The 55714-nt window shown below is 60.9% G+C and carries 58 protein-coding genes, 1 tRNA gene, 1 pseudogene and 1 riboswitch (2 of these 61 only partly in view); of the genes and pseudogenes, 35 read left to right on the forward strand and 25 right to left on the reverse strand.

All coding sequences use genetic code 11. The features are described 5' to 3' along the window. The 3 genes from FKM97_RS01310 to FKM97_RS01320 form a co-directional block, all read right to left on the reverse strand. On the reverse strand, positions 1-210 hold the 5' portion of the coding sequence (locus FKM97_RS01310) for an extracellular solute-binding protein (protein ID WP_143957332.1). It extends 1626 nt beyond the left edge of the window; only the first 210 of its 1836 coding nucleotides appear in the window; it begins with the start codon at positions 208-210; its stop codon lies off the left edge, out of view. 2 nt (positions 211-212) lie between these two features. Next, positions 213-2084, reverse strand: coding sequence for an extracellular solute-binding protein (locus FKM97_RS01315; RefSeq protein ID WP_143957333.1), 1872 nt, complete (start codon positions 2082-2084; stop codon positions 213-215). A 115-nt stretch (positions 2085-2199) separates the two neighbouring features. Further along, entirely contained in the window at positions 2200-3648 is a 1449-nt protein-coding gene (locus FKM97_RS01320) for a c-type cytochrome (RefSeq protein WP_143957334.1), read from the reverse strand. 189 nt (positions 3649-3837) lie between these two features. On the opposite strand from FKM97_RS01320, the gene FKM97_RS01325 reads away from it, so the two are divergent. From FKM97_RS01325 to FKM97_RS01345, 5 genes are all read left to right on the forward strand, one after another. Beyond that, positions 3838-4596, forward strand: coding sequence for a 3-deoxy-manno-octulosonate cytidylyltransferase (locus FKM97_RS01325; RefSeq protein WP_143957846.1), 759 nt, complete (start codon positions 3838-3840; stop codon positions 4594-4596). Between the two features lie 52 nt (positions 4597-4648). Then, entirely contained in the window at positions 4649-5509 is an 861-nt protein-coding gene (locus tag FKM97_RS01330; RefSeq protein ID WP_143957335.1) for a prephenate dehydratase, read from the forward strand. 354 nt (positions 5510-5863) lie between these two features. Further along, on the forward strand, positions 5864-6103 hold the full coding sequence (locus tag FKM97_RS01335; protein WP_143957336.1) for a twin-arginine translocase TatA/TatE family subunit: 240 nt from the start codon (positions 5864-5866) through the stop codon (positions 6101-6103). Positions 6104-6130: 27 nt separating this feature from the next. Next, the gene (locus tag FKM97_RS01340) at positions 6131-6712 is read left to right on the forward strand and encodes a YqaA family protein (protein ID WP_143957337.1); all 582 of its coding nucleotides are present in this window, start codon (positions 6131-6133) and stop codon (positions 6710-6712) included. A 151-nt stretch (positions 6713-6863) separates the two neighbouring features. Then, on the forward strand, positions 6864-8066 hold the full coding sequence (locus tag FKM97_RS01345; RefSeq protein ID WP_143957338.1) for an FAD-dependent oxidoreductase: 1203 nt from the start codon (positions 6864-6866) through the stop codon (positions 8064-8066). A gap of 14 nt (positions 8067-8080) precedes the next feature. On the opposite strand, the gene FKM97_RS01350 is transcribed toward FKM97_RS01345, so the two are convergent. Together FKM97_RS01350 and FKM97_RS01355 are read right to left on the reverse strand one after the other, a co-directional pair. Further along, positions 8081-9100, reverse strand: coding sequence for an FUSC family protein (locus tag FKM97_RS01350; RefSeq protein ID WP_143957339.1), 1020 nt, complete (start codon positions 9098-9100; stop codon positions 8081-8083). Next, complete coding sequence (locus FKM97_RS01355) at positions 9097-10095, reverse strand: HlyD family secretion protein (protein ID WP_143957340.1); 999 nt, start codon at positions 10093-10095, stop codon at positions 9097-9099. Before FKM97_RS01355 ends, FKM97_RS01350 begins: the two co-directional genes overlap by 4 nt. 155 nt (positions 10096-10250) lie before the next feature. Here FKM97_RS01355 and FKM97_RS01360 point away from each other — a divergent pair, with 155 nt between their 5' ends. From FKM97_RS01360 to trxA, 3 genes are all read left to right on the forward strand, one after another. After that, a complete protein-coding gene (locus tag FKM97_RS01360) occupies positions 10251-10445 on the forward strand; it encodes a hypothetical protein (RefSeq protein ID WP_143957341.1) in 195 nt (64 codons plus the stop codon). A 65-nt stretch (positions 10446-10510) separates the two neighbouring features. Beyond that, complete coding sequence (locus FKM97_RS01365; RefSeq protein ID WP_143957342.1) at positions 10511-11095, forward strand: L,D-transpeptidase; 585 nt, start codon at positions 10511-10513, stop codon at positions 11093-11095. A gap of 139 nt (positions 11096-11234) precedes the next feature. Then, positions 11235-11570 (forward strand): thioredoxin, encoded by a 336-nt coding sequence (trxA, locus tag FKM97_RS01370; RefSeq protein WP_143957343.1) that lies wholly within the window; start codon positions 11235-11237, stop codon positions 11568-11570. Positions 11571-11649: 79 nt separating this feature from the next. Here trxA and FKM97_RS01375 read toward each other — a convergent pair whose 3' ends face one another. The 13 genes and pseudogenes from FKM97_RS01375 to aroA all read right to left on the reverse strand — a co-directional run bounded on the left by FKM97_RS01375 (position 11650) and on the right by aroA (position 24199). After that, the gene (locus tag FKM97_RS01375; protein WP_143957344.1) at positions 11650-12981 is read right to left on the reverse strand and encodes a bifunctional folylpolyglutamate synthase/dihydrofolate synthase; all 1332 of its coding nucleotides are present in this window, start codon (positions 12979-12981) and stop codon (positions 11650-11652) included. Between the two features lie 126 nt (positions 12982-13107). Beyond that, positions 13108-13956: pseudogene (gene accD, locus FKM97_RS01380) on the reverse strand (acetyl-CoA carboxylase, carboxyltransferase subunit beta); the annotation flags it as partial. A 43-nt stretch (positions 13957-13999) separates the two neighbouring features. After that, entirely contained in the window at positions 14000-14851 is an 852-nt protein-coding gene (gene trpA, locus FKM97_RS01385) for a tryptophan synthase subunit alpha (protein WP_143957346.1), read from the reverse strand. A gap of 4 nt (positions 14852-14855) precedes the next feature. After that, positions 14856-16079: a tryptophan synthase subunit beta gene (gene trpB, locus FKM97_RS01390; protein ID WP_143957347.1), complete on the reverse strand. Its 1224-nt coding sequence runs from the start codon at positions 16077-16079 to the stop codon at positions 14856-14858. Between the two features lie 47 nt (positions 16080-16126). Then, positions 16127-16777, reverse strand: coding sequence for a phosphoribosylanthranilate isomerase (locus tag FKM97_RS01395; RefSeq protein WP_143957348.1), 651 nt, complete (start codon positions 16775-16777; stop codon positions 16127-16129). Continuing rightward, positions 16767-17516 carry an orotidine-5'-phosphate decarboxylase gene (gene pyrF, locus FKM97_RS01400; RefSeq protein ID WP_143957349.1) on the reverse strand — a complete coding sequence of 250 codons (750 nt, stop codon included), beginning with the start codon at positions 17514-17516 and terminating at the stop codon, positions 16767-16769. Before pyrF ends, FKM97_RS01395 begins: the two co-directional genes overlap by 11 nt. 63 nt (positions 17517-17579) lie before the next feature. Continuing rightward, on the reverse strand, positions 17580-18434 hold the full coding sequence (locus FKM97_RS01405) for a hypothetical protein (RefSeq protein ID WP_143957350.1): 855 nt from the start codon (positions 18432-18434) through the stop codon (positions 17580-17582). Continuing rightward, on the reverse strand, positions 18431-18760 hold the full coding sequence (locus FKM97_RS01410; RefSeq protein ID WP_143957351.1) for a lipopolysaccharide assembly protein LapA domain-containing protein: 330 nt from the start codon (positions 18758-18760) through the stop codon (positions 18431-18433). Before FKM97_RS01410 ends, FKM97_RS01405 begins: the two co-directional genes overlap by 4 nt. A 185-nt stretch (positions 18761-18945) precedes the next feature. Next, complete coding sequence (gene ihfB, locus FKM97_RS01415) at positions 18946-19233, reverse strand: integration host factor subunit beta (protein ID WP_143957352.1); 288 nt, start codon at positions 19231-19233, stop codon at positions 18946-18948. Positions 19234-19294: 61 nt separating this feature from the next. Next, positions 19295-20254 (reverse strand): signal peptide peptidase SppA, encoded by a 960-nt coding sequence (sppA, locus tag FKM97_RS01420; protein WP_143957353.1) that lies wholly within the window; start codon positions 20252-20254, stop codon positions 19295-19297. A 47-nt stretch (positions 20255-20301) separates the two neighbouring features. Continuing rightward, positions 20302-22050, reverse strand: a complete 1749-nt coding sequence (gene rpsA, locus FKM97_RS01425) for a 30S ribosomal protein S1 (RefSeq protein ID WP_143957354.1) — start codon at positions 22048-22050, stop codon at positions 20302-20304. 182 nt (positions 22051-22232) lie between these two features. After that, positions 22233-22856: a (d)CMP kinase gene (gene cmk / locus FKM97_RS01430; RefSeq protein ID WP_143957355.1), complete on the reverse strand. Its 624-nt coding sequence runs from the start codon at positions 22854-22856 to the stop codon at positions 22233-22235. After that, on the reverse strand, positions 22853-24199 hold the full coding sequence (gene aroA, locus FKM97_RS01435; RefSeq protein ID WP_143957356.1) for a 3-phosphoshikimate 1-carboxyvinyltransferase: 1347 nt from the start codon (positions 24197-24199) through the stop codon (positions 22853-22855). Before aroA ends, cmk begins: the two co-directional genes overlap by 4 nt. Before the next feature lie 10 nt (positions 24200-24209). On the opposite strand from aroA, the gene FKM97_RS01440 reads away from it, so the two are divergent. The 3 genes from FKM97_RS01440 (at position 24210) to FKM97_RS27135 (ending at position 25219) form a co-directional block, all read left to right on the forward strand. After that, the gene (locus FKM97_RS01440; RefSeq protein WP_246104892.1) at positions 24210-24749 is read left to right on the forward strand and encodes a TIGR02300 family protein; all 540 of its coding nucleotides are present in this window, start codon (positions 24210-24212) and stop codon (positions 24747-24749) included. A gap of 110 nt (positions 24750-24859) precedes the next feature. Then, positions 24860-24935: transfer RNA gene (locus tag FKM97_RS01445), tRNA-Ala, on the forward strand. Positions 24936-25024: 89 nt separating this feature from the next. Further along, positions 25025-25219: a hypothetical protein gene (locus tag FKM97_RS27135; RefSeq protein WP_428977876.1), complete on the forward strand. Its 195-nt coding sequence runs from the start codon at positions 25025-25027 to the stop codon at positions 25217-25219. 14 nt (positions 25220-25233) lie between these two features. On the opposite strand, the gene FKM97_RS01450 is transcribed toward FKM97_RS27135, so the two are convergent. Continuing rightward, a complete protein-coding gene (locus FKM97_RS01450; protein WP_143957358.1) occupies positions 25234-26034 on the reverse strand; it encodes a creatininase in 801 nt (266 codons plus the stop codon). Between the two features lie 261 nt (positions 26035-26295). On the opposite strand from FKM97_RS01450, the gene speB (FKM97_RS01455) reads away from it, so the two are divergent. The 12 genes from speB (FKM97_RS01455) to speB (FKM97_RS01510) all read left to right on the forward strand — a co-directional run bounded on the left by speB (FKM97_RS01455) (position 26296) and on the right by speB (FKM97_RS01510) (position 39986). After that, on the forward strand, positions 26296-27333 hold the full coding sequence (gene speB / locus FKM97_RS01455) for an agmatinase (RefSeq protein WP_143957359.1): 1038 nt from the start codon (positions 26296-26298) through the stop codon (positions 27331-27333). Then, a complete protein-coding gene (locus FKM97_RS01460) occupies positions 27330-28235 on the forward strand; it encodes a polysaccharide deacetylase family protein (protein ID WP_143957360.1) in 906 nt (301 codons plus the stop codon). The genes speB (FKM97_RS01455) and FKM97_RS01460 overlap by 4 nt, the downstream gene beginning before the upstream one ends. 49 nt (positions 28236-28284) lie before the next feature. Then, positions 28285-29241, forward strand: a complete 957-nt coding sequence (locus FKM97_RS01465) for a BMP family protein (RefSeq protein WP_143957361.1) — start codon at positions 28285-28287, stop codon at positions 29239-29241. Between the two features lie 64 nt (positions 29242-29305). Beyond that, positions 29306-30859: an ABC transporter ATP-binding protein gene (locus FKM97_RS01470; protein WP_143957362.1), complete on the forward strand. Its 1554-nt coding sequence runs from the start codon at positions 29306-29308 to the stop codon at positions 30857-30859. After that, positions 30856-31950, forward strand: a complete 1095-nt coding sequence (locus FKM97_RS01475; protein WP_143957363.1) for an ABC transporter permease — start codon at positions 30856-30858, stop codon at positions 31948-31950. The genes FKM97_RS01470 and FKM97_RS01475 overlap by 4 nt, the downstream gene beginning before the upstream one ends. 3 nt (positions 31951-31953) lie before the next feature. Next, positions 31954-32898, forward strand: a complete 945-nt coding sequence (locus FKM97_RS01480) for an ABC transporter permease (protein WP_143957364.1) — start codon at positions 31954-31956, stop codon at positions 32896-32898. Position 32899: 1 nt separating this feature from the next. Continuing rightward, on the forward strand, positions 32900-33886 hold the full coding sequence (locus FKM97_RS01485; RefSeq protein ID WP_170240681.1) for a quinone oxidoreductase family protein: 987 nt from the start codon (positions 32900-32902) through the stop codon (positions 33884-33886). A gap of 8 nt (positions 33887-33894) precedes the next feature. After that, positions 33895-35418, forward strand: coding sequence for a histidine ammonia-lyase (gene hutH, locus FKM97_RS01490; protein ID WP_143957366.1), 1524 nt, complete (start codon positions 33895-33897; stop codon positions 35416-35418). Positions 35419-35568: 150 nt separating this feature from the next. Beyond that, the gene (locus FKM97_RS01495; protein ID WP_143957367.1) at positions 35569-36504 is read left to right on the forward strand and encodes a LysR family transcriptional regulator; all 936 of its coding nucleotides are present in this window, start codon (positions 35569-35571) and stop codon (positions 36502-36504) included. A 160-nt stretch (positions 36505-36664) separates the two neighbouring features. Then, positions 36665-37645 (forward strand): dimethylarginine dimethylaminohydrolase family protein, encoded by a 981-nt coding sequence (locus FKM97_RS01500; RefSeq protein ID WP_170240682.1) that lies wholly within the window; start codon positions 36665-36667, stop codon positions 37643-37645. Positions 37646-37653: 8 nt separating this feature from the next. Beyond that, positions 37654-38910, forward strand: coding sequence for a M20 family metallo-hydrolase (locus FKM97_RS01505; RefSeq protein WP_143957369.1), 1257 nt, complete (start codon positions 37654-37656; stop codon positions 38908-38910). A gap of 113 nt (positions 38911-39023) precedes the next feature. Further along, a complete protein-coding gene (gene speB, locus FKM97_RS01510) occupies positions 39024-39986 on the forward strand; it encodes an agmatinase (RefSeq protein WP_143957370.1) in 963 nt (320 codons plus the stop codon). 36 nt (positions 39987-40022) lie between these two features. Here speB (FKM97_RS01510) and FKM97_RS01515 read toward each other — a convergent pair whose 3' ends face one another. Beyond that, entirely contained in the window at positions 40023-40355 is a 333-nt protein-coding gene (locus tag FKM97_RS01515; protein WP_143957371.1) for a DHCW motif cupin fold protein, read from the reverse strand. 108 nt (positions 40356-40463) lie between these two features. Then, positions 40464-40943: a VOC family protein gene (locus FKM97_RS01520; RefSeq protein ID WP_143957372.1), complete on the reverse strand. Its 480-nt coding sequence runs from the start codon at positions 40941-40943 to the stop codon at positions 40464-40466. Positions 40944-41450: 507 nt separating this feature from the next. On the opposite strand from FKM97_RS01520, the gene FKM97_RS01525 reads away from it, so the two are divergent. The 6 genes from FKM97_RS01525 (at position 41451) to FKM97_RS01550 (ending at position 46636) form a co-directional block, all read left to right on the forward strand. After that, positions 41451-41960, forward strand: a complete 510-nt coding sequence (locus FKM97_RS01525) for a TRAP transporter small permease subunit (protein WP_170240683.1) — start codon at positions 41451-41453, stop codon at positions 41958-41960. An 18-nt stretch (positions 41961-41978) separates the two neighbouring features. Further along, positions 41979-43265 carry a TRAP transporter large permease gene (locus FKM97_RS01530; protein ID WP_143957374.1) on the forward strand — a complete coding sequence of 429 codons (1287 nt, stop codon included), beginning with the start codon at positions 41979-41981 and terminating at the stop codon, positions 43263-43265. Between the two features lie 48 nt (positions 43266-43313). Next, entirely contained in the window at positions 43314-44360 is a 1047-nt protein-coding gene (locus FKM97_RS01535) for a TRAP transporter substrate-binding protein (protein ID WP_143957375.1), read from the forward strand. A 298-nt stretch (positions 44361-44658) separates the two neighbouring features. After that, entirely contained in the window at positions 44659-45024 is a 366-nt protein-coding gene (locus FKM97_RS01540) for a Rieske (2Fe-2S) protein (protein WP_143957376.1), read from the forward strand. Beyond that, positions 45011-45346, forward strand: coding sequence for a hypothetical protein (locus tag FKM97_RS01545; protein ID WP_143957377.1), 336 nt, complete (start codon positions 45011-45013; stop codon positions 45344-45346). Before FKM97_RS01540 ends, FKM97_RS01545 begins: the two co-directional genes overlap by 14 nt. Before the next feature lie 15 nt (positions 45347-45361). Next, complete coding sequence (locus FKM97_RS01550) at positions 45362-46636, forward strand: amidohydrolase family protein (RefSeq protein ID WP_143957378.1); 1275 nt, start codon at positions 45362-45364, stop codon at positions 46634-46636. A gap of 12 nt (positions 46637-46648) precedes the next feature. Here the strand turns inward: FKM97_RS01550 and gcvA are convergent, their stop codons facing one another. The 3 genes from gcvA to FKM97_RS01565 all read right to left on the reverse strand — a co-directional run bounded on the left by gcvA (position 46649) and on the right by FKM97_RS01565 (position 48856). Further along, positions 46649-47569: a transcriptional regulator GcvA gene (gcvA, locus tag FKM97_RS01555; protein WP_205014645.1), complete on the reverse strand. Its 921-nt coding sequence runs from the start codon at positions 47567-47569 to the stop codon at positions 46649-46651. Between the two features lie 196 nt (positions 47570-47765). Continuing rightward, a complete protein-coding gene (locus FKM97_RS01560) occupies positions 47766-48029 on the reverse strand; it encodes a hypothetical protein (RefSeq protein WP_143957380.1) in 264 nt (87 codons plus the stop codon). Beyond that, positions 48026-48856, reverse strand: a complete 831-nt coding sequence (locus FKM97_RS01565) for a DUF899 domain-containing protein (RefSeq protein WP_143957381.1) — start codon at positions 48854-48856, stop codon at positions 48026-48028. Before FKM97_RS01565 ends, FKM97_RS01560 begins: the two co-directional genes overlap by 4 nt. A gap of 140 nt (positions 48857-48996) precedes the next feature. Here FKM97_RS01565 and FKM97_RS01570 point away from each other — a divergent pair, with 140 nt between their 5' ends. Beyond that, positions 48997-50217 carry a helix-turn-helix domain-containing protein gene (locus tag FKM97_RS01570; RefSeq protein ID WP_143957382.1) on the forward strand — a complete coding sequence of 407 codons (1221 nt, stop codon included), beginning with the start codon at positions 48997-48999 and terminating at the stop codon, positions 50215-50217. A 9-nt stretch (positions 50218-50226) separates the two neighbouring features. Beyond that, entirely contained in the window at positions 50227-50889 is a 663-nt protein-coding gene (locus FKM97_RS01575; protein WP_143957383.1) for a Vgb family protein, read from the forward strand. Positions 50890-50936: 47 nt separating this feature from the next. On the opposite strand, the gene FKM97_RS01580 is transcribed toward FKM97_RS01575, so the two are convergent. After that, positions 50937-51398, reverse strand: a complete 462-nt coding sequence (locus tag FKM97_RS01580; protein WP_205014647.1) for a nitroreductase family deazaflavin-dependent oxidoreductase — start codon at positions 51396-51398, stop codon at positions 50937-50939. 176 nt (positions 51399-51574) lie between these two features. Continuing rightward, a riboswitch (TPP riboswitch) is annotated at positions 51575-51671 on the forward strand. A 133-nt stretch (positions 51672-51804) separates the two neighbouring features. Between FKM97_RS01580 and FKM97_RS01585 the strand changes: the two genes are divergently transcribed. From FKM97_RS01585 to FKM97_RS01600, 4 genes are all read left to right on the forward strand, one after another. Further along, on the forward strand, positions 51805-52530 hold the full coding sequence (locus FKM97_RS01585; protein ID WP_143957848.1) for an ABC transporter permease: 726 nt from the start codon (positions 51805-51807) through the stop codon (positions 52528-52530). A 32-nt stretch (positions 52531-52562) separates the two neighbouring features. Beyond that, positions 52563-53507, forward strand: a complete 945-nt coding sequence (locus FKM97_RS01590) for an ABC transporter substrate-binding protein (protein ID WP_210244884.1) — start codon at positions 52563-52565, stop codon at positions 53505-53507. Between the two features lie 111 nt (positions 53508-53618). Beyond that, complete coding sequence (locus tag FKM97_RS01595) at positions 53619-55640, forward strand: CocE/NonD family hydrolase (protein ID WP_143957384.1); 2022 nt, start codon at positions 53619-53621, stop codon at positions 55638-55640. 2 nt (positions 55641-55642) lie between these two features. Next, positions 55643-55714: the beginning of an ABC transporter permease gene (locus tag FKM97_RS01600; protein WP_143957385.1), read on the forward strand. Its footprint extends 876 nt past the window's final position; 72 of the gene's 948 nt are visible here — the first part of the coding sequence; its start codon is at positions 55643-55645; its stop codon lies off the right edge, out of view.

Here is a 55714-nt window from a genome sequence, read left to right on the forward strand (position 1 = left end):
GTTCAGCGCAGCGGTGCCGATGCGCGAGATCTTGCCGCCCTTCGGCGCATCGGGGTTCACATACTCGAAATGCTTGAAGTCGGCGGGATACTTCAGCTCCCCGAAGGTTGAGACCCCATGCCGCCTCTCAGCGGCAACACTGGGACCGCTCGCAACCAGCGCCAGACCGGCAGCCATAGCGAGCGCTAGCCAACGGCGGCTCAGCTCCATTCTCACCCCTGCCCTTTGATTTTGGACGCTTTCTCTCGATCGTACCACCAGATCGACGGAAATCCGGTAGAATATTTGGGCATGGTTTCCGGATGAGAGAACCGGTTCCAACGCGCAGTCCGATCTGTGGGTGTATACCACTGCGGTACAACGAAATGGTGCCAGAGGAGGACCCGGTCCAAGGCATGGCAGGCAGCGACAAGCTCCTCTCGGCTCTTGGCGTAGATGATCCTGTCGATGAGGGAGTCGATGGCGGGATCCTTGATCCCGATCATGTTCTGGCTGCCCCTCTGCTCTGCAGCTTGGCTGCCCCAGTAATTCCGCTGTTCGTTGCCCGGCGACAGGGATTGCGGCCAGGAATGAACGATGATGTCGAAGTCGAAATTATCGGTACGGTTCTGATACTGGGCCGTGTCGACGGTGCGGACGGTCGCTTGAACTCCGAGCCGCTTGAGCGACTGTGTAAATGGCAGAATGACCCGTTCGAAATCCGGCTGGACGTTTAGGAATTCGACGGTCATCGCATCGCCGGCCGCGTTCTTGAGCACCCCCTCTTGAATCGACCATCCCGCATCGTTGAGCAGCTTCATTGCCGCGCGAAGATTGTTGCGCTGTTCCTGGGGATCGCTGTTGACGGGGTTCTTGTATTCCTGAGTGAAGACCTCCGGCGGAACCTTGTCGCGAACGGATTCGAGGATCTCCAGCTCTATCCCTTGCGGCAGGCCCGTGGCCGCCAGCTCCGAATTCTCGAAGTAGCTGTTCATCCGCTTGTAGAGACCATAGAACAGCGTCTTGTTCGCCCACTCGAAATCGAAGGCATTGTTGAACGCCTGACGCACGCGTGGATCGGAGAACTTCGCCCGCCTCGTGTTGAACGCAAAGGCCTGCATGCCATCGGGATTGTCGAGCTTGAACTCCTCCTTGATGACATCGCCTCGTTTGACCGCGGGAAAGTCGTACTGTGTCGCCCAGTTTCGGGCTGAATTCTCGGTGCGCCAATCATACTGGTCAGCCTTGAACCCCTGCATGGCCACCGTCATGTCGAGGAAGTATTCTTGGACGATCTCGTCGATATTGTTGCTGCCAATGTTGACCGGCAGATCCTTCGCCCAATAATCCTCCACCCGCTTCAGCGAAATGGTCCGTCCGGTCACCACGCGGTCGACCCGGTAAGCGCCATTCCCAAGAGGCACTTCCAAGGTCGTCGATGACAGGTCCCTTGCCTTTCCATTAGCATCCATACCCGTCCACCACGCCTTCGACAGGACATTGAGCTGTCCCGTGATGTTTGGCAGTTCGCGATTTCCGCTCTGGTCGAAGAAGAGTGTGACCTCGTCATCCCCCGTCTTCTCGGCCTTCGTCACATTCTGATAATAGGCGGCGTAGAACGGGTGTGACTTCTTGATCGCCTCGAGACTGAAGATGACGTCGTCGGGCGTGACGGGCGTCCCGTCATGGAACTTCGCCTCCTTCCGCAGCCGGTAGGTGACGCGCGAAAAATCTGCGGGAAACTTGATCGACTCCGCGATCAGTCCGTAGGACGTACTGGCTTCGTCCAAGGACGCGGCCATCAAGGTATCGAAGCAGAACGCAACCAGACCCGCGGCCCTACCCTTGTAGGTAAAGGGGTTCAGGCTGTCGAATGAGCCCAGCCCCAGCATCCGCACGCGGCCGCCCTTTGGCGCCTCTGGGTTAACGTAATCGAAGTGCTTGAAATCGGGCGCGTATTTGAGATTACCGAACAACGAGGAGCCGTGCAGCCATTGGTCGGCATCTTGGGCATAGGCGGGGCCGGAAAGAAAGCCGGGACGGATGAGGCCGAGTCCAGCCGTGGCGCCGAACAGCGTGAGGGCATTTCTCCGGGTAAATTCCATCGTAATTCCGCTCCGTTACGCCAAGCGCCTGAATCCATATAGGCTCTATGCCACAAACAAAAACGCCGACGAAAGGTTCGTCGGCGTTAAATCTTCGTAAGAAGACCGTGATGGATCACTGCGGCAGGGGCTGCGGAGTGTCTGCCAGCGACCGCAGATAGACCAGCAACGCGGCCCGATCCGTGTCCTTCTTGATCCCGGCAAAAGCCATCTTCGTGCCTGGCACGGAGGCTCTCGGGTTAGCCAGGTAGTCGAAAAGGTGCTGGTAACTCCAGTCCCCCCACTCCTTCGCCTTCGCCTGCATCGCCGGCGAGAACGAGAAATTCCGGGACGGCGATGCGATTTCTTCGCCCACGATGCCGTACAAGTTTGGACCTATCTTGTTTGCACCACCCTTGTCGAAAGTATGGCACGCCGCACACTTCTTCGCCTGCGCTTGGCCCTGCTCGATTGTCGCCTTCGCCATGAGAGCGCCGAGACCGCTGCCCCCTGCAGCAGCGGTAGCCGCTGGAGCGGCCGGGGTAGCTGTAGCGGCCGGGGCCGGTGTAGCGGTGGCAGCCGGCGCGGTCGTCGCACCTGCTGTCCCGGGAGTAGCTCCTCCCGCCTGCGCGCTATCATTGGCCGTCTGCGCGGGTGAGGCCGTCTGCGGTACCTCGGTAGCGGGCACCTGGGAGGATTGAGAGGCCTGAGCCTGCTCGGCAGGTTGCACGGCCTGACCCGACGCGGTCGTCTGACCGCCGTTGCTGGCATTGGACTCCTGCTGCGCAGGCTGCGTGGCCTGACCTGTCGCAGGCGACTGTGTCGATCCTTCGGTTGCCGGCTGCTCGGTGGCGCCCTGTTGCGGAGCCGGAGCCACCGCATCGCCACCCGGCTGGCGTCCCGTCGCATCACCAGAGCCCGCTGGGGCCTGGGGATTTCCGGCATCCCCCGTCTGAGCGGAAGGATCGGAAGGAGCCTCGCTGGGACTGACTTGTCCAGCAGCAGCACCGCCTGCGTTCGTCTCGGCTGCAGGCACGGCGGGAAGAGGTGGAGGATTGTCGTTCTGCTCGCGCAGCCAAGCGATCAGATCGGCGCGATCCTGATCATTCTTGATCCCGGCGAAGCTCATCTTCGTGCCCGGAACGTAGCCCTGGGGGCTGGCAAGGAAAGCGTTGAGGGTGTCGAAGCCCCAGTTGTGGATTTCCTCGCCCTTCGCCACCATGGCGGGCGAGAACTGGAACCCAAGAGCGGGAGCCGCAACCTCTTCTCCAACGATGTTGTAGAGATTGGGACCGATCTTGTTTCCGCCGTCCTTCTCAAAGCTATGGCAAGCTGCGCACTTCTTGCTCTGTGCCGCGCCCTTGTCGAGGCTGGCTTTGGCCAGCAGCTCGGCGAAGGGCACCTGCGGCGCGGCCGCTGCCTGTTCACCGCCAGCCGGCGCTTCCGCCACGGCGACGGCAAAGCCCGGCTTCTCCGGAGCTTCGTTGTGATAGACGATTTCAGCGAGTTGCTTGAGACCGAGAGTGACGAGGAGCGTGAAGAGGATCGCCCCAGCGATCTTGTTGAATTCGAACGAATCCATCATGTGCAGTGCGTCCCCTCTCCCGCTGTGATGGAGCCAAACATATAGACCGCCGTAATTAATTCCACGCGGTGAAATTCGATCCCACGCGCGGGCCGGACCCTAATTCTTTCACCATTGCCTTGCAACCGCCATGACCTCATGCGCACATATGCCGCGCTGATTTTTGCCGGGATCAACGAAGGGACCATGATGGCCGTTCCAAACGCGCATAATACCCTCGTTGTCATTCCGGCACGTATGGCGGCAACCCGGCTTCCCGGCAAGCCCCTTGCCGATATTTGCGGCCTGCCCATGATCGTCCACGTCTTGCGCCGTGCCGAAGCCGCCGGTGTCGGCCGCGTGGTGGTGGCCTGCGGTGATTCGGAAATTGCCATGGCGGTCGAGGCCGCCGGTGGACATGCCGTGATGACCGACCCGAACCTCGCAAGCGGATCCGACAGGGTGCAGGCCGCGGCGTCAACCCTGGACCCTGACGGCTCCTATGAGATCGTCATCAACCTGCAGGGTGACCTGCCGACGGTCGATCCGGAGGCGTTGCGCGCCTCGCTGCTCCCTCTCCATAATCCCCAGGTGGACATTGCGACCCCGGTCGCGCGCATCCGGGATCGTGAGGAGGAGGAGAGCGACGCCGTCGTCAAGGCCATTGCGCGCTTCGAGCACGGCGCCCGCACCGCGCGGGCCGAGGACTTCGTCCGCGAACTGCCCCCCGATGCCGAGGGACCCCATCTCCACCACATCGGCATTTATGCTTTTCGTCGCCCCGCCCTCGATCGGTTTGTGAGGCTTCCGGTTTCCGCTTCCGAGGTGCAACGCCGGCTGGAACAGCTGCGTGCATTGGACAATGGCATGCGCATAGATGTTGCGCTCGTTGACACTGCCCCCTTCGGTGTCGATACTCCGGCCGACCTTGAAAGGGCTCGCGGCGTGATCGCCTCCAGGCGGGCCTGATCCTCAAAATCGGACCGGTGTTTAAGCGGCCGGCCGCAGTCGGTGAAAAATCGTGTCCAAACGCAAGATCGTCTACCAGGGTGAGCCGGGCGCCAACTCGCATATCGCCTGTACGGAAATGTTTCCCGACGATGAACCCATCGCAAGCGAGACCTTTCCGGATGCCTTCGCCGCCCTGACGGAAGGTCGTGTCGATCTGGCGATGATACCGATCGACAACACGCTGGCCGGGCGGGTCGCAGACATTCATCACCTGATCCCGGAGTCGAACGTCTATTTCGTCGGCGAGCACTTCCTGCGCGTCAATCATCAGCTCCTCGCCATCCCCGGAACGAAGATCGAGGACCTGAAGACGGTCTCGAGCCACCCCCACGCGCTGGGTCAATGCCGCAAGAAAATTCGGGCACTCGGCCTGAAACCCATCACCGCCGCCGATACGGCCGGCGCCGCGCGGGAGGTGGCGGAGCTGAAGGATCCCTCTCATGCCGCCATAGCCACGGGCTTGGCCGCTCGCATTTACGGCCTCACGCCCCTGGTGACGGAATTCGAGGACGCCGAGCACAACACGACGCGCTTCGTAGTGCTTTCTGCCAAGCCTAATGATGCAGAGCCGGAGGAAGCGCCGGTTCTCACCAGCTTCATCTTCAAGGTGCGGAACGTTCCCGCGGCCCTGTACAAGGCACTCGGCGGGTTCGCCACGAACGGCGTCAACATGATCAAGCTGGAGTCCTATGTGGATGAAGGCTTCAACGTGGCGCAGTTCTACGCCGACGTCGTCGGTCATCCCATGGATCGCAACGTCAAGCTGGCGCTGGAGGAACTTGCATTCTTCACGACGTCCTTGCGCATACTTGGCGTCTATAAGGCGAGCCCCTTGCGGGCTTTGTGGCGCATGAACGAGTCGATCGGCTAGAGGTCGATCGGCGCATACGGCTTCCCCGTGGGTTTCTCGATCCCATAGGCCACGGTGTGGACGGGGGCTCCCGCCTGTGCCCGCATCGATGGAACGGGACCGGTGATGGAAACCTCCCGTCGCAGCCCTCGGGATCGGCTTTGGCTGCTGCCGCATAAAAGCTTTGAGCGGGATGGATCGTTCCTCCCGACTGAGCCGCATTGACCGTGGCTCAGGTTAAGGTAGAAAGCCCTGCCGCGATGGTGCAGGGTGATGCTGGAGTGCAAGTTTTGCTGATGCGGCCTTAGGTCATGGCCTCACGCACACTATGTTCCGGGTAGAGTTTGGGTAAGTTCAGACGAGGAGACGTCAATCATGGGTGCGATGAGCGCTTGGCACTGGATCATTCTCGGCCTGGTCGTGGTACTTCTGTTCGGCCGCGGCAAGGTTTCGGAACTGATGGGCGATGTCGCCAAAGGCATCAAGAGCTTCAAGAAGGGCATGGCCGAAGAAGATGAACGGCCCATCGACCCGAATGCCAGCCGGATCGAGCATGGCACTGATGAACGCGCCGGGGTCACGGCGGATGGTGTGAAGACTCCGATCCGCGAATAGTCTCATCCCCCGGGGCCGGCACGCGCGATGCTGCGCAAGCTTTACGACCGCATGCTGGTCCTGGCCGAGGGGCCGAACGCCCTTTGGGCACTCGCTGTCGTTTCGTTTACGGAGGCCTCCTTCTTTCCGGTACCTCCCGATCCGGTCCTGGCGGCGATCGTGCTCTCCAGACCGCAACGGGCTTGGCTCGCGGCGGCGGTCTGTACCCTGGCTTCCGTAGTCGGCGCTCTTTTCGGCTACCTCATCGGGCTGACGCTCTATGACCTGATCGGTCAGCCGATCATCGATTTCTACGGCATTCAGAACGCGTTCGACACATTTAGAGCGAGCATCCAGGAGTGGGGCGGCTGGATCATCGTGGCCAAGGGCCTGACGCCCATTCCCTTCAAGCTGGTCACTATTGCCAGTGGCGTGGCGCAGCTGGATCTGCTCGTGTTTGTCGTCGCCTGCGCCCTTACCCGTGGCGCACGCTTCTTCCTGGTCGCCGGGCTCTTCTATAAGTTTGGCCCCGCAGCGCGGCAGGTGATCGACAATAATTTTAACCTCGTGATGGTGACCGGCGTCGCACTGGTCATCTTGGGCTTTGTCGGCTTTGCATTTGTAGGTTAGTTCGGACGGCACCCAGCTACGTTGTACCAGAACATATTAGCGGCGAATATTTATCTCATTTATGCCGATTTCTGCTGATCAAGATCAGTTCGCTCCGACATCGATACCATATTTATAGTTTTATATTTCATCCTTTTCTAGGATACATTTCATGGAACGCCGCGATTTGTTTCGCCAGACGGGGGCCTTCCTGGCGGCCGCCTCTACGCTCGCAATCCCATTGATGGCGGAGAACGCCCTCGCTGCAGCTGTCCCCGACAGCTCGGACACCACAATCTCGTTGGCGCCAGGCGCAGGGCCGATTCCACCGCTGCCGCCGATCGACGCCAAGATTGATCGCATCACCGGTGTCTATGCCGGCACCCGCCCATTCCGGCACCAGGGCCCGCGCATCGAATTGGAGCGGCTTGGAAGGAAGGTCATCGTCCACAATTACGGGCATGGCGGTGCAGGCTGGTCCCTCTCCTGGGGCTCAAGCAAGCTTGCACTGGACCTCGCGTTGACGACCGGCGAGCGTCGCCTTGCCATCATCGGCTGCGGTGCCCTCGGTCTCACCTCCGCCCTGCTGGCGCAAAGGGCGGGCCTGCTGGTACGAATCTACGCGAAGGCGCTTCCCCCAGACGTATCGTCGATCAGCGCTACGGGATTATGGACACCCGATTCACGTTTCTGCTCGGCCGAGCATGCCCCGGCTCAGGCCACACGCTGGAAGGAGATGGCCACCACGTCATTCGCGGCCTACCAGAATCTAATGGGCCTGCCCGGCAAGCCCATAGAGTGGATCACAGGCTATGCCCTGTCGGATACGCCCTTCACGACCCGCCCCTCCCCCATTCCTGACGAGCCAGAATATGGCGAGCTTCGCGATCGGCAGAACGATTTCACACCACAACCGGTGGCGATCGAACGGGGAAGCCACCCATTCCCCACGCCGTTTGTGCGCAGATGGACCACGATGATGTTCAACGTGAGCGCCTATGCACACTTGCTCATGGCCGATTTCCTCCGCGCCGGCGGCAAGGTCCAGGTCTGTGAGTTCAAGCACCCGCGCGAACTTCAGAAGCTCCCTGAGCGAACGATCATCAACGCCACAGGCTACGGGGCGAGAGCCTTGTTCGACGATAAATCGGTCATCCCCGTGCGCGGCCAGACGGCACGCCTCGTTCCACAGCCTGAAGTAACCTACGGGCTGAGCACGAAGCAGTTCCTCGTCGTGCCGCGAAGCGATGGCCTGCTGGTCCAGGATATCGACGAGACCGGCAACTTCAACAACGCCGACGAGTCACCCAGCCGGTCGGAATCCGAGAGGACCGTACGCCAGCTTGCGGCGCTGACCGCCAACTTCCGGAAATGAGCCGACAATTGCCCCTAGGCCAGTGCAGCACCCTTGGTGGAAACAGCGCGATGTCGTGCGACCAGCCAAGGGTGTAGCGCAATGACCACCAGAAGGAGGATGACCACCCCGGAGGTCATGCCCACCAACCGTTCGACTGCGGGGAGAATGGTGGCGGCAGGGGCCGGGCCTGTGACCAGGGCCATGATATAGGCGAAACCCGCCTGGGTGCCGATATAGGCCACGCGCGGATCGCCGTGATGGATCTGAGCGAACAGGAATAGGCCGCCGAGCAGCAGGATCGACCAGGCCGGCAGGGTCTCGATGCCGAGCATGGCGATAGGGATGCCGACGCCGGCGCCGACCAGACAACCCAGCAAACGCTGCCAACTTCGCGTGATCATCGTCGTCATCTTCTGGTCCACGAGGATGACGGCGCTGACGATGATTTGCAGGATGCTCGGCAGATCGAACCAGATCCAGGCCACAATGGCGACAACGCAGGTGAGACTGGACACGATCGCTGCATGCTCGACTTCCACGAGGTCGGTCGCGGAAATTTTGGCGGGCTCGCCGGGATGCTCGGCTTGCGGAACCAGGCGCCCCGCCGCGGTTTCCACGACGAAATACGCAACGACGCCGACCGTGACCTCCAATCCTCGGGAGACGACGAACTGAAAGACATCCGCGGGATCAGAGACATTGGCCGCCAGGGCCATGGCGGTGGTCAGATAGAAAAGGGCCCAAGCATAGGGATAAGGAGACTGGAACCGCCGATAGGCGCCCAGGCCGACGACCGCCGCCATGCACATCACCATGACGAACGGATCGTCCATCGTCAGCACGGCGAGGACATATCCGGTGACGCATCCAGCGAACGTCCCCACCAGCCGCATGGCCGCCTTCGACACAGTGGCACCACGATCGGGGTTTGCGATGACCCACGCGGTGATGCAGGCCCAATAAGGTTCAGGAAGAGCGAGACTGAAGGCAAGGATCCCCGCCATCAGGACGGCGGAGGCGGTCAGCAGGGACTGACGCGCGACGATGTTCACCGTGGAAGTCCGACGAAAAGGAGAACGCTGGCATCGGAGCCCGCATACAGGTGACGCTGTTCCGGCAGGAGGCCGAGATCGATCTCCACCGGAAATCGCCGCTGCAGCCGGACCCACTGTGTGTCGACTGCCACATAAGGCAGGGCCAGGATCGCGGCATCGCTGCGCGAGACACCGCGTGCGATGCTTCGGACGGTCCCCCTGTGGATGCGCCAGGGATCCCCCGCCAGCCGGATATAGACGACGCTGTCTGTCTTTATGGTCTCGAGATACTGTTCCTTCAGATTGGCGACTACGCGCCAGTTGTTGTTGGTCACCACGGCCAGCACATCGTCGCCGGGTTGCACATAGTCGCCCGGCTTTTTCTGATAGGGAGCCACAGTGCCGTCGGTCGGGGCGAACACCTTGGTGTGCGAGAGATTGTATTGCGCCGTCCCCAGTTGAGCCTGCGCGACTCCGATCGACGCCTCGCGGACTTGCGCGGTGCTTTTCGCGACCTCGAGGGCAGCTTCCGCGGAGGACACGGCGGCATTGGCCTCGTGGAGGTCACGGTTTGCGTTGTCGAGCTCCTGTTGTGACATGAAGGTATCGCGCACCAGCGTCGCGATGCGTGCTTGAGTGGCCTTGGCGTCGGCCTGCCGCGCCTGTGCTGCCGCGAGCGAGCTCGACGCCACATCGATCTGCGACAGGGCAGCCTTGTAGTTCGCTTGAGCGAGGGTGACGGCCGCCTCGCCCTTCGTCACCTCGATGGAATAGGGCCGCGGATCGACCTCGAACAGCAGATCGCCTTGCTTGACGGTCTCATTGTTGACGACAGGGATGGCCACCAGCTGCCCTGCGACGATGGGCGAAAGTACGAGCACGTCGGTCGCCACATAGGCGTCCCATGTATAGGCGACGAAGGTGGTGATGATCTCGTAGGCGAGCAACAGGATGCAGAGCAGTCCAATGACCGATAGGCTGACATGCTTGGCGACGAAAGCTCTCAATCCCAACGTCCGCTCTCCAACCCGACCACTCGAACAATCTCCACTTTTGTTACCCTATCGTTTGGTAATGAAGTCTCTCCAAACATGTCCGTAGGAGGCAGGATTGCGCAAGCTCCCATGCTATATTCGATCTCGATTTGGACAGAGGATGGAGATGGGTTGTGTTTGATCGCTTGGAGGCCGAGCTTTCCCTGCTGCTGACGCAAATGGAGAATCAGCCTGAGGACCGGCATGAGATGTATTTGTCACTGCGGGAAAAACTCAACGAAATGAGGGCTTTCGGCATGCCGGTACCGGATGATATTCTTGAGTTGGAGCGTGCGCTGGAAGCAGAGTTCTTGGAAACGAAGATGTGACTGCGCTCTGTTTGACAACGGCGCTAGGAAGATCTCACCGCGATTTGGTGCTGAGGGGAATTGAGATGATACGGGGTTTATGTGCAGCTTTTCTTTGCGCATTGGTAGTGACGGTAGCGTTCTGGAGCAGTGGGGCATCCGCCCAGTCGGTTCGGTTCAACTTCAACACGGAGAGCCGTGGACTCGACAAGAAGTTCCAGAAGCAGATGGTCGCGTATAACGGCCGGGAGGCCCCCGGCACGATTATTATCGACACGAAGAATCGTTTTTTGTTCCTGGTGATGCCCGGCGGTCAGGCCATGCGCTACGGCGTTGGCGTGGGTCGCGACGGCTTCGCATGGTCGGGTGAAGCAACCATCGAGAGCAAGCAGGAATGGCCGAAATGGTTTCCTCCGAAGGAAATGATCGCGCGTGATCCGAAGCTTGCGCCCTATTCCACGGGCATGGCCGGCGGACCCGAGAACCCTCTCGGAGCCCGCGCGATGTACTTGTACAAGGATGGCAAGGACACCCTGTTCCGCATCCACGGCACGTCGCAGCCCTGGAGCATCGGCCAGAGCCTTTCGAGCGGCTGCATCCGGCTGCTGAATGAGGATGTCATAGACCTGTACGAGCGTGTTAATCTCGGCACGACGGTGGTTGTGCAGTAGCCGGCTCTGTTCACCTCCAGCAATGCGCTCCGTTCAGGGACGCATTGCATTTCCGGTTCTTGATCGGTTGCCGGTGAGCACCTAACTTTGACCTATGTGCGGCGCACAATGCGTCGGGAATCGTTTACGAGGTAAATTGATGGACGCGCTCAAGTCAGCCACGGTCAAGGTGTCGGATGCCAGCTTCGAAGCTGATGTTCTCAAATCGACCAGTCCGGTCGTTGTGGACTTCTGGGCTGAGTGGTGCGGTCCGTGCAAGATGATCGCTCCCGCGCTCGAGGAAATCGCCAGCGAGCTCGGCGACCGGTGCAAGGTCGTGAAGATCAACATCGACGAAAACCAGATGACGCCGTCGAAATACGGTGTTCGGGGCATACCGACCTTGATGCTGTTCAAGGATGGCCAGGTGGCTTCCACCCAGGTAGGCGCGCTCCCCAAGGGCAAGATCCTCGAGTGGATCCAGAAGTCGGTCTGACTTCTAGTCTCGGCCGGACAGCCGATCGCTTTCGGCTAGCAGTGGGGGATGACGGGTAGAAATCCGCATCCCTGCTGCCCTATGAACCTGCCTCTGCAACGCCCTCATGAGCCGCGAGCACGTGGCCCGCGAGATAGAGCGAACCGCAGATCAGCACGCGCGGTGCAGTGTCAGTTCGGGTGGCCTCGCGCCACACCTTCGACAAGGCATCTTCCAGCGAAAGCGCCGCCTCACTGTCGAAACCCGCTTCAGCAGCGATTTCTGCCAGGATCGCGCCCTCCAGGGCATTGGGTTCCCCGGGAATGGTCAACGTAATCACGCGCTTTGCAAGTCCTGCAAACGAGGCGATGAAGCCGCTGGGATCCTTGGTGTTCAGCATTCCCCAAATCAGTATGAGCGGTCGGGACACCCTCTCCTCGATCTCCGCTAAACTCGCCGCAAGGACTCGCCCAGCGGATGCGTTATGTCCGCCGTCGAGCCACAACTCTGCGCCGGTCGGCAGGAGGGCCAGCAAGGGCCCACCATTGAGACGCTCCAGCCGCGCGGGCCATTCGGCGAGCAACAAACCCTGCTCTATCTGGACCTCGCCCACTTCGGGATCGCCTAAGGCGCGGACTGCTGCGATTGCAGCACCCGCATTGTCGAGCTGAAACCGTCCGGCCAGGCGGGGCAAGGGCAAGTCCAACAAGCCATGCATGTCCTGGTAGACGAGGCGGCCATGTTGTTCGAAGGACTGCCAGTCTTGGCCCGAAATGAGGAGCGGCGTTCCGGCTCTGTCTGCCGCTCGCTCGATGGCCTCAAGTGACTCATCCGCTTGCGGCGAGATAATGCAAGGACGGTCCCGCTTCATGATGCCGGCCTTCTCGCCGGCGATTTCGGCAAGACTCTCGCCCAGGAACTGCTGGTGATCATAATCGATCATGGTGATGACGCTCACCGCCGGATCGACGACATTGGTCGCATCCAGGCGCCCCCCGAGCCCGACCTCAAGGATCAGATAATCTGCCGGTTGGCGGGAAAAGGCCAGAAACGCCGCAGCCGTCGTGATCTCGAAGAAGGTGATCGGCTCCCCATCGTTGATGGTTTCGCACTCCTCCAACAAGGCACTCAGCCTCTCATCGGTGATGAACGTGCCGCCGCCGTTCTGTCCCAACCTGATCCGCTCATGGAAATGCACGAGATGCGGCGAGGTATAGACATGGACGGACTTGCCGGAAGCTTCCAGCATGGCCCGCAGGAAGGCCACCACGGATCCCTTGCCATTCGTTCCCGCGACGTGAATGACCGGCGGCAACTGCCGCTCTGGATGGCCCAACCTCTCCAGGATCCGCCAGACGCGATCCAGGGAAAGGTCGATCACCTTGGGATGCAAAGCCGTCAGGCGTGAGAGAACGGCGTCGCTACGCGACATTCCGAATTCCTTGAGCTGGTGCCGACATCACTGAGCGGCGTCGCGAAGTGTTTCCCCTTGATCGTGCTGCGGGTCCGCATTCAAAGCCGGAACGAGGATCTCCGGCTGAACGATGTTTCTCTGATCCGGCACCCGCATGAGGGTCTGGACGAGGCGGCTGAGGGTGGCCCGCAATTCATGGCGATGGACCACCAAGTCGACCATGCCGTGATCCATGAGATATTCGGATCGCTGGAACCCTTCCGGAAGCTTTTCCCGGATCGTCTGCTCGATCACGCGCGGCCCGGCAAAGCAGATCAGCGCGCCGGGCTCAGCCAGATGGACGTCGCCGAGCATCGCATAGGACGCAGTGACGCCACCTGTCGTGGGGTTGGTGAGCACGACGATGTAGGGCAGCCTTGCATCGCGCAGCATCTCCACCGCGACTGTCGTCCTCGGCATCTGCATGAGGGAGAGGATGCCCTCCTGCATCCGCGCGCCGCCGGAGGCGACAAAGAGAATGAAGGGACAATGGCGGAAAACGGCCTGCTGCATGGCAGAGATGATGCCTTCGCCGGCAGCCATCCCGAGCGACCCGCCCATGAACTCGAAATCCTGGACGGCAGCCACCACCTCCACCCCATCGAGATGTCCGGCGCCCGCCTGTATCGCATCCTCCTGGCCCGTCTTCTGGCGAGCCTCCTTCAACCGATCGGCATATTTGCGCTGATCGCGGAATTTTAGAGGGTCATTAGCGGCTTTCGGGAGCTCAAGCGCTTCGTAGTGCCCCTCGTCGAATAGCCCCTTCAGCCGGTTTGCGGGAGGCATGCGCATATGATGATCGCTGCCGGGAATGACGAACTGATTGGCTTCGAGATCTCGGTAGAACACCATCTGCCCCGTCTCGGGGCACTTGACCCAGAGGTTCTCCGGCACCTCCCGTCGAGAAAGGATGCTGGTGATCTTGGGTCGTACAAAATTCTTGATCCAGTTCACGGGATCTCCTCAGAGCGCTTCTCGCCCCTGCTCACGGCACCGACTATTCGGCAGCCGTAGCCCGGGCCGCACGCACACCTGTCGCCAAGCGCGACACAAGCTCGTGAACGGCACCGGCAGTCGCCGGCGTCGCTCTGCCGTCCCTGTCCAAACTCTTGCCGATCTCGTCGACAAGTGCAGAACCAACCACGACCGCATCGGCATGAACTGCGATTCCGGCTGCTTGTTCCGCCGTCTTCACGCCAAAACCCACAGCGACCGGCAAATGGGTATGAGCCCTGATGCGGTCAAGGGCCGTGCGGACTGACGTCGCATCCGCCGAGCGTGCCCCCGTGATGCCAGTGATGGAGACGTAATAGACAAAGCCGCTGGTATTGGTCAGAACCGCCGGCAACCGGGCATCATCGGTCGTCGGTGTGGCGAGGCGTACGAAGATGAGTCCCTTGGTCAGCGCCGGGATGCAGAGCTCGTCGTCCTCCTCCGGCGGCAGATCGACCACGATGAGCCCATCGACTCCGACGTCAAGCGCATCCGAGAGGAACCGGTCGACGCCATAGCTGTAGATGGGATTGAAATACCCCATGAGAACGATGGGCGTGGAATTATCGCTGGCCCGAAAGCTGCGCACCATGTCCAGGGTCTTGACCATGGTTTGGCCAGCGGCCAGGGCACGAAGGGAACCGGCCTGGATGGTTGGACCGTCCGCCATGGGATCTGTGAACGGCATGCCCAGCTCGATCACATCGGAACCGGCGGCGGGCAGGCCCTGAAGGATGGCGCAGGAGGTCGTATAATCGGGATCGCCGGCTGTCACAAACGTGACCAGCCCGGCCCGGCCCTCCAGCTTGAGAGCTGCGAACTTCGTATCGATCCGGGTCTCTCGTGATGACGTCATGGTCTCACATCTCCACGCCGAGATGTTCTGCGACAGCAAACACGTCCTTATCGCCCCGACCGCTCATGTTCATGATCAGGATCTGGTCGCGCTCCATGGTTGGCGCGATCTTCTCGACCAGCGCCAGCGCATGCGCGCATTCCAACGCTGGGATGATCCCTTCCAGCTTGGTACAGAGCTGAAACGAGGCTAGTGCCTCCTGGTCGGTGATCGGCACATAGTCCACCCGGCCGACATCCTTCAGCCAGGAATGCTCCGGCCCGATTCCGGGATAATCTAGGCCCGCGGAAATCGAATGCGCTTCGGTGATCTGACCGTCGGCGTCCTGCAGCAAATAGGTCCGGTTGCCGTGCAGAACGCCCGGGCGACCGCCGCTGATCGACGCTGCGTGCTCATGGGTATCGATGCCCTTGCCGCCGGCCTCGACGCCATAGATCTTGATGTTGCGATCATCCAGGAAGGGATGAAAGAGTCCGATCGCATTGGAGCCTCCGCCGACTGCGGCGACCAGTGCATCCGGCAGCCTGCCCTCGACTTCGAGGATCTGCTCGCGCGTCTCGTTCCCGATGATCGACTGGAAATCGCGCACCATGACCGGATAGGGATGCGGACCCGCCGCGGTGCCGATGATGTAGAAGGTATCTTCCACATTGGTGACCCAGTCGCGCAGGGCCTCGTTCATGGCGTCCTTCAGCGTGTTGGAGCCTGAGGTCACGGGCCGGACTTCGGCTCCCAGGAGCTTCATCCGAAAGACGTTCGGTCTCTGCCGCGCGACGTCGGTTGCTCCCATATAGACGACGCAGGGAAGACCAAACCGAGCACAGACCGTTGCCACCGCTACGCCGTGCTGACCTGCACCGGTCTCCGCGATGATCCGTGTCTTGCCCATGCGCCGAGCCAGCAGGATCTGCCCCAGGCAATTGTTGATCTTATGCGAGCCGGTGTGATTGAGCTCTTCCCGCTTGAAATAGATCTTGGCACCGCCGAGGTGCTCGGTAAGGCGCTCGGCGAAGTAAAGTGGGCTGGGCCGACCGGTGTAGGTCTTGTTCAACCCGTCGAGCTCCGCCTTGAAGTTCGGGTCGACCTTGGCCGCCAGATAAGCCGCCTCGAGCTCAAGGATCAGCGGCATCAGGGTCTCGGCGACGAACCGTCCGCCGTGATTGCCGAAGTGACCGCGCTCATCCGGTCCTGCTCGAAACGTATTCGCGATCGGTGCACTGTTATTCATTCGGGCTTAAACTGACCTGCTGCCGGAAAAGGGGAAGAGCCTGGTTCTTAGCCCGTGGCCCGCGCCGCCTCAATAAAATTCCTGATCAGGCGCGGGTCTTTACGTCCCGGCCCCGTTTCCACTCCAGATGAGACATCCACCATCGGAGCCGAAGTGATCCTTATCGCTTCCGCCACATTCTCCGGCGTGAGCCCCCCGGAAAGCATGAATGGTGCCCCCTCCCCACGCGAAGCCAGGAGCGACCAGTCGAAAGCAACACCATTGCCGCCGGGAAGAGCCCCTGCTTCATCCTGAGGTGGGCGCGCATCGAACAGGATCAAGCGTGCGACATCGCCATAAAGTGCCGAATTGGCGATGTCGGAGGCGTCTCTCACCGTGATCGCTTTGATGATGGGCACATTGAAATGGGCCGCAATCTGCGCCACGCGGTCTGGGCTTTCCTGCCCATGCAGCTGCAGATAGTCCGGATTGGTCGCCGTGACGATCATATCCAGCGTCTGATCGTCGGCATCCACCGTGAGCGCGACTTTCGCAGCGCGGCCGTCCACACGCTCAGCCAGTTCCCTGGCCATCGCGTAGGAGACGTTCCGAGGGCTGCGTTCGAAGAAAACCAAGCCGATCAGGTCTGCCGATGACTCAAGAGCAGCATCGAGAGCCGCAGTCTCGTTGATCCCGCAAATCTTGACCTTAACGACCATGGACCAGCTCTTGCGCCGAGTCGATCTCGGCCTTTATCAAACGGGCGGCCGCTAGAGGATCATCGGAGCCGGTGATAGGCCGGCCGATGACCAGAATATGGGCTCCTGCCCGCAACGTGTCCTCCGGCGTCGCGATACGCTTTTGATCCGCGACCGCGGAAGTCAATGGTCTGATCCCCGGCACCACCGTCATGAAGTGCTTGCCGAAGCCCGCCCGCATGGCTGCAACTTCTCGCGGACTGCAGACGACGCCGTCCAGCCCACAGCCAGCGACCACGGCCGCGAGCCCGAGTGCATGGGTTTGCGTATCCGCCCCGTCCCGCATGTCGAAACCGATGGTCTCCAGGTCGCCACTGTCCAGGCTGGTGAGAATGGTGACGGCGATGAGCTTGGGTCGCCGTGTCGCCTCGATCGTGGCAATCACCTCGCGCGCCGCCATCAGCATCGCTTCCCCGCCCGCCGCATGAACGTTCACGATGGCAGGAAGGGGCTCAAGCTTCATCAATGAGCGGAGACCGCCAGCGACGGTGTTGGGAATATCGTGGAGCTTCAGGTCCAGAAAAATGGGTGTGCCGCAAGCTGCGACCTTTTCGTAGCCTGAAGCGCCATGGGCATAAAAAAACTCGAGGCCCAGCTTGAGGAAGCCGACGGCTCCTTTGAGCGTCCGCGCGAGGGCGACCGCTCGATCGAGGTCAGATGTGTCGATGGCGACGCAGATGGGATTCGGAAAAGGGCTCATGCTCTTTCGGCTTGTTCAACAGATGGGCCGCTTATAGCAGAGGTGAAGAGCGGCCGCGATCCCTTAGCCGCCGCACCCACACCAGAGCACAGGCCGCGCCTTGCCGTCGACCACGGCGGTGATATCCCAACCGTCGCCATAGTCGAAAAAGCTGAAGACCACCAGTTCGTACGGTCCTCGGCCATCGACATCAACAATGGCGACGACACGGTTCTGCAGCAGGGAGGGGGGTTCTTCCGGCGGTGTGGCGACGACCTCGCTATGAACCGGAATGATTGTTTCTCCCTGCTTTAGCAGCAGCACGGAGTAGTTTCCCTGCGCGATCTCATCCTTGCCGATAAGGGAGGCATTGATGATCAAATCGTCCTGGCCATCCCGGTCCAGGTCGACGCTGAGGATCTGCTGAAACGATAATTCGGCTGCGGGCAGGCCCGCTTGCTTGAGATAGTCGGCAAGGATCTGGCGGACCTGGTCGTCGGGCTCGCGTGTGGTAACCTTCGCCGGCAGCAGCTTCTCGACATCTGCTGTCGCACCGGAGACAGCGACCGCAAATTTCCCGGGCTGCCCCTCCTCCAAAGCAAGTTCCACGGTATAGCTCGCATCGCAGTCGCCAGCGTCGTTGAGCACCGGCTGGCCGAGCGCGGCCACCTCTCTCAAAGGCCCTGTGAGATCGACCAATGTATAGATCTGATTAATGGCGAGCTTCGGAACGATCTGCGAAGCGTCTCCAAACAGGCCCTTTTCGCTGCCGCCTATGAAGCAGGTATCGGCATCGGAAGTGACACCCATCAACCCGATGGGCTGTGCCAACGCCCCTGCGGGTAGCAGGCAGAGCGAAATGGCGAGCGCGGTTCGGCGGATCCGAAGCAGTGCCCCTGCCTTGAACTTCGTCTCGAATATGTCCGCTCTTGAAGTCACAATGGCTGCAGAGGCGCCGGCGCTGTCAGGGCAGTTTCCCGTGGGACGTCGCGCTCTGATTGAAGACGGCGGACCTCGTGGCGCCTATGACGGGCTTCCCGCCTCCATTTTCCCTGGGACAGCCATGCTGATGCGCCACCGATCAGCATGCCCAGGATGATGGTCGCCACGAGAAGGGCGTAAAGCGGCATCTCGAACGCGAGCCAAGGATTGGCCACATCGAAGGGATCGAGGGAAAATACCACCAGACCCCTGTTTGCCACCACCACCACGATGACGATCAGGGCAACGGGGACACCCAGGATCCAGGAGAGGACGCGCTTCAAGATCAGCACTCCGTGAGTTGCCGGACAAGTAGACGAACAGCCGCTCAACACACAGAGAGCGGCCGCGGCAGTCGACAGAGAGTATCAGATGAGATCTGCTGGAAACACCCCAGATGGCAACTTCCCGAAGCAAAAACGCAATCTTGTGACCGTCGTCCACCACAGGGTGAACGATGACGACAGGACTACTCGCCCTCGGTGTTCAGGCGATCACGGAGATCCTTGCCGGTCTTGAAATAGGGAACTCGTTTGGCTCCCACGCTGACGGGCGTCCCGGTGCGAGGGTTGCGTGCCGTGCGCGCCTGGCGCTCCTTGATGGAGAAGGCACCGAAGCCGCGAAGCTCCACCCTGTCCCCACGTGCCAGCGCGTCACGAATCTCGTTCAAGATCGTATTGATGATCCGCTCGACATCGCGTTGGTAGAGATGCGGATTCTGCTGAGCTATGTGAAGAATGAGCTCAGACTTGATCATCCCTCCCTCACCGTTGGCCGACATTATTTCGCTCTTCGTTCGTAGGCCCAGCACAAATATTTTATTGAGGGTGCCAAATGGATATCAGCCCGTCAAGGCTAAGTCTTTCTGCGCGAAGAGTTTTTTGCAGTGTGCCAAAAAAGTCACCGCCGCCGAGGGCGCTGAACAAGGCCGCCAGTGCTTTGCTCCCGAGGCCGATCTGGCTTGAATCGGGAACCTCGTAATTGACGATCTCGAGCTTGCTGTCGATGCCTTTGGCCGTCCGCAACCAGTTGAGCGCCTGATCTTCACCGCCGAGTTCATCGACCAGTCCGACATCCACCGCCTGGCGCCCGGAAAACACTCGGCCGTCAGCGAGCTGCCGAACATCGTCGAGCGCGAGCTGCCGCCGCTCGGCGACAAGTCCGATGAACCAATTGAAGCTGTCATCGACCAGCGCCTGGGTCACCCGCCGAACGTCTTCGCGCAAGGGCGTAAAGGGCGAAGGCTCGGCCTTGAGAGCTCCGCTCTTGATTTCATTCATGGTGATGCCGAGCTTGCCCAACAGTTCGGTGAGTTGCGGCCACTGAAGAATGACGCCGATCGAGCCGGTTGTCGTATTTCCCAGGGCCACGATGTGATCGCCGGCGATGGACGCGATATAGCCGCCCGATGCAGCGACCGTCCCCATTGCCGTGACAACGGGCTTCTTCTCCGCGAGCTCGCGGATGGAATGATACAGAAGCTCGGAGCCGGCCGTCGTGCCCCCGGGACTGTTGACCTCGATGATGACGGCTTTGACCCGCTTGGCCTTGCGAAGGTCCTCGAAGAGCTTCTCATAGCCGTCCGTATCGGCGATGACGCCCGAGACCCGCACCCGCGCAATGTGGTCTGTGAGCTTCCCGATCTCCGCGGTTCCCGCAAGCGAGAACGCGCCGACCACGCACACTGCGAGGACGGCGAGCACCGCGAAGATCCGCCAGAATGACAGCCGCCGCTTGAGGCGGCGGCGGTCTGCCAGGATGTCGGCGTCAACGATCATGGCACTGCATCCAATTCTGGAGGCTTAAGTGAACGAATGAAAAGTCCTCAGGACTTTTCACCCTCTTCCTCTTCGTCATCACCGGCCTGCTGCTTAGCCTTGTGCAGGGCAGCACCCAGGATATCACCAAGCGACGCTCCGGAGTCACTGGAGCCGTACTGTGCGACGGCAGCCTTCTCCTCGGCAATCTCGAGCGCCTTGATCGAAACCGCGATACGGCGGCTGGCTTTCTCGAAATTGGTGATGCGAGCATCGACCTTGTCGCCGACGGCGAACCGCTCAGGCCGCTGCTCCGAACGATCCCGCGAGAGATCGGCGCGACGCACGAAGGTTGTGAGATCCGTATCCGCGATCTTCACATCGATGCCGCCTTCTTTCACCGCGATAACCTCGCAGGTGACGACGTCGCCCTTCTTCATGCCCTTGGCCGAAGACGCTTCCATCGGATCGGACTGCAACTGCTTGAAGCCGAGGCTGATGCGCTCTTTCTCGACATCCACGTCGAGAACGGTCGCCCGGACGATCTCGCCCTTCTTGTAATCCTGGATCGCCTCTTCGCCGGTACGGTTCCAGTCCATGTCGGAAAGGTGGACCATGCCGTCGACATCCCCATCGAGACCGATGAACAGTCCGAACTCGGTGATGTTCTTGATCTCTCCCTCGACCACGCTGCCGACCGGATATTTGTCGGCGAACGAATCCCAAGGATTGGACAGAGCCTGCTTGAGGCCCAGCGAGATCCGGCGCTTGTTGGGGTCGACCTCGAGAACCACGACCTCGACTTCCTGGCTTGTCGACAGGATTTTGCCGGGATGCACGTTCTTCTTGGTCCAGCTCATCTCGGAGACGTGGACCAGACCCTCGACACCTTCTTCCAGCTCCACGAAGGCGCCGTAATCAGTGATATTGGTAACGGTTCCGGTCACCTTCATACCCATCGGATACTTGGCGTCGACACCCTCCCAGGGATCCTTCTCCAGCTGCTTCATGCCGAGGCTGATGCGCTGGGTGTCCGGATTGATCTTGATGATCTGGACTTTGACGGTCTGTCCGACCGACAGGACGTCCGCCGGATGGTTGACGCGCTTCCAGGAGATGTCGGTGACGTGCAGCAGGCCGTCGATGCCGCCGAGATCGACGAACGCACCGTAATCGGTGATGTTCTTGACCAGGCCTTCGACCACCTGACCTTCTGTCAGGCTCTGGACCAGCTCCGAACGCTGCTCGGCGCGGGTCTCTTCCAAGACGGCGCGGCGCGAAACGACGATATTGCCGCGACGCTTGTCCATTTTGAGGATCTGGAACGGCTGCGGCACGTTGAGGAGAGGTCCGACATCGCGGATCGGGCGGATGTCCACCTGGCTGCCCGGGAGGAACGCAACGGCGCCGCCGAGGTCGACGGTGAAACCACCCTTCACGCGACCGAAAATATTGCCTTCAACACGCTCATTGGTTTCGAAGGACTTCTCGAGGCGCACCCAGGCTTCCTCGCGGCGAGCCTTCTCGCGCGACAGGACGGCCTCGCCCATGGCGTTCTCGACCCGCTCAAGATAGACCTCGACCTCGTCGCCGACATTGAGGACGTCTTCTCTGCCATTGGTCAGAAATTCGCGAAGAGGGACGCGGCCCTCCGTCTTGAGGCCCACATCGATGACCGCGAAATCATTCTCGATCGCCACGATCGTCCCTTTGACGACGCTGCCTTCAGCGAAGTCAGAAGTTCCGAAGCTCTCGGCCAGCAGGGCCTCGAAATCCGCCCGCGTCGGGTTGAGCGAGCTTGAAGTCACGTCAGTCATACAGCCTCTTTCCAAAGCAATAAGCGTTTGCCCGCGGGCTAAAACCGCAGGACATCCCGACCCAGATGCACAGGGGGACGGGCGTTGATATCACATCCTGTTCCGAATGCCCTTTACGCCAGGAGCAAAGCGGTCTTGGACAAGCTAAAAGGCGCGCCGGCAAATTACCCCCGCGCACCTTGTCATTCTCTTTGCCGGTCGATGATCTCGACGGCTTGTCTGAACGCCGTCTCTATATCCAATTCCGTGGTATCGAGCAAGACCGCGTCCGCCGCCTGGCGCAGAGGAGCGATCGGTCGCGCGCGGTCGCGGGCGTCACGCTCCATGAGCGCGGCCTTCACCGTCTCTTCATTGATGGGCTCTCCACTCCGGGCAAGCTCCAGATAGCGACGGTGCGCCCGCACCTCGATCGAGGCGGTCACGAACAGCTTTGCCCGCGCATCGGGACAGACCACGGTTCCGATATCGCGGCCATCCAGCACCGCGCCCGGCTCCTGGGCAGCAAATCGTCTCTGAAAATCGAGCACGGCCTCGCGCACGCCGGGCATCGCTGCCACGACCGAGGCTGCCTCCCCCGTGGCAGCAGTTCGAAGCTCCGGATCCTCCAAGAGGCTGTCGTCGATCGCCGCTGCCGTCGCCGATGCGACGGCTTCGTCCCCCAGATCGGCACCCCCGCGGCGCATCTGCAGGGCGACTGCTCGATAGAGCGAGCCGGTATCCAGATAGGCGAAGCCGTAATGAGCCGCGAGGCGCCGGGCAAGCGTACCCTTTCCCGAGGCGGCAGGCCCGTCCACCGCGATGATCATGCCGTCGCCAGCTCGCCGATATCGGCGCCCAGCCCCGTCATCAGGGAAACAAACGTCGGGAAGCTTGTCGCGATCATCCGTCCGTCATCGACCGTCACCGGCTCCCGCGAAACGAGGCCCAGCACCAGGAACGCCATTGCGATCCGATGATCCATATGGGTTTCCACCGTTCCGCCGCCCCGCGGTACGCCACCCTCGACGACGAGCCAATTCTCTCCGCTCTCATGCGCGATCCCATTGACGCCAAGCCCCGCGACGATGGCTGCCAACCGGTCGCTCTCCTTCACCTTGAGCTCGTCGAGACCCAGCATTTCCGTACGACCCTCCGCACAAGCCGCAGCAACGGCCAGGACGGGGTACTCATCGATCATCGAGGCCGCCCGGTCCGCCGGCACCGTGACGCCCGTGAGCCGGCTCGACCTGACCCGGAGATCACCGACAGCCTCCCCGCCCGCGACCCGCTCGTTCAGAACGATGATATCCCCGCCCATCTCCTGGAGGGTCAGCAGCAGCCCTGTCCGGGTCGGGTTGAGCATGACGTTCTCGAGAACGATGTCCGAACCTTCGGTGATCAGCGCCGCTACCAACGGAAAAGCAGCAGAGCTCGGATCCGCGGGGACGGAAATCGGCTGCGGCGTGAGCTCATGATACCCCTCGATGGAGATCCTTCGGCCCACGCCCTCGTCCTGCACGTCGATCTTGGCGCCGAAAGCCGAGAGCATGCGCTCGGTATGGTCGCGCGTCTTGACCGGCTCGATCACCGATGTGACTCCCGGCGTGTTCAGTGCCGCCAGCAGAACGGCCGATTTGACCTGCGCGGATGCCACCGGCAGGCTGTAGATAATTGGGATGCCGCGTTTCGCTCCGGTCTCGGTGAGAGGCAGTCGCCCGCCCTCGGCCGCCGCAAACCGGGCACCCATCTGCTCAAGCGGCGCTATGACGCGCCCCATGGGACGTTTGCAGAGAGAGCCATCTCCCGTCAGCCTAGCCTCGATGGGGGTCGTCGCGATGAGGCCCATGCACAGTCGCACGCCGGTGCCGGAATTCCCGAAATCGATGCCCCCCGTTGGCGAGGAGAAGCCGCCGACGCCGACGCCATGAACATGCCAGTTTCCTTGGCCCTTTCGCTCCACCTGCGCGCCGAGCGCCCGCATCGCATCCGCAGTTCCGAGAACATCCCCCGCTTCCAGCAGCCCATCGATGATGGTTTCGCCGACAGTCAATGCGCCCAACATGAGCGACCGGTGCGATATCGACTTGTCGCCGGGAACGGAAATTCGTCCCGCGAGATTTGCCGATCTTGCCGCCCTCAGGGGAATTTTCGGGCCTTCCGACATAGTCATGCGATCCAATATGCTTGCCAACGGGCCGCGTCGTACCATATGGGGTGCGCCTCGTCATCTTCCGCCATTTGCTTTTGACAGCCGCCGAGGTGCATGGCATGGGGATGCGCAAATCCAGATTTATGCAAGGGTCAGATCCGTGGTCAAACCGGAACTAGGAACGAAACGCACGTGTCCCAACTGTTCGACGCGTTTCTATGATCTTGAGAAGGACCCTATCCACTGCCCGAAGTGCAGCTATTCCTTCGTGGCCGAATCATTGTTGCCATCGAAGATGGACCAGATGGTGCCGGTTGCGCCTGCTCCCAAGGTCGAGCCCAAGGTCGTCGATGACGAAGAGGAGTTCGAGGACGTCGAGCTCGTCAGCCTTGAGGACATCGAAGAGGACGTCAAGGACGATGATGAAGAGGACGTGCCCGCCATTGAGGACGTCGAGATCGGCGACGACGACGTAAAGCCGGACGACGACACCTTCCTTGAGGACGACGACGAGGAAGGCTCTGATGTGACGGGAATCATCGGCGTCAACGACGATGACGAGGAAACCTGATCCTCGCCAACTATTGCTTGATCTAAAAAGGGTGCCGGCCTAAGTAGGCGGCGCTGCATCGCCGGGGCGGTTCCCACACCGCCGCCACCAGAGAACCCGGCGCAGACGATGGGGCCGTAGCTCAGTTGGGAGAGCGCTTGAATGGCATTCAAGAGGTCAGGGGTTCGATTCCCCTCGGCTCCACCATCCACCCTCCAAGTCGCTGACATCGTTGGAAGACGAGAATTTCAGCGTCTTAGCACTCGCAGCTTGCACACAATCGTGACAGGATCAGGGTGCCGAAGCACCTGGTGGTCTCCCTGAGCAGGACCACGATCAAGGAAAGCCTCGGCACGTGTTCACTGCAGACCGCCAAGAGGAAGCCCAACCTCCCGCGCGTTTGGGATGCCGCAGGTGCCAGACCGACTGCCGTGATTAACTGCCAAGGCTCGTATGGCGCGCGAACCCTCGGATGGCGGCCTTTGGATTGAGCTTCGGGCCGCCATCAGCCGCCTTGGGCTGTCCCTTTCAAGCCGAACTCCGCCGTCACGGCCTTGGCAATGCCCTGGACATACTCGTCGAACAGCAGCTTGCCTTTCGCGGCGCTGGCGGTGGTGCTGGCGACCAGAGCGCCATCCTTGGGAAGGCTCGGCCAGTTTTCCCAGGTCATGGGGAAGACGTCATAGGGTGGGAAATCTGCAGGCGGATGGCTCGGGAGCCGGTCGGCATGAACCAGCTCCGGGTAGAGATGCATCATCAGCGAGGTCTCCATGACCCCGGCATGCTCCAGCGCCCAGGTCGGGAAGCCGTCGGGCCAGACGGCCTTTTCCGCATCAGGGCTGGTGAACTCGTAATACCCTATGCGCATGATCTTGATCTCGGTAATGCCGTCGCGCCGCAAGTCGCGGAGCGCGAGATCCACGCCCTCGGCGATCATCATGGTGTTCTCGTAATGGCCATCCATGAGAACGACGCGCCGGATGCCGTGTCGCGCCAGTTCGCAGATCACATCCTTGATCGTGCCGATCAAATTGGCTGCGTCCAGGCTAATCGTTCCCGGAATGTGGTTCCCGCCACCGGAGCGAACCTGAGACTTGTAACCGAAGACGATGGAGGGAGCGACGAGGGCGCCGATGCGCTCAGCAACTTTCTCTGCGATAGCAGTCGGAATGACCTCATCGCAACACATGGGCAGATGCGGGCCATGTTGCTCGTGAGAACCCACTGTCACGAAGACCACTGGATTTTCGTCTCGAACTTTCCGGTCATAGTCAGTCCAGCTCAATTCGGTCATGCGGACGGTCATTCTATTCTCCTGGGCCGGACCTGATTTGCAGAAGATGATTGCTCGCGCCTCGCGAGGAAAGAATAGTAAAATTCCGAAGTTATGTTTTGCTGCCTCACAAGTACAGTCGCGGTGGTGGAGCGCCCGCCGGACGAGAAAACGGCGACAGTCGATTATTTCTCTATTCCCGAAGTGACGTTCGAATGTTTCTTATTTAAGTCAAGCATTGCCAGTGGGAACGTGATGGGGAGGCGCGACTGAGCAGCGCCTGCTCAGTGGATCATGGACCTGAAAGGCAGCGTGATGCGGGAGGCCCTCCGACCAGGCGACGTGCCGCGGATTTACGGCGACGTTCCCCCGTTCATGGCTGTCGATTATGCTCCGGAGATCGAGACGGTCGATGCGGATGTGGCGATCATCGGAATGCCCTATGACGGCATCGCGACGTTCCGCGGCGGCGCAACCCGGCGTGGTCCGCAGGAGATTCGCAAGTTCTCGCTGCTCTTCGGCCGACACAATTTCGACTGGGACATCGACATCGTCGAGTTTCTGAAGATCGTCGATGTGGGCGATGTCGACGTGCTGCCCGGCAACAATGTCGAGAGCTATCGGCGCTTCGAGGCCAGGCTTGGCCAATTACTCGCCAAAGACATCATCCCCTTCAGCCTCGGCGGCGATCATGGCATCACCTATCCGGCGGTAAAAGCGGTCGCGTCCTGGCATCGCGCACCTATAGGTCTACTGGTCTTCGATACGCATCTCGACCTCAGCGAAGCCTTGGACGGAGACCGCCTCACCCGGGCATCCCCGATCCTCCGCATCTGCGAACTCGAGCAACTCGACCCGAGGCGGGTGGCGATCATCGGCGCGAGGGGCCCGCGCAATCTCCCCGAATGGACGCCTTTGTATAGGAAAATGGGGATTTCCGTCTTCCCGATGGAACAAATCGAGCAGGAGGGGATAGAGGCCGTGACAGAAAAGGCGAAAGCCGTTGCGACCGCAGGCGGAGCCAAGCTCTATATCAGCGTTGACATCGATAGTATCGATCCCGCCTTTGCGCCCGGTACGAACAGCCTCGAACCCGGTGGACTCACCTCGAGGGAAATCATCCGCGGGGTTCGAGTGGCTGGCCGGGACGGCTTTGTAGGCTTCGACGTCGTCGAGGTGTCGCCGGATTTCGACACGTCGAGTGGCACCACCAGCGTCCTGGCCGCACGTCTCGTGGCCGAGGCCCTATGCTGTCTCGCAGCCGAGCGCGCGGGTCGGAAGGATGCATGGCGAACCGCAAACCAGACCAACGCGGCGGGAGCCGGCAAATGATCCGCAATCCTTTACCGTGGCCCAATGGTGCGCGGTGCGCCGTCGCCGTGACCTTCGACATGGACGCCGACAGCCTTGTCCACATCCATGCGAAGGAGAAGGCTCCGAGCCGCGTCTCCACCACATCGATGCTCAGATATGGGCCGACCGTTGCCGTGCCCCGCATTCTGGAAACCTACCGGAAGTTGGGCATCCAGCAGACCTTCTTCGTGCCTGCCTGGTGCGCTGGCCAGTATCCCGAGGCAGTGGAGGCGATGATCGCGGACGGTCATGAGGTTGGCCTGCACAGCTATATTCACGAGAATTCCTACGATCTCAGCCGGGACGAGGAGCAGGACAGGCTTCGGCGAAGCATGGAAATTCTGGAGCGGGTGAGCGGCAGGCGTCCTGTTGGCTGGCGGGCGCCGATGTATTCCTTCTCGCAGTATTCCGGTGAGTTGCTGGCAGAGGAAGGCTTCCTTTACGACGCCTCTCTCATGGGCGACGACGTGCCCTACCTGATCTCGACGCCGAAGGGCCGACTCGTCGAATTGCCCGCGCATTGGGGGATGGACGATTACCCCCAATACGCTCACACCCCAGACTTGGACTACATGATGCCGGTGCGCTCGCCCAGCGAGGCCATCCGCAATTATATGGACGAATTCGAAGCGCATCATGCACATGGCGGCCTCTGGATCGCGGTGTGGCACCCGTTCCTGACCGGGCGACTCAGCCGCTGGCATCATCTCGAAAAGATGCTTTTCGATATCCAGGCGCGTGGCGACGTGTGGTTCGCCACCCTGGAACAGATAGCCGAGCATCTGCTCTCCGCCGAGCGCGCCGGGACCTACGTCCCCCGGGTGGACAAGGTGCCCTTCTATCACCAGCCAGTCGATCTCGAACCGGCCAAGACAGCATAAAGGCCGGAAACAGAAGTTTCAGTTCTAAGAGCAAAAGGGAGGATACGACATGAAGATGACGAGGCGTTCTTTTCTAGCGTCCACCGCAATCGGCGCCCTGGCCGTCATGGCACCGCAGGCTCTGCAAGCGGCGGAGTTCAAAGCAGCGATCGTGATGCCGGGCAACATCACCGACCAAGCCTGGAATCAGACTGGATTCGAGGCCATGAACGATGCCAAGGAGAAACTCGGGATCGAGACCGCATACAGTGAGAAGGTCCCGCAGCCCGATCAGCTTGAGGCTCTCTCGGACTACGCCCGGCGGGGTTACAATGTCGTCATCGGCCATGGCGGCGAATTCGTCGATGCGGTGGAGCGGGCCGCCCAACGGTTCCCCGATACCATGTTTGTGGTCACCAACGGTTTCGTATCTGGCAAGAACTACGCGTCGATCAGCTTCGACTTCAAGCATTTCGGCTATGTCATCGGCTTCCTGTCGGCCAAAATGTCGAAGACAGGCAAGTTTGGTTACATCACCGGGCAGAAGATTCAGGTCGCGACCGACCTCTTGGATGGTTATATCGCCGGCATCCATAGCGTGACGCCGGACGCCCCAGTCGCGGTCGCTTATACAAATGACTGGGATGATATCGCCAAAGGGAAGGAAGCCGCCCTCAACCAACTGAATCAAGGTATCGACGTTATCTTCCCTCTGCTCGACAACGCCCAGATCGGCGCATTGCAGGCCTGCCAGGAGAAGAAGGCTTGGGGCTTCGGTGTATGGCAGGATGTTTATGAAAACTGGAAAGATACGGTTCTCCAGTCCGCCGTGATGGATTTCCGCATCGCCATCGTGGACTTCCTCCGGCTCGCCAAGGAAGGTAAGGCCGAGGGCAAGGTCTACAAGTTCGACATTGGCACCGATGCCGGCCGCTTCGGAACCTATAACCCCGCGATTCCGAAAGAGATCGTCGAAGAAACAAACGCCCTGATCCAAAAGCTGAAGAATGGTGAGGTGAAGATCTGAAGTTGCCTTGGGGGACGGCCGCAGTCGGCCTTCCCCCTTCGCGCTGACAATGATCGGAGGCGTCATGAACGAACCACGTCCCGCCCCAGCGCCGCGTGACTTGGACCATCTCGTCGTCAGTAAGCTGAGCAAGAGCTTTGGTGCGCTGAAGGCAAATGACGACGTCACCATCCACGTCCGTCGGGGCACCGTGCACGCGATCCTGGGCGAAAATGGCGCCGGCAAGACAACGCTGATGAACATGCTCTACGGTTTGTTGCAACCGGACAGCGGCGAAATCCTGCTCGACGGCAAACCGGTTCGCATCGACAGCCCCCGCCATGCACTGGAGCTGGGCATCGGCATGGTCCACCAGCATTTCATGTTGGTGGATCCGCTGACCGTGACGGAGAACGTCATTCTCGGCCTGGAAGGACAAGGGCACCGCCTCGACCTGAAGTCGCACGAGAGGCGTCTTGCCGCGCTTTCTGACAGCTTTGGTTTCGAGATCGAACCCAGCCAAACGGTCTCACGGCTGCCGATCGGCATGCAGCAACGGGTTGAGATCCTGAAATCGCTGTATCGCGATGCAGATCTGCTGATCCTCGACGAGCCCACCAGCGTGCTCACGCCGGGAGAGGCAAGATCCTTTTTTGGTGTTCTGAGGAAGCTGAAGGAGGCGGGCAAGACCATTCTGTTCATCACGCACAAGCTGGAAGAAGTGATGGAATTGTCTGACCGCGTAACCGTTATGCGCGGCGGCCGGGTCACCGATGAGGTTGAGACGAAGGACACCAATGCCTCTGAACTGGCGAGGCTGATGGTCGGCCGCGACGTCATCTTTGATCTGGAGCGCCCCCAGGGCACTGCGGGACATGTGCTTTTTGATGTCCGGAATGTTCACGCCTACGGAGATCGCGGGAACGAAGCTCTTGCAGGCATCTCTTTCGAACTGCGCGCCGGCGAGATCCTGGGCTTCGCCGGAGTCGATGGCAACGGACAAGCGGAGCTTGCCGAAACCATCGCCGGGCTTCGATCTTATCATGAGGGCTCGATGCAACTCGACGGCGAGAACATCGCGCCCTATTCGGTCCGCGACAGGATGCACAAACTGCGGATCGGCTACGTCCCCGAGGATCGGCATAAGACCGGTCTGGTATTGGACCAAAGCGTCGCGGCCAACCTGATGCTGCGGTCCTACGACCGGCGCCCATTCGTCAAGCACGGCTATGTCCTCGACCGGACGGCAATCCGAGCCAATGCGGCGCGGCTCGTCGACAAGTTTCGTGTTCGAACGAGCTCCATCGAGCAGCATGTCCGCCGCCTTTCCGGGGGTAATCAGCAGAAGGTAATTCTGGCTCGTGAGATCGACGCGAATCCCAAGCTTTTGGTCGTGGCCCAGCCCTGCAAAGGCCTGGACGTCGGTGCCATCGAATTCGTCCAGAACACGCTGATCGAGCAGCGCAACAAGGGCGTGGGGATCATCTACATCTCGACGGAGCTGGAGCACATCCTGGCGGTGTGCGACCGGATCGCGGTGATGTTCAAGGGTCGGATCATGGGAATCCTTCAACCGAATGAAGTCACGTCCGAGCGCATCGGCAAGATGATGGCGGGAATCACGGAGGCGGCAGCGTGACATTGGAACTCCTCCGCTGGGCCTATCGCCTTAAGAGCGTCTGGGCGGTGCTGATCGCCCTCGCTTTCGGCGCAGGTCTGATTCTGGTGACCGGCCATGATCCGCTCACCGCATATAAGGAATTGTTCAGCGGCGCCTTCCTGGATTACTGGGGATTTTCGGCCACCTTGGTGAAATTGTGCCCCCTGCTCCTGGCCGGGCTGGCGGTAGCCTTGCCGCTGCGTGTGGGCCTCTTCAACATCGGTGCGGAAGGGCAGATCTACATGGGTGGGCTGTTCGCGACGCTCGTCGCCCTCTATGGACCCGAGCTGAACAGCGTGATCGGTATCCTGCTCTGTGCAGCGGGTGGCATGGTAGGGGGTGCCCTGTGGGCGGCGATCCCCGCGCTGCTGAAGGCCTACCGCGACCTCAACGAGGTCATCGTGACTCTGCTCCTGAATTACGTCGCCATCAACATCGTGAGCTATGCCGTGTCGGGGCCGTTGATGGCAGAAAACGCACCTTATCCCTACTCAGCCGAGATCCGGGAGGATCTGTGGCTTCCTTATGTGATGCCCAGCACAGATGCCCATGTGGGGGTCATTGTCGCCGTGGCGGCTGCAATCATCCTGTCGTTGACCATGCGGTACACCTCGATCGGTTATTCTCTCCAGACCGTCGGGGAGAACCCCCATGCGGCTCGCTATGCGGGCATGTCGGTCCGCCGGCATATCATGGCGTCCATGCTTGTCGGTGGCGGCCTCGCCGGGCTGGCCGGAACCTTCGAGGTGATGGGGCTCAAGCATCGGTTGTTCCACCTGTTCAGCGCCGGCTACGGGTATGATGGCATTGTCATCGCGTTCCTCGCGGGCACAAATGCCGTGGGCACGATCGTCGCTGCGACCTTCATGGCGGGCTTGGAGAGTGGCGCGAATATGATGCAGCGGGCGGTGGGGGTACCCGTCACCGTGGTCGAGGCCATCAAGGGGCTGGTCGTGATCTTCGTGGCCACGGGCTTGGCATTCAGCTTCCAGCGGAGCGGCTGGGCACGGACTCTGCAGCGTCGCCGCGACATGAACGCAGCCCTTCAGGGCATCAGGAAGGAGGCCTGAGTCATGCTGGATCTCTTCCCTGACATCATCTCAGTTGTGCAGTTCCTTTCCTCAGCGTTGCGCCTGTCTATGCCCCTCATCTTCGCGGCTCTCGCCGGTGTCCTCTCCGAGCGGTCGGGAGTCTTCAATGTGGGTCTGGAAGGCTTCATCCTGATGGGTGCGTTCGGCGCCGCACTGGGGACATTTCACACGGGATCACCTTTCATCGGCGTTCTCGTCGGCATGGCGCTGGGCCTGCTCCTGGCGCTGCCGATGGCGACCATGTCAATTTCTCTGGGCGTGAACCAGATCGTGGCGGGAGTAGCGATCAATCTGTTCGCTCTGGGAATCACGGCGTTCTTGGCACGCATCGCCATTGGGGCGAGTGCCAACACACAATTGCTGCCGGGCTTCCGGCCCATCGCCATCCCGATCCTGTCCGGCATTCCGGTGATTGGTCCGGTCCTGTTCAACCAGGACCTTCTCGTCTATGCGATGTATCTGCTGGTGCCGATCCTTTATGTCCTGATCTACCGGACGCCCCTCGGGCTGAGCATCCGCGCAGTGGGTCATAATCCACGAGCCTGTGACACCGCGGGCGTGCCGGTGGTCTCCCTGCGATATGGGTGTGTCCTGGTCAGCGGCGCGCTCGCTGCCATGGGCGGGGTCTATCTCGTTCTGTCCCAGGTCTTCGTCTTCTCCGAGCATATGAGCGCTGGGAAAGGCTTTATCGCCCTGGCCGCGGTGATCCTGGGGCGCTGGAACCCGGTGGGCGCTCTGCTCGCGTGTCTGCTGTTCGGAATCTTCGACGCCTTTCAGCTCCGGCTGCAGTTTCAAAATCCGGAAGTGCCTTATCAGATCTTTTCGACGCTTCCCTATGTCGTGTCGATCATTGCCTTGGTTCTGGTTGCCGGACGCAACGTCTCACCCCAAGCGGTCGGCAAGCACTACCACCGCGAGAGCCACTGAGATGAAGGCTGCAGTCGTCGAAGCTCCTGGCGGACTGGACAGCATCCAAATCCGTGAGGTGCAGGCACCGGAGGCCGGCCCGGGCGAGGTGCTGATCGACGTCGTGCGCGCCGCATGCAATTGGGGCGACATTCAGAAGCGCCAGGGCGTCTACCCAGATCCCATTCCCTATCCCTCGATCCTTGGCGGAGAGGTGAACGGAGTGGTGCGGTCACTGGGCCGCGGGGTCACCTCGCTGCGCCAGGGCCAGCCGGTGAGCGCCATCACCGGCAAGGCCATGCTGGGCGGCTTCGCGGAGATGGTTGCCGTGCCGGAGAAATATGTGCTGCCCTTGCCGCCGGATCTGGATGCACGACTGGCCGCTGCCTTTCCGGTGATTGCACTGACCGCCTATCATCTCCTCTACAGTGCCTACCGCTTGCGCCGGGGAGAAACGATCCTGATTCATGCGATCGGCGGGGGCGTCGGATTGGCATTGACGCAACTCGCATCGGCGGCCGGCGCCAAAATCATCGGAACTGTTGGGTCCCGCGCCAAAGCGCAGGCTGCCATAGATTTCGGAGCATGCCGAGTTGTCGCGCGAGACGAGGAAGATTTCGTCGAGGCGGCCATGGCAGAGACCGCCGGAAAGGGCGTCGACCTGGTGATCGATTCACTGGGCGGCGAAATCCTGCCGCGCAGTTTCGATGCGCTGCGCCCTTATGGTCGGGTGATCAATATCGGCGAGGCAGCAGGCGAACCGCATTTCGACATTCGCAAGAAAGTTTACGAGCGGTCGACCTCGCTGGCGGGGTTCGAACTTCTGCACGCGGTTCCGGGTTCACGACGATGGCGGCTGGGAGTGCGCCGAGTTATGGACGCTCTCGCATCGGGAACCCTCACCATCCCAATAGCCGCAGAATTTCCTTTCTCCCAGATCCACCAGGCACAGGCTTTCCTCGAAAGCCGGAATGCTGTGGGCAAGGTTTTGGTCACAGTCAACCCATAGGAAAAAGCATGGCCGCCCCAGTGCCGGTGACGATCGATCCCGGAGGACTGACACTGTCCATGTTGAGGAGCGTGAGCCGAGAACCAGTGCGGGTCACGATCTCCGCCTCCGCCCGTGAGAACATCGTCAGATCTCATGGCCACCTACGGCGGGCGATGGACAGCGGCGATCTGATCTATGGCGTCAATACCGGTTTCGGCCCACTGTCGAAGCAAGCGATTCCGGTCCGAGACCTTGCTGAGCTGCAGCGCCGGCTGATCCTCTCCAATGCTGCCGGCGTGGGCGAACCTCTAGCGCCGGGGATCGTCCGGCGGATTGTCTTGCTGAAGCTGGCGACGCTCGCACGTGGGGCGTCCGGCGTGAGTCCTGACCTGGCAGATGCGCTGGCCGCGCTTCTAAACAGAAACGTCATTCCCATCATTCCTGAAAAGGGCTCCGTGGGTGCATCGGGCGATCTTGCGCCCCTGGCCCATGTGGGCGCCTGCCTGATCGGCGCCGGCGAAGCCTTTCATGACGGAAAGAGAAAGCCGGCCGCCCAGGCGCTTTCGGATGCGGGGTTGCAGCCCTATGCCTTGCAGCCGAAGGAGGGCCTGGCGCTGGTGAATGGAACTCAGGTCTCCACTGCGCTGGCGGTGGAGGGACTGTTCCTGATCGAAGACTTGTTCTCAGCGGCGCTGACGATCGGCGCCCTGAGCGTAGATGCGGGAAGTGGCACAGTTCATGCCTTCGATCGGAGACTGCAGGACCTTCGGGGCCAGCATGGTCAGAAGATCGTTGCAAGCCACCTGCGGCGGACTCTTGAAGGAAGCGGGCTGCAGGCGAACCGGCCCATCGTCAGGGTCCAAGATCCCTATTGCCTCCGCTGTCAACCCCAGGTCATGGGGGCGGTTTTGGATCAGGTGCTGCATGCCAGGACGATTCTTGCACGGGAGTTGAACGCCGTATCGGACAACCCATTATTCGACCCTGAGAGCGGCGATATCCTTTATGGAGGCAATTTCCATGCCCAGCCGATCGGTCTCGTCGCGGATATTCTGGCTCTTGCATTGGCAGAGATCGGGTCAATGTCCGAAAGGCGCACCGCCTTCCTGGTGGATGAGAAGATGAGTGGCCTGCCCGCGTTTCTCGTCGAGGCTGGAGGACTGAATTCCGGCTTCATGGTCGCGCAGGTAACGGCCGCGGCACTGGCCAGCGAGAACAAATCCCTGGCTCATCCAAACAGCATCGACAGCCTCCCCACAGCCGCCAACCAAGAAGATTATGTCAGCATGGCCACCCATGCCGCCCGCCGCCTGATCCCCATGGCCGACAATGCCGCCTCGATCCTGGCCATCGAGTTCTTGTCGGCGGCTCAGGGCCTGGACCTCCGGCGCCCTCTGCGGTCCAGTTCAGCGCTGGAGGCGTTCGTCGCGGAACTGCGACAGGCGGTTCCGACATGGCTCGATGATCGTTACTTTGCTCCCGACATCGAGGCCGCGCGAGCCCTCGTTAGGGGCAGCCTCGCTGCAGACCAGTCTTTCCTGCCCGCTTAGGCCTCCTGACGGAACCACCTGCTCTCGCATTGAGCCGGACAAACCACCTCAATCGGCTCTCGTTATTGCAGGGAGCAGTTTGCTTCGCCTTTCGCTTAGGCTAAACATTAAACGATCAGGATTCATTTCGCTTTTGTCGAAAGTAAGCCGATGCCGCTGACTCGTGTCCCGCAACTGGCGCCCTCGGACATCAAACTTCTCCGCCTCTTCGTGAAGGTCGTGGAGAATGGTGGCTTTTCTGGTGCTCAGGCGGAGCTGAACGTCAGCGCTTCAACGATCAGCACCCAGATGGCGACATTGGAATCCCGGCTAGGGATACGCCTCTGTGATCGAGGCCGCATCGGCTTCAAACTCACCGACAAGGGTCAACGCATCTACACAGCAGCCCTGCGCCTCGAGGAGGCGATCGATGGTATTCGCACGGATATTGGCGAGCTGCGCGGGACCCTTGTGGGTGAATTACATGTGGGGGTGGTCGATACGACGACGACGAACCAGGACTGCCACCTCCACGACGCGATCAGGCTTTTTACCGAGCGGGACAATTCCGTCCACATCACGATGCATGTGGCTGAGCCGGCCACCATAGAGAAACGGCTGCTCGAGGGAAGGCTGCATCTGGGCATCTCCGCCTTCTACCACCACGTGCCCGGTCTGCATTACGAGCATTTGTTCAGGGAGAAACACATACTCTACTGCGGCCGTCGCCACCGCCTTTTCGACCTGCCGGCGTCCGAGGTGACGACCGAGGACGTGAAGGAGGCGGATTTCGTCGCCCGCGGCTATATGATCCATCGTCAGGTGACGTCGATGACAGGGCTGAAGGTCGCGGCTACGGCCTATGACATGGAAGCCACGCTCTTTTTGATCCGGTCCGGCACCTTCATCGGCTTTCTCCCTTGTCATTTCGCCAGGGCCTGGATCGAAAAAGGCGAGTTGAAGCCGCTTCTCGAAAAAGAATTCGCCTTTCACTCCAGCTTTGAATTCGCGGTTCGCAAGGGACTTGCCGATCTGCGTGTCCTGACCGCATTCATCGAGGATTTGCGAAAGGCTCATCGTGTTGCCCCGCAATTGATCAATGCCTAGAGGACCGACGTACTTGCCAGCGGCTCAACGCTTCTGACAACAGAGAACGTTAGTTTGCAATCTGCATATTCAACAGTCGGGACCGAGGTGAAATTCTGCTTCCAGTCCGACCGCAGCCACTCGTGCTGCGTCGACGCGCCGGCCGATGACGGAGAAGTGGATGCAGGTTCAGCAGATCGGAGTGCGCACCGAATGGGGCGTGGTTAAGGAATGCATCTATGGCTGGGCCGAACAATTCGTCATCCCAAAGTTTCTGGCCGACTCCAAAGCGCGCGCCTATGGAGATTTCGAGCGCTTCTGGATCGCTAATCAAGGCCGCGCCGTCGCCGAGGCCGATCCGGACTATTTTGCCGCCTTCAAAAAGCAACTCGATGATGCTGTTGCGATTCTTCGCGGCCTTGGGATCAAGGTGCACCAACCGTTGCGTCTGAGCGAGGCCAACATGGCCTTTCCGCGCGGGGAGAACCACGGCTGTATGACCCCGTGGCTACGCGACCCCTTCGTGACAATCGGCAACAACGTCATCGAGCTCGCGCCGCGTTCGCTGTTCCACCGGCGTCAGCGCTTCTCCGTCCGCCACATCCTGGCCTCCACCATGGATCGAGGAGCCCGGTATTTTGCGCAGCCGGACGGCGGCGCCGATGACGACTCCGCCGGTCCTGGCTGGGGCTATCTGGAAGGGGGCGACATCTTCGTCCTCGGGTCCAAGATCCTGGTCGGTCACTCAGGCAATTGTTCCAATCCGGAAGGCGCCCGTTGGCTGCAGCATGCCATCGGCCCGGATTATGACGTGGAAATGGTCACACTCGACCCGCTGTTTCCGCATCTCGACTGCGTGCTCATGACTCCGCGCGAAGGTCTCGTAGTGGTGTGCATGGACGCTTTTCCCGAGGGTCTGCCCGCGCATCTGGCGAACTGGGACAGGATCGTCGTCGGCAAGGAGGCGGCAAAGCGGCATTTGGCCTGCAACAATCTCGTGCTGGACGAGCACACGGTGATGATGCCCTCCGAAGAGCCACATGATCGGGTCGCTGAAGAACTGAAGGCCCGGGGTTTCGAAGTCATCCGTACCCCCTATGAGGCGATCTACCGGGTCGGCGGCTCATTCCGCTGCGCCCATCAACCCCTTGTCCGGCTCTAAGGAACATCATGACGTTCGAGGTGAATGGCAGCCGATTGCTGCAGGATCTTAAGGATCTGGCGAAGATTGGTAATGTCGGCAAAGGCGGCAGTCGCTTGGCGCTGAGCGACGAGGACATGACCACGCGCCGGTGGCTGCGCGACCGGATGACGGAGGCGGGCTTGGTGACCTCGATCGACGGGATCGGCAACGTCTTCGGTTATACCCCGCGAGCGGATCGCCACCTGCTGGTGGGCTCTCACACGGACACGGTTCCCATGGGCGGCTGGCTCGATGGAGCGCTCGGCGTCATGTGTGCCCTGGAGATTGCGCGGGCCTTCATGGCGGCCGGGCAGCCTGGCGAGGTGGGTGTCGCCATCGTCTCCTTTGCCGACGAGGAGGGAACCCTCGCCTCACTCCTCGGAAGCCGTCTCTTCGCCGGCGCGATCCGCTTCGAGGATGTGGCGACGGCCACCGACCCCACTGGCAGGATCCTGGGGGAGGAGCGGAAACGGGTTGGGCTGGAAGGCGTGGAGATCGCGCGGATCGATCCCAAGCGCCATGTCGGCTATCTCGAAATCCATATCGAGCAGGGACCGGTGCTGGAGGCGGACGGCACGACCATCGGCATCGTCACCGACATCGTCGGCATCGGCCGGTGTCGGGTGACCTTCCACGGTCGCGCCGATCATGCCGGGACCACACCCATGAACGCGCGGGCCGACGCCGCACAGGCGCTTTACGGCTTCGCGACTGAATTCCGCAACTTCATGCGGCGAGAAGGCGGTGAGGGCAGCGTGTTCAACCTTGGCGGGGCGAGGATCGAGCCTGGCGCCTTCAACGTGGTCGCCGATCGGGCGGAGCTGCTTGTCGAATATCGCAATGCCTCGGACGCCGTCATTGACCGCATCGAGGAAGCGATCGCCACTCTGTCCCGGGAGGCCGCTCGCGATGCCGGCGTTTCCGTGACGATCGAGCCGGCGGGCCGCGAGTCGCCGGCTGCTATGTCGCCGTCCATGATCGAACAGCTCGCCCGTGCGGCGCAGCGCCTCCAGATCAGCGCCCGCACGATGGCGAGCGGTGCCGGACACGACGCTATGAGCCTCGCGTCTCTGGTGCCGAGCGGCATGCTGTTCATCCCCAGCATTGACGGTCGAAGCCATGCGCCGGAGGAGGACAGCAAGCCTGAAGACATAGTCGCCGGCCTGCGGGTTCTCGCCGAAGCGGTGTCGGGAGTGCTGGAAGACGCCACGAAACCTCAGCCGACGCTGAAGATCGTGCCCTGACGGCTGCCGTCGCAGGCGTGCTCGATCCGATCGAGGGCCCCGGATGCGGACCCGGTGCGAACGGCGCCCCGCATCCCTGTCTTGTAACAACCCCCAATCAGGAAGGAAACACCATGGCAAGACCGAAACTCAACCTGCCCTACACGGGCATCACATCGTTCGGCAAGTTCCCCATCCTCACCGATCTCTCGACTTTTGATGCCGACGTCGGAATACTGGGCATCCCCTTCGACATGACCACTCAATATCGGTCCGGTGCGAAGATGGGGCCGCGGGGGGTCCGAGATTCCTCCTCGATCTACTCCTTCGGCCTCGGAGGCTCCTATGACCCTGAGCGCGACGATGTCTATCTCGGCGAGCCGTGGCGCATCGTCGATTGCGGCGACGCGGACATGGTTCACGGCGATCTTCAGGCCTGTTTCGAGAATACCCGCGATGCCGTGAAGGAGATCTCCGACCGCGGCGGTATGGTGGTCGGCATCGGCGGCGATCATGCCGTCACGATCCCTATCCTGCAGGGATTGGCTGACCAGGGGCCCTTTGGCATCATTCAGATCGATGCGCATCTGGACTTCGTCGATCAGAAGGCTGGCCAGCGCTTCGGCCATGGCAGCCCCATGCGCCGCGCTTCTGAGATGGACCACGTGACCGGCATGGCCCAGCTGGGAATTCGCGGCATCGGTTCAAGCGGTCGGTCTGACTTCGATGCGGCCCGGGCCTATGGCAGCGTCATCATGAGCCCGAAGGAAATCCGCGCTGCGGGGATCGCTGAGACCCTGAGGCGCATCCCTCAATGCGACCAGTATTACGTGACAATCGACATCGACGGCATCGATCCGTCGATCGCCTGGGGCACCGGCACCCCATCCCCCGGAGGCCTCTATTATGATGAGGTCAATGCGCTGCTGGAAGGCATCGCGAAGAAGGGCAAGGTCATCGGCTTCGATCTTGTTGAAGTCGCGCCCTGCTATGACACCTCGGGCCTGACCGGGCAGGTTGCGGCACGGATCATCCTCGACCTGATCGGCTTTGCCCTGAAGGAGCGCGAGCGCGCCGGCGACCTGCCCAGGCGCTGATGCAAAACCGGCGGCCCGGATGGCCGGGCCGTCGCATCAGTCGACGATGAACACCTCTGCGCCTCTGCGTGATAGGACGCGATGGGCAGCGTCGCCATGATCGGATACGTGGAAGCTGGTCCCTGCCGGCAGAGAAAACGAACGCCCGTCCCGAAGCTCGACCACGATCTCCCCCGACAGCACAAAGAACACATGGCCTCGGTCGCACCAGTGGTCAGCGACGTAGTTCGGCGAGTAGTCCACTCGTCTCAGCCGCATATCGGCAACTGAAACCTCGCGAGACTGAGCCTCCCCCGTCTCCCCCGCGAGTTGAACGGCTGTGATCTCTGCCCATTGTGAAACCTCGAAAGGTGCCGCTGGCAACTTCATCCCGCATCTCCGTTCAATGGGCAGAAGTGCCTTCTGCTCCGCCTCTGCCTCTTTCTGTGCCTCTCCCCAGCCACATGTAGTGACTGGCTGCCGCGGCCCAGGACCGGTTTAGCCCGCTGCGGCGGCGTCCAGCGCCGCGATGTTGATTTTCTTCATCGTCATCATGGCCTCCATCGTCCGCTTCGCCTTCTCCCGATCGGCACCAGTCATCAGGTCCATCAGGCGCCTGGGCGTGATCTGCCAGGAGAAGCCCCAGCGATCCTTGCACCAGCCGCAATCGCTCTCGCTGCCACCGTTTTCAACGATTGCGTTCCAATAGCGGTCTGTTTCTTCTTGATCGTCCGTCAGCACCATGAAGCTGACCGCCTCGTTTGGACGGAATGCCGGGCCGCCATTCAAACCTAGGAACGGGCGGCCGAGCACAGTGAATTCCAACGTCAGTTCGTCGCCTTCCTGGCCTCCAGGATAGTCGGTTGCAGCCGACATGGTCTGGCCGACACGGCTGTCGGGAAATGTAGCCGCATAGAATTCTGCCGCCTTTCTTGCTTCTCCGTGGTCGAACCACACGCAGGTAACGAGTTTGGACATGTCATTTCTCTCCGATTCAGTTCGTTGGGCTCGTGCAGTGTGCCGCCTCTACGAAAGCTTGGCGGCATGCTTTCTTCTGTTGTCGCTCCGTGAGCGTCTTTCCGTTTAGACGAACGAACGACATCCTTCCCGACACGCACCGGAAAATATCGGCCCATCTGATCAGCAACAATGGACTCTCCGCCCGTGGACAGCGCTGCGATGGGACGCGCTTCCCGCCTCCCGCAGAAAGAAATGTTCTATCGGTCCATGAGAAATCATCATGGGGACCCCTACAGACTTTCGTTTGATCCCGGCAACGGCAGCCGGGCAGTCTCACCCTAGACACAAGGAGGGATGGCTCCGCCCATCAATCAAAAACAAGAAAAAGAGGCTTTTGGAGGAAGTGTGGGAGAAGAGAGTGCGAGCGTGGATGCCGCTCGGAGCAGCAGCACCGGCGCAAGTGATCCCTGTGTTTATTCTCCAGGCCAAGGAGGCCGATCTACGCTCGTCTGGATCGGCCGGAAGGTGGATCAACTTCTCGCCATGATCGCCTGGGCAGCCCTGCTGCTCATCATGGCGCTGCTGACGATCGACGTCGTCCTTCGCTATGCCTTCAATTCCCCGCTGACCTGGGCCTTCGACCTGATCTCGCTCTATTTGATGGCCTGCGTTTTCTTCTTCGGTCTCGCCGACACGCTCCGCCACAATGAGAACGTCGCAGTCGACATCCTCTACGGACGCCTCGGCGGACGCGCGAAGTCGCTGTGCGACGTCATCATTTATATCGCGGCTACCGTCTTTTTTGGCCTGATGTTCTACGTGACCTTGGTGGCGGCGGTCGAAAGCGCCGCCCAGGGTGAAGTCATGGCCGGATTGATCCCTTGGCCGATCTGGGCCGGCTATCTCTTGGCGCCGATTGGAACTCTGCCCGCTCTGGTCCTCAGCGGCGTTCGCCTCGGCGTGGCCATCTACGAGCTTGCCGCCGGACCGGCCGTGCCGCACACCGCCGCCCCCCACGAACCACCGATCCTGTGATCGAAGGCGACGATTTCCATGGCCCCTTTCATCATCCTCTCACTCTTTGCAGCGCTTGCCATCGGCATGCCCGTCGGCATCGCTCTGGCCACCATCGGCATGGGCGGAATCGCGCTCTCAGTCGGACCAGGCGCGATGATGGGAATCATCGAGACGATCCCACTCTCGGTCACGCACTCTTACGAGCTGATCACGATTCCGATGTTCATCCTGATGGCCGAGCTGATCGTCGTCAGCGGCGTTGCGGAACGGCTGTTCGAAGCCGTCTCCATTTGGGTTGGTCGCATCCGCGGCGGGTTGGCGGTCGCCACCGCCTTGGCTGGCGCGGGCTTCGGCGCGATCTCCGGCTCGAGCACGGCCGCCGCTGCAGCTTTGTCCTCAACCTCCATACCGGCGATGATGCGGGCGGGCTACGACCCGAAATTCAGCTGCGGCGTGGTCGCCGTCTCCGGCACCCTCGCCATGCTCATCCCGCCGAGCCTCGCTCTCGTCCTTTACGGCATCATCGCTGAAGTCAGCATCGCCCGCCTGCTCATTGCAGGCATCATCCCGGGCATCATCGTGACGCTGGCCATCATCTTGACCGTCCAGTTTCTGCTGTGGCGGGATCCCAGCCTGGCTCCGGCCTCCAACCCGCGGAGAATGGCGGACAAGATCCGAGCCATGGCCGAGATCTGGCCCATGCTCCTCCTGCTCTTCATGGTTACCGGCGTCATCTATCTCGGAATTGCGACCCCCACCGAGGCCTCTGGCCTGGGAGCGGCCGGCGCCCTCCTCATCACGGTGATGAAAGGCAAGCTGAACTGGTCCACCTTCTCCGACGCGATGTCGCGGACGCTGCGCGCCAGCTGCATGATTCTGCTGATCGTTGTTGGCGCGAAGATCTTCGGCGTCGTCCTGACCCTCACTCAGATCACTCAAACATTCGTGGCCACTGTCTCCGGCTGGGACACCTCGCCCTATGTTGTCCTCAGCATGATCATCTTGGTCTATCTGATCATGGGCTGCTTCATGGATCAGGTGGCGACGCTTATCCTGACCGTGCCGATCACCGTGCCGGTGATCTTGGCCCTGGGCTTCGATCCAGTGTGGTTTGGCGTCATCGTCGTCGTCACCGCCGAGATCGGTATGATCACGCCACCCCTCGGCCTCAATGCCTTTATCGTTTCGCGGTACGCCAAGCGGCCGCTGGGCGAGGTTTTCTCAGGCCTTTGGCCTCACATCATCGCCCACCTGATCGTCATTGCCGTGCTCGTCATCTTCCCCCAGCTGGTCATGTGGCTGCCTAACACGACCGCCAATTGAGCGGTCTCAACTCACGAAACAACGAACAAAATATACAGGAGGAAATTGATGAACATAAAAGCTCTTGCCCTAACATTACCCCTCATGCTCCCCGTCGGCATGGCCTCGGCCCAGGAGATGACCCTGAGATTGGCAGACTCCCTGCCAGCCAGCCATGTCATCACCCGGGCGGTTGGAAAGCCCTTCATGGACCGGGTGACCGAGCTCACCAATGGCCAGGTTAAGTTCGAGCACTACCCCGCTGAGCAGTTGGGCAAGGCGCGCGATATTTTGAGCGCCGTGCAGACCGGACTCACCGACATCGGCTATGTCATCCCGAGTTACGTCTCGGAGAAAATGCCTCTCAGCGCGGTTGCCGAGCTTCCAGGGGGTTATCCGAATGCCTGTGCCGGCTCGGCCGCCCTCAACGCCCTGACCAAGGAGGGCGGACTGCTCGACCAACGCGAATTCGCACCCAATAAGATCAAGGTGCTCGCCGCCGTCGTGCTGCCGCCCTATCAAGCGGCGTTCTCAGGCCGCGCGCCCGTAAAGACGCTCGCCGATGTGAAAGGGCTGAAGATCCGGTCGAATCCCGGCCCGATGGAGCTCAGCATCAAAGCCCTTGGCGGTGTTCCCGTGCGGATGACCCCGCCAGAAATCTTCGATTCTCTGTCGAAAGGCACCATCGACGGACTGTTGCTGCCCTATGCCAGCATCAAGTCCTACGGCCTTGATCAGGACGTCAAGACCGTCACACAAGGCGCGAATTTCGGGTCCGTCACCATCACCTATTCCATATCCGACAAGAAATGGAAGTCGCTGCCGGAGAATGTGCAGAAAGCCATGCTCCAGGCCGGGGAAGAGGTGTCAAAGAGCGGCTGTGCAATGTTCGATGAAGAAGAGGCGCGCCTCGCCGGCGAGTTCAAGGAGAAGGGCATGGTCCTTCTAGACTTTAACGCGATGGAGGGAGACGAACTGTCGGCGACTTTCGCGAAGCTCGGCGACGAATGGGCCGAGATCCTGGAGAAGCGCCGCATTCCCGCAAAGGAAGTCCTGGACGAGTTCCGTGAGCAGGTTGCGATCGCGGTCAAGGAAGAAGGCGGGAAAGCGGACTGAACGTTCGTGGATCGCACCGCGGGTCAGCCGGAGGCGGCCCGCGGTTTGAGACGACCAACACCTGTCTTGAACGTGTGCGCTCCAAGCCGCTTTGCTGGGGCCGACATAGGCTGAGAGTACGTTGACGAGAGGTCACCATCGCCTGTCCGATCCTCGACGTACTCTTGAGTCGTGCGCTGACCGCGGAGCCAGGCACTCGCTGAATTTTGCTCATCAACCGTTTCAGAAATCATCGTTGGCTTAGCCCCGCTGTGACCGCCCATTAATGGAGCGACAGCCGGTCCGAGCGGAGTTCCCCATGCCGGAAATTTACGTAACGCGTTCCGACGAGCTTCCCGAAGGGGGGCGAACCTTCATACGCAGCAATGGCCACGAAATCGGCGTGATCCGGGCCAATGGCGAGCTGCATGCTTTCCTGAACATCTGCCCCCATCAGGGCGGGCCGGTGTGCTCCGGCCTCATGGTCCATAAGGTCGAGGAGATCATCGCACCCGACAAGACCTATCAGGGCATGCGCTTCAACGAGGACGAGCTTCATCTTGTCTGTCCCTGGCACGGCTGGGAATTCGACATCCAGACGGGCCGCTGTGCGGGCGACGGCAAGCACGCCCTGCGCCGCTTCAAGACGATCGAACGCGATGAGGGCATCTATGTCGTCCTTTGACAATCTTGCCCGGGCCTCTGAGCCGGTCGACGAGACGACGGCAACCGCGGCGGAGATGAATGCCCTGGTCGCCCGGCTGCGTAGTCTGGTCGAGCGACAGGGCCCACTGGACCTTCCCGAAGACGCCTTGCGGGAATTGATGTGGACGCTGGTCGAAATCCATGGCGCCAAGTTCGATGCCGGTCAGCGGATCGACTGCGGACGCGCGCCCGAAGCCGTCAGCGCGACGGCGGTCCTGGTCACGGCCTCTGCCATGCTCAAGGCGTCCAACCTCGAAATCTTCGAGCTCGGCATGTGGCAATCCTGGTCGGGGACTCGATAGCTTAAGGACAGAAAGATGCTTTTCCGCTCAAGCACTCCAAACTTCGACATGAATATCGAAGGGTTTCACACCGGCGAACATCTTGCCAATGCGCGAGTCCAGGCAGATGCGCGCAAGCTGGACGACGTGCTGATCATCGATGTCGATTGCCACCATTACGAGACCGACAACTTCGCGGAGATCCTCGAATACATTGAGGATCCGGTCCTCAAGCAAATTGCGCTCAACACTTTTGCCTATAAGGGCCCGAGCGCGGTTTTGATGGACCAGCCGGGTTATCAGGATGTCGGCGGGAGGGTGACGCGCTATCTGGAGCGCAAGGGCGAGAAGATTCCCCTCACCGACCGTCCCCGTGAGGTCGAGCAGACCCTGCGCTGGATGAATGCCCTGAGTGTCGACTATGCCTGTCTGTTCCCGACGCCCATGCTGTTTCTGGGTCTTCACCCGCAAGCCGAGGTCGAAGTCGGCATGGCGAGGGCTTATAACCGCTGGATCACCGACAATATCCTGCCGTCAAACTCGCGCCTGCGCTCCATGCTCTACCTCCCGTTCAACGACCCTGAGGCCACTTATCAGATGGTCAAGGAATATGGCGGTAAGCCCGGCGTTATCGGCTTCATGGTCGTCTCCACGCGCTACAAGCCCGTTTATGACAATGCCTATATGAAGACCTATGCGTTGCTGGAGGAAATGGGGCTGCCTCTCTCCTTCCATGCCTCCTACCATTGGAACGACCAACTGGTCTCGCTGACCAACCGCTTCATCACCGCTCATGCCGTCGGGTTCACCTTTTTCAACGCGGTCCATTGCGCAAACTGGATCGTGAATGGCCTGCCGGAACGGTTTCCGAAGCTGAAGGTGATCTGGATCGAATCGGGCTTGGCCTGGATCCCCTGGCTGATGCAGCGCCTCGACAACGATTATCGGATGCGCACTTCCGAGGCGCCCGCGCTGAAAAAGCTGCCGAGCGAATACATGCGCGACATGTATTACACCACGCAGCCCATGGAGATGGTCAACAACCGGGAGGCCCTGGAACTGACCTTCAAGATGATCAATGCTGATACGCAGTTGCTCTATTCATCGGACTATCCCCATTGGGACATGGATCTTCCGAGCACGATCTGGGACCTGCCGTTCCTGACCGAGAAATCGAAGCGCAACATCCTGGGCCTGAACGCAAAGCGCATCTTCAACCTCGATGTGAGCGATCGCTTCCCGGATCACACGGAGCAAGGCTCGCCGGCCTTGGTCGATACCTTCACCCAGGAGGTCGTTCCAGCCGACTGATGCCTCGCGGTTCTACGCCTCGGCCCCCTGCAGTGCAGGGGTCACCTCCAGGCGCTCCAGCAACCACTCCCTGAACAGCTCGACCTTGCGCGACTTGTTGCTGTGGGCGGGTGTCACGAGGTGATAGCCGAAGGCGGACTGCGCGCGCACGGAGAACGGCTCCACGAGCCGGCCGCTGGCCAGATCTGGTCCGACGACGCCCGAGCGCCCGAGGATGATGCCCAGGCCATCGATCGCAGCATGGAGCGAGGTGATCAGGTAGTCGCAGGCGATCTCCGAACTGAACTGAAGATCCGGAGCACCCGCGGCCTCCAGCCAAAACGGCCATTCGTCGCGCAGGATCATCGATGCCGTCCGGATGATGGTATGCCCCGCCAGATCCGCAGGTTTATTGAGCTTCGGACCATTGGCGAGCACTCGCGGACTGCAGACCGGGAACACGTCCTCAGTACCGAGCTTGTCGGCCGTCACGCCGGCCCATTCTCCCGCCCCATGCCAGATCGCCACGTCGAACTCGTGATGCAGCGTGTTCTCGAAGAGCTGAATGGTTCTGAGCCGTAGCGCGATGGACGGATAACGCTGCCGGAAATCATGCAGTTGAGGCAGCAGCCGCTTGATCGCAAAGGTGCCCAGGCACTGTACGGTGAGCAGATTCTCCTCGTTCTGGTCCGCCGCGCGATCCGTGGCCGAGGCAATTTCAACGATCGCCGTCCGCACCGATCGCAGATAGGTCTCGGCTCCCGGCGTCAGCGCGATCGCATTGTTGTTGCGCACGAAGAGACGGGCTCCAAGCGTCTCTTCCAGATTCTTGATCTGGTGGCTGATGGCGGTAGGGGTGAGGTTCAACTCGACTGCCGCGCGCGTGAAGCTGAGATGGCGGGCGGCAGCTTCGAACGCCCTGAGGCTCATCATCGACGGCAAACGTGTACGCATCACGGATCGGCTGACCTTCCCCAGATTGGAACCATTTTAGTCAGTGAGACGCGTCAAATGCCCGTTGGTCAAGTCGCTTTGGCTTGATCGGCATAGACAGTCTCATAGGGCGTCCGTCATCGGGGGACCTGCATCCAGGGTAAAGTCATTCGCCTACCTGCTGTGGTACGATCTGGATCGAGCAGTTTCTGGCAATCTAAGGCTTATGCTCGCTGATCGGACGTCTGGCGCCTTCCCCATGGATCATCGTCAACCACGGGGATGCGTGGAAGGCGGTCATCAGCAGATACATGATGACCATTCCATGTGCCATCGACGCCTCCTCGATGGAACAGATCACCTGGGAAGAGCCACTGGGCAGCATCGCCGTGAGCAGGGCCATGACGGCGAAGGTCGGCGAAGCGGCGAGACCCAAGGCCTTCGCGGCACTGAGACGATTGGCCTTCCACCGGCGGGTCATCCCTCCTCCGCGCTGCAGGACCCGCAGGAGTTAATGGTCGAAGGCTCACCTTTCTGAGCGCGGAATGCGGCCTCTCCAACGTCCGACACCTCCACCCATTTTTGGTCGGGCTCAGCATCTGGAACATAGCGATCGTGCCAGTTCCACCACTTGTAGGCCGGTGTCTGAGGATAGCCTGCGGGGGAATCCTCCCATGCCTCCTGCCGGCCCAATGGCGTGATGTCGAGGTAATTCCAGGTGCCACCCATCTGCTCATCCCCGCGATTGTTGATGAAATAGGTGCGGAAGACGCGTGCGCCCTCCCGGAAGAACACGTTCGTCCCATGCCATTCGCCGACCCCGAAATCAGCATCGAAGCTGTCCGTGATGGTGAACCACGGCATCTCCCAGCGCATGCGCGCTTTCAACAGGGTGATGTCGGCCTGTGGAGCACGCGAGACGAAAACCAGTGTCGTGTCGCGGGCGTTCAAATGAGCAAGATGTGCAACCTGGTCGGCCACCATGGAGCAGCCGCGGCAAGCATGATCGGGCCAGCCGAACACCCCGGGCTCGAAGAACGCGCGATAGACGATAAGCTGGCGTCGGCCGGCGAAGAGATCGAGCAAGCTGACCTTTCCCGTCGGCCCCTCGAACACATACTCCTTATCCACCGCCATCCAAGGCATCCGCCGACGCTCCGCGGCCAGTGCGTCTCGTGCCAGTGTGTGGGCCTTTTCCTTTGTCAGCAGCGCCCTCCAGGCCTCCTCCCAGGATTGCGCAGCGACGACCGGTGGTCTCCACGGAGCAAGACGTCCGTCATCTCGTTCGCTTTCGGCTGTTATGGTCATGACGCTCGAAACCTCCTAACCTGTGCTGATCCGCTTTCTCCGAACCGATCCACACCGGCGGTTCGGAGGTCATTTCGGTCACGAGGTCTTTCTGGCACCCAAACTCGACTGGTGAGAGTGACAAGTGTGACGGGATTCCCATGGACTCGATGATCACGGCTGCGGGACGCGCCCTGGCAGCCGGCGATCCCATTGGCGCTTTGAAGCGAGTTGCTTTGCGCGATGATCCCTTTGCCCTTGCGCTCCGTGGCATCGCCATGGCGCAACTCGGTGAACTCGCACGCGCCAAATCCCTCCTGCGGGAGGCGGCGCGCGATTTTGGTCCGGAACAAGCTGTGCCCCGTGCCCGCTGCATCATCGCCGAGGCAGAGATCGCCCTCGCCTCGCGAGACCTGAGCTGGCCGCCAAAGGCACTGCTAGCCGCACGGAGGACGCTTGAGGCACATGGCGATCACGTCAACGTCGCCCACGCCCGCACCCTCCACAGCAGGCGTCTGCTGCTGATCGGACGCCTGGACGAGGCCGAGCAGTCCCTCGCCGATTTCGATGCAACACCGCTTCCACCGGCCTTGCGGGCAGCTCATGAGCTGGTCGTCGCCGGCATAGCGATGCGGCGCCTCCGGACAAAGACGGCGCGTGGGGCTCTCGCACGAGCTGAAAAAGCTGCCCGGCAAGCTGACATCACTGCGCTGATGACAGCGGTTCAGAGGGCGGCGCGCACGCTGGACACTCCTGCGGCGCGAATGATTGCGGGGGGCAAGGACAGGCTCATTTCGCTCGCTGAGGTTGAAGCATTGCTGGCCTCGGAGATGCTTGTCATAGATGCCTGCCGGCACCTCGTGCGCCAGGCGGGAAGGCACATTTCGCTCGCGACGCGTCCGGTCTTGTTCGCGCTTGCCCGCGCTCTCGGTGAGGCTTGGCCAAACGATGTATCGAGAAGCAGGCTCTTGGCTCTCGCCTTCAAAGCAAAGCATACCGACGAGTCTCATCGGGCGCGCCTGCGGGTCGACATCGGGCGGTTGCGCACGGAACTTCAAGACATGGCAGATGTCCGAGCCACGACGAAAGGCTTTGCCCTGGTCCCGCACCAGCCCTGTGAGGTCGGCGTTTTGGCGCCACCCTTCGAGGAGGGGCACGGCTCTTTGCTCGCAATGCTGTCAGATGGCGAGGCGTGGTCCAGCTCGTCCCTCGCGATCGCGCTCGGCACAAGTCCTCGGACCGTTCAGCGGGCGCTCGGCGAGCTTGCCAGGACCGGCAGGGTCCAATCTTTCGGCCGCGGCCGCGCGCAACGGTGGCTCACTCCGGCTCCTCCGGGTTTCCCGACAATCTTGTTACTCCCGGGCCCGCTGCCGAGTGACTAGAAGAGGGTCATGAAACGATCTGCAGCTGAAATCCTTCGTGAATACGGGCCATTCCCAGGCGCCGATCATGTGCATGGTGTCACCTACGATGGTCAGCACGTTTGGTTTGCATCCGGCGACAAACTGAACGCCTTCGACCCTGACGACGGGACGCCGCGGGCATCAATCGGCGTCGAGGCTCATGCGGGAACGGCGTTCGATGGTCAGTACCTCTTCCAGATCGCTGAGGATCGGATCCAGAAGATCGATCCGAAGACGGGGCACGTGCTGAAGACGATCCCAGCGCCTGGCGGCGGCGGTGACTCAGGGCTCGCGTGGGCGGAGGGCACCCTCTGGGTCGGGCAGTATCGTGACCGAAAGATCCACCAAGTCGACCCTCAGACCGGCGAGATTCTTCGCACTATCGACTCCGACCGCTTCGTCACGGGGGTAACCTGGGTCGACGGTGAACTCTGGCATGCCACCTGGGAAGGTGATGAAAGCGATTTGAGACGAATAGATCCGAAGACGGGCGAAGTGCTGGAAAGTCTCGAAATGCCCGTCGGTGCAGGAATATCGGGACTTGAAGCTGATTCCGGCGATCGTTTTTTCTGCGGAGGCGGAAATACCGGCAAGGTCAGGACCGTCCGCCGACCCAAGCGTGGCGCCTCGGCCGTCGAAGGCTCAAAATAGGCGATCCAGATCGGACTGAGCCGGCGGCTGAGTCCGATCCCCCTGCCCTAATGGATAGGATCCAGGACCACCACAGGGATCTCGCGCTCTGTCTTCGACTGATAATCAGAGTAAGGCGGCCAGAATTCCAGCGCCTTCTTCCAAAGTCTCTCGCGCTCCTCGCCCGTCGCCGTCCTGGCGCGAGCCTTGATCTTCTGAGTCCCGACCTGGATCTCCACATCCGGATCGACGAGGATATTGCGGTACCATCCGGGGTGTTCAGGAGCACCACCTTTGGACGCCACGACGAAGTAGCTGCCGCCTTCAGAACCGTAATACAGGGGGAACAGGAACTTCTCTCCAGATTTGCGGCCAGTGGTGGTCAGCAGCAGTGAGGGGACGATGATCTCGCCGCGCTCCGGGAGCGTCGCCTTATGCATATGCCCTTCGGTTCCCCCGCTTGCGAGATACCGCTCGGCATGCTCGACCATCCAGTCCGGCAGGTTCTTTGGGAGTTTGGCTTCAGTCATTTGCGCCCTCCTTGAAAGCTGTATGGAATATAGCGCGGAGTGGCTGATCGGCAATGCCCTGGCCGATCCGTCTCAGAGGAGTGACGAGGCGTCTGTTTGCACAAAGACGCGGACAAGGTGCCGTCAGCAGCCGTATTTTTGCGATGACACGTCCCCTGCGCTCTGCGATAAAGTCCGATGAGAGACGGGGGCGCCCACCGCAAGGCGGGCTGAGAAGAACCCTTCGAACCTGAACCAGATCATGCTGGCGGAGGGAGTCGCTCGGGATCGTTCCGCTCACAGCGTTTCACCCGCGCCCGCCCCCGCCGACGAGGGGGCCGATGGCCAGTCGCACGACATCGATGGATAGAGGCGCAACCCGGATGTGTCGGCAACGGGATCGGCCGTGATCTCCCAGTTCCGCGACATGGCCAGGACGACAGCCGTGCTCCTGGTCATCTGGCAGGGGGCAATCTGGCTATTCGCACCGCCGCGTTACATTTTCCCGTCACCGCTGGACGTGCTCGCCGCCTTTCAGCGTCAGCCGGAATTCCTCCTGAGCAACAGCCTCGTGACCCTCACCGAGATCCTGCTGGGTTTCGTCCTCGGCGTCTCCTTCGGCGCTCTCTCCGCCTTGGCAATGGCGGCATTTCCCAAGTTAGGCCGGCTGGTCTGGCCGGCGCTGCTTGTTCTTCAAGCTTTTCCGGTCTTCGTCATCGCCCCGCTTCTTGTCGTCTGGTTCGGCTTCGGCATCGCCTCAAAGGTGATCATGGCGATGATCATCATTTTCTTCCCGGTCACCTCGGCATTCGCCGATGGATTGCGCCGTACCGACCCCTATTTGATCGACGCGGCCGCTCTCACGACCGCCACGCATTGGCAGACGCTCCTTTATGTCCGTATGCCCCTCGCAATGCCCGGGCTCCTGTCCGGCCTCCGTGTGGCTGCCCCTCTTGCTCCCCTTGGCGCTGTCATCGGGGAATGGGTGGGGGCCTCATCGGGACTGGGCTTCGTCATGGTGCAGGCCAATGCCCGCATGCAGACCGACACGGTCTTCGCAGCCATGGCCGTGCTTGCCATTCTCAGCCTCGCATTGCGCCATCTCGTCGACCAGTTGGCGCCACGCCTCATTCCATGGGCGAACGATCAATGATCCCTCCACTGCATCCATCGAGGAACTATCGAATGAACAAACGCGCGTTCCTAGTCGCCTGCCTCATGCTCCCGCTTTTCCTCAGCGCTCCGACACAGGCGGCTGAGAAGCTCACCGTCCTTCTCGAATGGTTCGTCAATCCCGATCACGCACCTTTGGTCGTGGCCGACAGGCTGGGGCTGTTCAAGGCAGCAGGACTTGAGGTCGAATTGATCGCGCCCTCTGATCCCTCAGCCGTTCCGCGCCTGGTGGCTGCGGGCCAGGCCGACATCGGCATTCATTATCAGCCCAATCTCTATCTCGATAACCAAGCCGGCGTAGACCTCGTCCGCTTCGGTACTCTCGTTGAAACGCCGCTCAACAGCATTACGGTACTGGCCGACGGGCCGATCCGCAGCCTCGCCGATCTCAAGGGAAAATCCATCGGCTACTCGGTCTCGGGATTCGAGCAGACCCTGCTGGAGCAGATGCTGGCAAGCGGCGGCTTAAGCTTGGACGACGTCCAGCTGGTCAATGTCAACTTTGCTCTTACAGCGTCCCTGATCGGAGGGAAGGTCGACGCCACCATCGGCGGCTTCCGCAACTTCGAACTGACCCAAATGAAGCTGGAAGGCCATCAAGGCAAATCCTTCTACCCGGAGGACCATGGTGTGCCGGCCTATGACGAGTTGATCCTGGTCACCCGACCCGAGCTTGTGGCGGATAATCGGCTGCCGCGCTTTCTCGAGGCCTTGGAGAAGGGAGCGCTTTATCTGACCAATCATCCGGATGAGGCCTGGAAGCTCTTCATCGCTGCCTATCCTGCTCTCGACGATGCACTCAACAAGCAGGCTTGGGCCGATACGCTTCCACGCTTCGCCAAACGGCCGGCGGCGCTCGATCACAGTCGCTATAGGCGCTTCGCTGATTTTCTGGTCAAACGTGGGTTGCTGAAAAAGGCGCCGGAGCTGTCGGAGATTGCGGTGGAGTTACCCTAACACCAGCGGATGGTCTTGTGCCGGTGACCCCTGACGAAGGTCGCCACAATATTTATTGAACACTCGTACAGTTATCCTTATCCTCCTTTCGTTAGACCGGAGGAGGTTCGGATGGCGTCGTCAAATGAACCCAGTCAAGCGATTGAAACGAGGGACACGGTCTTCGTTCCCCTGAGCGATGGCACACGGATCGCGGCGACGATCTGGCTGCCGCAAACGGCCGAGATGGATCCCGTGCCGGCCGTGATCGAGATGATCCCCTACCGGCGCCGAAACGGAACGATCTTCCGCGACGCCAACATGCATCCTTATGTGGCAGCCCATGGCTTCGCCTGTATCCGCATCGATCTTCGGGGATCCGGCGAGTCCGATGGCCTGCTCCGCGACGAATATCTGCCGCAAGAACAGAACGACGCCTTGGAAATCATTGATTGGATCGCCTCCCAACCCTGGTGCTCCGGCCACGTCGGGATGACCGGAATTTCTTGGGGTGGCTTCAATTCACTGCAGGTCGCAGCCCATCGTCCAAAGCCTTTGAAGGCCATTCTCGCTCTGTGCTGCGCCGATGACCGCTATGCCGATGACGTTCACTACATGGGCGGCTGTCTTCTGACGGAGAACCCGCTCTGGTCTGCGGTCATGTACAGCTACAACGCACTGCCGCCCGATCCTCAGATCGTCGGCGAACGATGGCGCGAGATGTGGCGTGATCGGCTCGATGCCAATCGCCCCTGGCTGGAAACCTGGCTCAGCCACCAGCGTCGCGACGAGTATTGGAAGCAGGGATCGGTCTGCGAGGACTATAGTCGCATCCAATGCGCGGTCTATGCGATTGCCGGCTGGGACGACAGCTACTCGAACGCCGTCCCTCGCCTCTTGGCCAACCTGACCGGTCCGAAGAAGGGCCTCGTGGGACCCTGGTCACATGATTACCCCTATCAGGGTTCACCCGAGCCGGTGATCGATTATCTTGGCGAGGCCGTTCGCTGGTGGCGCCACTGGTTGTACGAAGAAGAGACCGGGATCATGGATGAGCCGACCTACCGGGTCTGGCTGATGGAGCCTCACGATCCGAAGCCGTATTACCTGGAGCATCCTGGCCGGTGGGTGGCCGAGCCGACTTGGCCATCACCGCGAACCATCCTCCGGAATTTCGCCCTGACCGATCATGACCGGCTGGCGGAGCACGGCATCGGAACGGGCAGCCGTCTCGTTTCGACTCCCCAGACGGCGGGGATAGAATCGGGGCGCTGGGGAGGGTATGGCGGTACATCGCCGGACATGGCCATCGATCAGCGCGCCGAAGACGGCATAGCCGCGTCCTTCACGTCTCCACCCCTGGACGATGATTTGGAGATCCTTGGTGCGGCCACTCTCGACATCGCCTTTACCAGCGAAACTCCCTGCGCGCAGCTCGCCGTGAGGCTGTGCAATGTCGCCCCCGACGGGACCTCCGCTCTGATAACCTATGGCGTTCTCAACCTCGCCCACGCCGATAACCACCAAACAATACGCGCTCTGGAGCCGGGGCACCGCTACACGGCACAGGTGAAGCTCAACGACATCGCCTATCGCATACCCGCTGGGCACCGGATCCGCGTCGCGGTGTCGACCACCTATTGGCCCGTCCTCTTTCCCCAGCCCTTTGCCGCGGCTGTTGACCTGCAACTCGACGGCTGCAAGCTCACCCTACCGCAGCGACCGTCTCGGCCGGAGGACCTGGAGCTCCGGGACCTGGGCACCTCGCGCCACGCGGCTCATGCCGTGACGACGGTCCTTCGCCCCGCCTATACTCGCCGCACGATTACCGAAGATGCGGGATCCGGCACGGTGACAATAGTCGTCGACAGCGATCACGGCGCGACGCGTCTCGACGACTATGCCATCACTCAGGAGTCCCGGCTCGTCGAGAGCTTCACAATCTGCCGCGACGATCCTCTTTCCGCAGAAGTCGTAGGTGATTACGCCATCGCCTATCGCAGCGGAGATGCCAATATCGAGATCCGCACGCGGACCCGGCTCACCGCTTCGGCTGAAGTTTTCCATATCGATTGCCGGCTGACGGCCTATGATGACGGCAGCCTCGTGCTGGATCGGACCGACCGCCGCTCGATCCCTCGAGACGGGATGTAGCGATGATCCGCTATGCGGCCAAACGCGTGCTCCTCGGGATCGTGATCCTCTTGTTCACGATGCTGGTCATGTAT

The organism is Rhodoligotrophos appendicifer (assembly GCF_007474605.1).
Lineage (GTDB): Bacteria > Pseudomonadota > Alphaproteobacteria > Rhizobiales > Im1 > Rhodoligotrophos > Rhodoligotrophos appendicifer.

Coding starts and splice junctions, on each gene's coding strand:
- FKM97_RS01315 (WP_143957333.1), bottom strand. CDS start 2,084: ATGGAATTTACCCGGAGAAATGCCCTCACGCTGTTCGGCGCCACGGCT.
- FKM97_RS01320 (WP_143957334.1), bottom strand. CDS start 3,648: ATGATGGATTCGTTCGAATTCAACAAGATCGCTGGGGCGATCCTCTTC.
- FKM97_RS01325 (WP_143957846.1), top strand. CDS start 3,838: ATGGCCGTTCCAAACGCGCATAATACCCTCGTTGTCATTCCGGCACGT.
- FKM97_RS01335 (WP_143957336.1), top strand. CDS start 5,864: ATGGGTGCGATGAGCGCTTGGCACTGGATCATTCTCGGCCTGGTCGTG.
- FKM97_RS01340 (WP_143957337.1), top strand. CDS start 6,131: ATGCTGCGCAAGCTTTACGACCGCATGCTGGTCCTGGCCGAGGGGCCG.
- FKM97_RS01345 (WP_143957338.1), top strand. CDS start 6,864: ATGGAACGCCGCGATTTGTTTCGCCAGACGGGGGCCTTCCTGGCGGCC.
- FKM97_RS01365 (WP_143957342.1), top strand. CDS start 10,511: ATGATACGGGGTTTATGTGCAGCTTTTCTTTGCGCATTGGTAGTGACG.
- trxA (WP_143957343.1), top strand. CDS start 11,235: ATGGACGCGCTCAAGTCAGCCACGGTCAAGGTGTCGGATGCCAGCTTC.
- FKM97_RS01375 (WP_143957344.1), bottom strand. CDS start 12,981: ATGTCGCGTAGCGACGCCGTTCTCTCACGCCTGACGGCTTTGCATCCC.
- trpA (WP_143957346.1), bottom strand. CDS start 14,851: ATGACGTCATCACGAGAGACCCGGATCGATACGAAGTTCGCAGCTCTC.
- trpB (WP_143957347.1), bottom strand. CDS start 16,079: ATGAATAACAGTGCACCGATCGCGAATACGTTTCGAGCAGGACCGGAT.
- FKM97_RS01395 (WP_143957348.1), bottom strand. CDS start 16,777: ATGGTCGTTAAGGTCAAGATTTGCGGGATCAACGAGACTGCGGCTCTC.
- pyrF (WP_143957349.1), bottom strand. CDS start 17,516: ATGAGCCCTTTTCCGAATCCCATCTGCGTCGCCATCGACACATCTGAC.
- ihfB (WP_143957352.1), bottom strand. CDS start 19,233: ATGATCAAGTCTGAGCTCATTCTTCACATAGCTCAGCAGAATCCGCAT.
- sppA (WP_143957353.1), bottom strand. CDS start 20,254: ATGATCGTTGACGCCGACATCCTGGCAGACCGCCGCCGCCTCAAGCGG.
- rpsA (WP_143957354.1), bottom strand. CDS start 22,050: ATGACTGACGTGACTTCAAGCTCGCTCAACCCGACGCGGGCGGATTTC.
- cmk (WP_143957355.1), bottom strand. CDS start 22,856: ATGATCATCGCGGTGGACGGGCCTGCCGCCTCGGGAAAGGGTACGCTT.
- aroA (WP_143957356.1), bottom strand. CDS start 24,199: ATGACTATGTCGGAAGGCCCGAAAATTCCCCTGAGGGCGGCAAGATCG.
- FKM97_RS01440 (WP_246104892.1), top strand. CDS start 24,210: ATGCTTGCCAACGGGCCGCGTCGTACCATATGGGGTGCGCCTCGTCAT.
- FKM97_RS01450 (WP_143957358.1), bottom strand. CDS start 26,034: ATGACCGTCCGCATGACCGAATTGAGCTGGACTGACTATGACCGGAAA.
- speB (WP_143957359.1), top strand. CDS start 26,296: ATGGACCTGAAAGGCAGCGTGATGCGGGAGGCCCTCCGACCAGGCGAC.
- FKM97_RS01460 (WP_143957360.1), top strand. CDS start 27,330: ATGATCCGCAATCCTTTACCGTGGCCCAATGGTGCGCGGTGCGCCGTC.
- FKM97_RS01465 (WP_143957361.1), top strand. CDS start 28,285: ATGAAGATGACGAGGCGTTCTTTTCTAGCGTCCACCGCAATCGGCGCC.
- FKM97_RS01470 (WP_143957362.1), top strand. CDS start 29,306: ATGAACGAACCACGTCCCGCCCCAGCGCCGCGTGACTTGGACCATCTC.
- FKM97_RS01480 (WP_143957364.1), top strand. CDS start 31,954: ATGCTGGATCTCTTCCCTGACATCATCTCAGTTGTGCAGTTCCTTTCC.
- FKM97_RS01485 (WP_170240681.1), top strand. CDS start 32,900: ATGAAGGCTGCAGTCGTCGAAGCTCCTGGCGGACTGGACAGCATCCAA.
- hutH (WP_143957366.1), top strand. CDS start 33,895: ATGGCCGCCCCAGTGCCGGTGACGATCGATCCCGGAGGACTGACACTG.
- FKM97_RS01495 (WP_143957367.1), top strand. CDS start 35,569: ATGCCGCTGACTCGTGTCCCGCAACTGGCGCCCTCGGACATCAAACTT.
- FKM97_RS01500 (WP_170240682.1), top strand. CDS start 36,665: ATGCAGGTTCAGCAGATCGGAGTGCGCACCGAATGGGGCGTGGTTAAG.
- FKM97_RS01505 (WP_143957369.1), top strand. CDS start 37,654: ATGACGTTCGAGGTGAATGGCAGCCGATTGCTGCAGGATCTTAAGGAT.
- speB (WP_143957370.1), top strand. CDS start 39,024: ATGGCAAGACCGAAACTCAACCTGCCCTACACGGGCATCACATCGTTC.
- FKM97_RS01515 (WP_143957371.1), bottom strand. CDS start 40,355: ATGAAGTTGCCAGCGGCACCTTTCGAGGTTTCACAATGGGCAGAGATC.
- FKM97_RS01520 (WP_143957372.1), bottom strand. CDS start 40,943: ATGTCCAAACTCGTTACCTGCGTGTGGTTCGACCACGGAGAAGCAAGA.
- FKM97_RS01530 (WP_143957374.1), top strand. CDS start 41,979: ATGGCCCCTTTCATCATCCTCTCACTCTTTGCAGCGCTTGCCATCGGC.
- FKM97_RS01535 (WP_143957375.1), top strand. CDS start 43,314: ATGAACATAAAAGCTCTTGCCCTAACATTACCCCTCATGCTCCCCGTC.
- FKM97_RS01540 (WP_143957376.1), top strand. CDS start 44,659: ATGCCGGAAATTTACGTAACGCGTTCCGACGAGCTTCCCGAAGGGGGG.
- FKM97_RS01545 (WP_143957377.1), top strand. CDS start 45,011: ATGTCGTCCTTTGACAATCTTGCCCGGGCCTCTGAGCCGGTCGACGAG.
- FKM97_RS01550 (WP_143957378.1), top strand. CDS start 45,362: ATGCTTTTCCGCTCAAGCACTCCAAACTTCGACATGAATATCGAAGGG.
- gcvA (WP_205014645.1), bottom strand. CDS start 47,569: ATGCGTACACGTTTGCCGTCGATGATGAGCCTCAGGGCGTTCGAAGCT.
- FKM97_RS01560 (WP_143957380.1), bottom strand. CDS start 48,029: ATGACCCGCCGGTGGAAGGCCAATCGTCTCAGTGCCGCGAAGGCCTTG.
- FKM97_RS01565 (WP_143957381.1), bottom strand. CDS start 48,856: ATGACCATAACAGCCGAAAGCGAACGAGATGACGGACGTCTTGCTCCG.
- FKM97_RS01570 (WP_143957382.1), top strand. CDS start 48,997: ATGGACTCGATGATCACGGCTGCGGGACGCGCCCTGGCAGCCGGCGAT.
- FKM97_RS01575 (WP_143957383.1), top strand. CDS start 50,227: ATGAAACGATCTGCAGCTGAAATCCTTCGTGAATACGGGCCATTCCCA.
- FKM97_RS01580 (WP_205014647.1), bottom strand. CDS start 51,398: ATGACTGAAGCCAAACTCCCAAAGAACCTGCCGGACTGGATGGTCGAG.
- FKM97_RS01585 (WP_143957848.1), top strand. CDS start 51,805: ATGGCCAGGACGACAGCCGTGCTCCTGGTCATCTGGCAGGGGGCAATC.
- FKM97_RS01590 (WP_210244884.1), top strand. CDS start 52,563: ATGAACAAACGCGCGTTCCTAGTCGCCTGCCTCATGCTCCCGCTTTTC.
- FKM97_RS01595 (WP_143957384.1), top strand. CDS start 53,619: ATGGCGTCGTCAAATGAACCCAGTCAAGCGATTGAAACGAGGGACACG.